The organism is Limnothrix redekei LRLZ20PSL1 (genome assembly GCF_043235035.1).
Classification (GTDB): Bacteria; Cyanobacteriota; Cyanobacteriia; order CACIAM-69d; family CACIAM-69d; genus CACIAM-69d.
In genome coordinates, this window is the sequence record NZ_JAZAQF010000042.1 from 57,672 (window position 1) to 115,342 (window position 57,671).

Here is a 57,671-nt window from a genome sequence, read left to right on the forward strand (position 1 = left end):
CCACTCGCAAATGACGCTTCTGAGACCCCCCAAGCACGATTGGGCTGATATAGTACAAATGATTAATGACTAATTCTGTTTGATCCTCGTTTAGTTCCGCCTTACGACTGAGCGCAATTCGAAGGATCAGATCTAGTAAGCAACTAAGCGGTAGTGTTGGCTGCTCAAAAACGCAATAATCACGAATAACAGGGTCTTGGAACTGAACATCAACCTGATAACTTTGTTCAGCACTTTGATTAAGGTCATTCATTGGTCATGAAGGATTTTGAATCTCAATCTTTCAGGAATATTGACCAGGCTCAAGATTTTATAGAAGCTCTGAGATCGGCTGATTTTAACAACCTAGCCACAATTGATCAACAATCGTGTTAATAGCGAAAATTGTGCCAATTCGAGATCAGTTCGCTAGTCAAAATCAAGCTAAAACGAATTCACTCTCCCAAAAGCCAAGGTTTGAAAGTACAGAAAATGCCTGAAAACGACAAAATATCTTGAATTTTCGAAAAAAAGAGCGAATAAATCAGGCCTTAATTGACGTTAGCTTTTGATAAATAAACAAAAGCAATTTTGGTTCTTTGGGTAAAATTTCTGAATTTGGTTCAGTGTTATACAGTTTCTCAGCAGCAAACTTTTCTGTACCAAGGCCTATTGTCCTTGATCGGTCATTGGTAGTGAATACCCAATTAGTTCACCTGAGAACCAAAAGGCATTTTCCACAAGACGTTAAGACATTCTATAACCGAAATTTTCGATTAGGAACCTATCGGACGAAATTTCGGTAAAAGCTTGGTGGCACTTCAAACGTTAACCTGTGGTTACCCCCTTTGTCGAGTATATCATCGCCCCTTAATGCCGATGATAGGGTCACCAAGGAAATCCTGGCAACAAAACATCCAATAATAAAATTATGTTTATGGATCGGTTTATAGAAATGATATGTCTTGGCTGATTATGCGGAAGCAAAGGGCAAAACCCAAGCATTGCTCGCTTTACAGGATTTTGGCATCTCCAAAATTTAGTCTTGTTTACGGTTCTTAACTTGAATTTTTGAAGAACAACTTCAATGCAATAGCAAGTATTGAAAGTTACACAGAATTAATCTCAAATATTTTCATTGAGCGCTGAGGGTTCCTTGATTTGTTAATTTCAATACAATCTCTTTCAAAATCTGGATGGCGCAAAGATGACAAGGAAGTTCAAGGGAGGTTCACCGGATTTCTTGGGGCCTAGTTTTGCGATCACAATAGCTTTTAAAGGAGAAAAGATCAGGAGGCTATTTGTGATCCTGTTTGAGTTGAGACTTTTCGAGAATCTGAATAGCTATCTTCCAAGCCCCAGCCTGAATTGACGCAGCCTGAATTGACGCAGCCTGGCGGGCACGGCCTGATCGGCATGGCCTGAGATGCGGGGCCCATGGCTGGCGAATTCTGACCGCCTAGTGATCTGCGGTTAAACATCGCCCAACCATCGAACCAAAGGCCGCTGGCTGCTGTCCCAATCGCTCAAGCCTTACTGAACGTCAACTCCCGAAAACTCAACAGGGCAGGATAGGGCGAGGCAGTCGATCGCCCGGCGGCCACTGGGGCCGATCGGGACGGGGATTCTTGGGGAATCTGCAATTCGGAAGCCACGGCAGCCATGGGGGAAAAGTCCCGCAGGATCGCATGACTATTGCTGCCATCCAGGCCAAAGGAGCTGACGGCGGCTCGGCGGATGGGGTGCTGGGATGGCCAGGGCTGGGCCTGACGCGCCAAAAAGAACGGCGATTGCTCCAGGTTCAGGCGCGGGTGGGGGTGATCACAGTGCAAGGTGGGTGGAATTTGGCCATGATGCAAAATCAGGGCGGTTTTGATCAGGCTGGCAATGCCCGCTGCGCTGAACAAATGGCCAATATTGCTTTTCACGCAGCCGATCGCGCAAAACTGGGTGGCGGCGGTGTGTTGGCGAATGGCCTGGGAAAGGGCCTTCAGTTCCACGGGGTCGCTCAGGGGGGTGGCCAAGCCGTGCGCTTCGAGGTAGCCCAAGGTGGCTGGATCCAGCCCCGATCGGGCCCAAGCCTGTTCAATCACCTGTTGCTGGCCGGTGACGGTGGGTAGGGGTAGCCCAAAGGGAGGGCTATCTTGGGCGATCGCGGAACTTTCAATGACGGCATAGATTCGATCGCCCTCCGCGATCGCCTGGCTCAAGGGCCGGAGCAACAGGGCTCCACATCCTTCTCCGAGTACCGCGCCCTTGGCCGCTGCATCAAAGGCCCGGTGCTGGCCATCGGTGGACAGGAGCTTGGCCGCCGCCCAACTGGCCGAGAGCTGGCCTGCCTCCAGCAAGTGCAAACCGGCCACAATGGCGGCACGGCATTCTCCACTGCGCAGGCTTTGACAGGCGAGATGCAGAGCGCCGAGGGAGGCGGAATCCGTAGCGTTCAATACCAAGGAAGGGCCTCGCCAACCAAACAATTGGGCGGCCAATCCGGGGGCAAATGTGACCCCTGTGCTCACAAATAAGCCAACAGACTTGCCCCGCCAATCTCCCACGCCATAGCCAGCATCCTGGAGCGTCTCCGCAAAAATACTGAGCAGTTCCGCGCTGCCCGGATCCAAGGTCTGGGTCATACCATCGGGCCAGAGATCCGAAAACTGAGAAAGGGAACGGGGGGTGATTCGACCGGCCCAGCGCGGGGGGGTGCTGGGGGTGTTGGGATCGATCGTGCCTTGCAAGTCAGAAAACGGTGACATTTCCGGCGATGCGGGCCGATGCCAAAAATCGGGCGGCAATTCCTCAATGCTGCTGCGGCCCGCTAGTAGGTTGGCCCAAAATTCGGCGGGGTTTTGGGCGTTGGGAAAGTGGCAGCCCATACCAACGATCGCGATCGCTTCGTCATCGCCGGAAACGGTCGATCGCCCGGTAGGCAAAGGCGCTGCCGATGGGGGCGTGGGCTGCGAGCTGGTTGGGGACGCAGTTTGGACTTGAGTTTGGGCCTGAGCTTGGGCTTGAGCTAGAGATGGCCCTTGCGGGGGGAACGGCGGCGGCGCGGCGCTGGTGAGCCAATAGGCATCCTTGGCAAAGGGGTAGCCCGGCAGGGGAATCCGTTGACTCCCGGGCGATCGCAACCGTTTCCAGTCAATTTCGGCCCCCTGAGTCCAGGCCTGGGCGAGTAATGCTAGCGTTGCAGCCGTGGGCATCCCAGAGTCGGGCAAGACGGGCGCGGGAATGGGGTCGGCCCCCGCCAGCACCTGGCCTCGCCATCCACCAGCGGGGAGCTGGCCTTGGCGAAACGTTGCAAGCTGCTCCAACAGGGTATCTAGCCGATCGGTCACCAGAGCCAGGCGTTCCGCGAGGGGTTCGCGCCCCCCTTGCAGCGTCCAAGCCACATCATCGAGGCTCGGCCGCTCGGTTCGCAGATGGCGATGCAATTGGCTGGCCTGTTGCGTGAGTTGGTTGACCGTGCGGGCACTCAGGACAATTAACCAAGGGCCGGCACTGCTGTTTTTTGGCTTCAGGGTTGGCCAATCTTCCAAAATTAAATGGGCATTGGATCCACCAGCTCCAAAGCTATTAATGCAGGCAAACCGGGGGCGATCGCCCTTAGGCCAGGGTTGCGCCTGGGATGAAACCCGAAAAGGCAGTTCCGAAAAGGCAATATTGGGATTCGGCGGGTTGCAGTGCAGCGTGCCGGGAATGGTGTCATGGCGCATGGCCAGCAAAACCTTGGCCAGGCCAGCCATGCCCGACGCGGCTTCCAAATGCCCAATGTTGGACTTGACGGAACCCAAGGGAATTCGATCGCCCTGATATCCCTGCCGTTGGGCCACAGTGGCCAGCCCGCCCACTTCGATCGGATCGCCCAGGACTGTGCCCGTGCCATGACATTCCACATACTGCAAGTCTCCAAACCGGATCCCTGCCGCCGCCAGCGATCGCTCGATCGACTCCGTTTGGGCTGGCCCACTGGGAACCGTAAAGCCATTAACCCGGCCCCCGTGGTTAATGCCACTGCCCCGGATTACGCCCCAAATGAAGTCACCATCCGCCCGGGCCCGGGCCAAGGGCTTGAGCAACACAGCCCCCACGCCCTCACCCGGCACATAGCCATCGCCCCCTTCGCCAAAACTGCGACAACGACCATCGCGAGATAGAAAGCCCCATTGACTGAGGTAGAGATAGCGGAATGGGTGCAAGGTGAGGCTCACGCCCCCGGCCACCGCCATGGTGCAGTCACCGGCCAGCAGACTTTGGCAAGCCAGGTGAATCGCCGTCAGAGACGAAGAACAAGCGGTATCGATCGCCAAACTGGGCCCGGTCAAATCCAGAAAATGGGAAACCCGGTTGGCAATGATCCAAAACAAGGCCCCAGCACCACTGGGCTGATCGGCACTCCAACTTAAATCCCGCGCCACGTGGGAATAGTCGTGCCACATGGCCCCAACAAAGAGGCCAACCCGTTCTCCCCGGCGCGATTGACGGCTGCCATAGCCCGCATTTTCCATCGTGTGCCAAACCGACTGGAGAAACAGCCGCGCTTGGGGGTCAATTTGCTTGGCTTCCTTGGGCGCAATGTTAAAAAACAGCGGGTCAAATTCTTCAACCCCCGGGATAAAGCCGCCCCACTTGCCATAGGTGCGATTGGGTTGCTTGGTTTCCGCAAAGTACGGCTGGTAATCCCAACGGTTGGCGGGCACTTCCGTAACGCACGATCGCCCTTGATACAGGTTTTGCCAAAAGGTTTCCAGGTCAGGAGACTGGGGATAGCAACCATCCACACCAATAATCGCGATGTCATAGCCACCGGGGGGCCGCTGCCGATCGGGTAACTCCAAGGGCTGGATTTGGGGAATGGGGGTCTGAGGATTGGCGGCTCCCGTGTCGGGAGCCTTCACTTCAGGAGCCTTCACTTCAGGAGCCTTCACCTCAGGAGCTTTGGGGGCCAAAGCTTGCGGCTCTGGGGAGGGTGCAGGATTGGGCGATCGGGTGACCTGGGTGGGGGCTGGCGCGATCGAGCTAGGGACTGGGGCCGCCGGAGATGGCGTGGCCGGCGCAGTGGTTGAGCCAGCAGGCGCGGTTAGCTGGGCCAAGTGGTTGGCCAGCACTTTGATGTTTGGATAGTCAAACAGGACGGTGGGCCGCAGGCCGGAATATTGCTTTTCGAGGGTTGCCACAATTTCCTCAATCATCAATGACTCCAGACCCAGGCTGAAAAACCCTTCCTGACGGGGCACGGATTGGGGATCGGTGTTCAGGGTGCGGGCAACCAGGGCGGCCAATTCTTGCTCGATGGTGGCGATCGAGGGGGTGGGCAGGGGCGGCGGGGCGGATGGGGCGATCGCCGCCGGGGTCAGGGGGGCGGGCAATTCTGGGGGCACATTCGGGGCGGGGCGCGATCGGGAGAAGCGCTCAAAGATGGTTGCATCCGTGCCTTTACCGGTGACCAGGACGGGCTGAGGGCGATCGCTGGTCAGCAGATCAAGGAAGGCAAACCGACCGGCCGCCGCGCTGAAGGGTTCCATGCCCGATCGCTGGAACCGCTCGGCCAGCATGTCGGTGGCTCCCATGCCGCGCGATCGCCACAGGCCCCACTGAATCGCCCTGGCGTGTCCGGGCCAATGGCGATTGCGGTAGGCACAAAAGGCTTCCAGCAGCCGATTCGCCACCACGTAGTTCGCCTGCCCAGGGTTGCCGGCCGCCACGGTGATTGAGGAGAATCCCAACCAAAAGGCCACGGGTTGATCCTGTAACCGTTGTTCCAAACGCAAGGCCCCGAGGAATTTGGGGGCAATCAGCCGATCAAGGGAGGCGAGGGTTTGGGCATGGAACAGCCGATCGTCTAACTGCCCGGCCGTATGAATCACGCCGTGAATGGTGCGGTGGGTGGTTTTCAGAATCCCTGTGAGGCGATCGAGGTCGGCTTCCTGGCAAAGGTCTGCTTGTAGATAATCCGCCGTGGATCCCAAGGATTCCAGCAGGGCGATCAGTTGGTCGGTTTGGGCCCGGCGGGGCGATCGACCCACCAACAGAAAATGAACGGCCGTTTGCAGCGCGATCGCCTCGGCCACTTCTGCGGCCAAGGCCCCGCTCCCACCCGTGATCAAAATGCAAGATCCCGGCTCCAGGACGGAAACCGGCAAGGGAGGCGCAGATCCGGGGGCCACTTCCCGCAGCGCGGCCCCATAGCGATCGCCCCCGCGATAGGCCACGCGATCGTGCTCCCAAGGGGTTGCCGCTTCCGCTGCGATCATGGCGCAGGCTTCCCCAACGGTTAGTCCCAACTCCAAGTCCAGGGATTTCAGGCGGATTTGGGGCAACTCCAGGGCCACCGTGCGCCCCAAGGCATCAATCCCCGCCGTGGCAAACCCCAAAACCCGATCGCTCGGGGTCACGGCCTGAGCATCAAAGGTCACGGCCAAAAGCTGGAGCGGGGCGGCGGGGTGCACTTTCACCCACTGCTGCAAGAACAGAAAACAACCGCGCACGCCCTGGTTCAAATCGGCTTCGGCTTGGGTGACCCAATCCCGATCGCCCCGGGGCCCATGGCCTGACCCTGTTTCCGAGGGAGCCGTGACCCAATAGACCAGGGCTGGGGAAAGAAGCGAGTCGATCGCGTCGGCCCCTGCGATCGCCCGAAATTGCTCGGGAGCCAACAGATGCGTTAGACCCTGGCGCACTTGGTCTGGGTCAGTCCAATCCCACTGGCAAACCCGATCGCCCAAAACCTCAAAGGTTGAACCGGCTAGGCACAACTGAGCCTCAATCCCCTGCGATCGCAGCCGCTGGCGCAAGGCCAAACCCCAAGCAGCCCCCTGGGCAAAAATGATCGTCGGCGCGGCGGTGGCCTGAGTTGGGGATGCAGTGGCGGCGGGCAAAACAGTCCAGTCGGTTTCAAAGTAGGACACCTCCGGCGCAAGCAAGGGGGCCGCCGCCAGGGTTAACTCCCGAATCACGGCCAGGGGGTGGCCATCCGTCCCGATCGCGATCGCTGAAAACTGGCTTTCGGTAGCCTGGACCCGGCATTGTTGGCGCTCAAACCGGACGGTGACCCAGGATGAAGGCTCGCCAGCCGCCGGATCGTCGGATCGATCGGGCGATGCTGTGGGGGCAATTGCGGCAGCGGATGACGATTCCCACTGGGCTTGCAACTGTGATCCCCACCAACAGCCCGCCACTTGCCCCGGCACGACAAAGTCTCCAAAATCTCGAGCATCGCCGCCCCGTTCCGCAAACCATTGTTGGTGTAAATACACGGCCGCTTGCAAAATCCCATCCAAAAAGGCGGTGCGATTGGAGGCTTGCAATTGAAAGAGGGCTGCTTCGTCGGTGATTTGGGCCTTGTGAATCACCTGCAAGGCCCTGCCATACTGATAGCCGCGCGATCGCAAGGCGGCATAAATGGCCGTTCCCGGAATCTCGCCCACCCCATCACGGCCCACCGGACGGGCATCGGGCAATCGCCCAGCAGCTTGATCGGGGGGCGACCCTGAGGATGACTCCGCAAAGGTGGCACTCAAAATCAGTCGATCGCGCTGCCAAACCTGAACCCGATTTGGCAACTCCACCTGGGCCCCCAGGGTCACGGCCTCCGCATCCCCCACCCCCAAGGCCACGGCCTGGTGCAAGGTAATCTCTGTCAGCAATCCGGGCGATCGCCCCAACGATCGAGTCACCGCATCCCAGGCCAAGCCAATGAAGCTGGCGGCGGGCACAATCCAGCGCCCATTTAAAAAGTGCGATCGGAGCACCAAATCGGTTTCGGGAAACACCTGCTCCCAGCGCTCCGACAGGGCCCCGGAGGAGGGCAGCACCTCACGGGCTACCGGGGCAGCGGGCAACGGAGCCAACCGATCGCCCTCGGATGCTTTGGGAAAAAGCCAATACAACTGGCGATCGAAGGGATAGCGCGGCAAAGACAATTTGGGATAGGTGGCCGGGAAATGCACTGACCAATCCACCGGGCTGCCCGCCAGCCAGGCCGCCAAGGCCGACTGTACCGAATTTCCCACATCCTCGGAAGCCAGCACCTTGGGCAGCTCTGCCGCCGAGCGCGGGCGATCGGGCAGCGATCCCGACAGCAGAACCGGCCAATCCATGCCCGGATCCAGCACGCCCATGGTGAAGGCCCGCACCAGTTCCGCCAAGGCCGCCGAACCCGTGGGATAGCGATCGGTCAAGTCCCACTTTTGGCACAAGCGAGCCAGGCTGCTGCGAATGGCCACAAACATCAAAATTTGATGCTCTGGGCGAGGTGCATTCGATTGCAATGGGGATTGCAACACTGAATCAAGGGCAATGCCTGCCTGCTCCAACGGTTGCCGCCAGGTTTCCACAAAGCGCGTAAAGGTCATTTGCCGTCGCCACAGGGTGCGGGCCACCTGCAAAACCGATTCCCAATCTGCCTCCAGCAACGCCACTGATGCCCAAAGGGTCTTGAGCGCTTCGGCATCCTGCACCAGCCGGCCCAAGGTCGATCGCGCCTCCGAAGGCGTTTCCACCGTTGCCGCCACGGGCTGAGACGGCAGCTCAAATTGCGCCAACGCCCGCTGCACATCGGCCCAACTACTGGCCAAACAACCAAATCGCCAAGGAAAACTTTCGCGCCCCAGGGCCAGGTTCGCCGCGATCGTCCCCAAGTCGGCTGCGGCCACCCGTTGCGCCCCTTCCTGGCCCCACTGGGCAACCAAGGCAGCTAAGCTACGTGCTGATTTGGCAGACAACAGGAAGGGAATCACGGCAGTTACCCGATCGCCCGTCTCCGAGGCCCCTTGACCCGCGATCGCGTTCCCTGTCGCCAACGCCAACGGCGATCCAGCTCCCTCGGCCACAGCGGGCAACCGGGGCGGCTCTTCCAACACCAAATGGGCATTGCTGCCCCCAAAACCAAAGGAACTCACCCCCGCCCGCAACGGCAAATCCGCCGCCGCCGGTTCCCAGGAACCAAGGGCCACCGCTGGCACAAAGGGAGAAGTGGTGAAGTCAATGAGCGGGTTGGGAGTCGTTAAGTTCAAGCTGGCGGGAATTTGACGATGCTGCAACATCATCAAGACCTTGATCACCCCTGCAATTCCCGCCGCCGCTTCCAAATGGCCGATGTTGGTTTTCACGGAACCCACCTGGCAATAGCCGATCGCCTTGGCCGTGGTGCGGAAGGCTTGGGAAAGGGCCTCCATCTCGATCGGGTCGCCCAGGGAAGTCCCCGTGCCATGGGCCTCCACATAGGTCACCGTGGCCGGATCCACTTGGGCATCGGCATAGGCCGCCTTCAACAGTTGGGCCTGTCGTCCCACATTGGGTGCTGTGATGGACTCGCCCACCGCCGAATGGTTCACCGCGCTGCCCCGAATCACCCCAAAAATCCGCCGATTCTGGGCGATCGCCCGTTCCAGGGGCTGAAGCAACAGCACCCCACAGCCCTCGCCGGGCACATAGCCATCGGCCTGAGCATCAAACGTGCGGCATTGACCCGTTGGACTCAGCATCCTTGCTCGGGAAAATGACAGATGCTTCCAAGGACGATGGTTAAGGGTTACGCCACCCGCAAAGGCTAATTCACATTCGCCCGATAGCAACGCCTGTCGAGCCAAATGGATGGCCACCAAAGACGAAGAACAGGCCGTATCCAGGGTCAAGCTCGGGCCGCTGAGACCCAACACATGGGACAACCGATTCGACAGAATGCAACTGTAGCTACCTAACCCCGAAAATCCATCAACTTCCACCTGGGGATCCGTGGTGACTTGCCAATAGTCCATGGTCATCGCGCCCAAATAGACCCCCGTTGACTGCTGACGAAGCGAGGCTAAGGACAGGCCGGCTTCTTCCACACAATGCCAAGCCACTTCCAATAGCAACCGCTGCTGAGGATCCATGTATTTGGCTTCTCGGGGAGAAATGGCAAAAAATCCCGCATCAAACGATCGCCAATCCTTTAGAAAACCGCCCCATTTATTCCCCGTTTGTTCGCGGTAGGCTTGGTGATCCCAGCGATCGGGAGGAATTTCCCCGATCGCGTTCACGCCCGCCGCCAAGTTGCCCCAAAATTCATCAATATCCGCCGCCCCAGGAAAGCGACCAGCCAAACCAATTACAGCGATATCTTGAGTCATGGTGGGGTATCTCAAACCAGCTTTAATTTTTCGTGAGGCAGTCATTACTGAAGCGATGGAAGCAACTGGAGCGATTAGGATGAGGCTTCCAACTCATCCCGCCAAGTCGAATGAGTCAACTATTGAATTGAGAGCATTTTGGCTAAACCATGATTTTTGAAAAGGATCAAAGTTGATTTCCGTTTGTCGCGGAAAGACCACCGAAAGCACAGTTTGATCAGCAATCCAAAGACGCGCTTGATATTGAGAAAAGTGTCGAAAACTGGCTCGATAGTGATTTGAAAAAATGCATTGCAAATTCGCGATCGACAACAGCTCCATCGGCACAGTCATGCCGCAGCGCAACACTTTTGATAGGGCTTCTTTTAATGTCCAAAGAGCCAATAAACGCTGAGGGTATTGAGGATATTCATGAAAAGTTTTGTCACACCAACTTTTTTCGGAATCTGGAACCGCATCAATCAAGGTTTGATAAAGCGTGGGATTAAAGGTTTCCACATCAATGCCCACGGGGTAGCCCGCCTCAAAAGCAACCGCCACTGCCTGACCTGAATCGTGGGCGATACTCACCTCAAATGGCTCCTGCCCTCCATACCGCACCACTGGTTGCCCAAAGCTGCCCGGTTCAATGGAGATCGATCGATAGTCACAATCCCCAATTAACTGAACCAAAGCCCCTTTGGCCGCCATTCGCCCCATCAAGTACGACATTCGCCGCCTCAAAACGGGCAACTTTTCAAAATAGTCCAACTCCGCAGGCGAGAGCAGTTGCGATCGATAGGGTGCAACGTCAACGTAGTTGGCAATATTCACACATTCAAATCGGCAAGTAATCGATCGCATGGTGTCAGCCCCTGTTTTAATTTGGCTTTGATTCAGCGTTTCGTTTGCCCAGAATTTTCATGAAATTATTTCGATTGATCGAGTTCGACTGATCGAATGATCTAAGAAAATACTTGAAAAGTAACTCGGAGTACTTGAAAAGGTGCTAGTAGCCGTAGGAGCAAGGGGCTTAAGCCCCTTGCCTTTGTTGATCGATGCAGACAAAAAGGCAAAATTTCTCGCTTTTCAGACATCCTTTAACCTGATTTTTAGATTCCATTTGCTCATCGATTTGATCTGAAATTAGAAACCTAATTTAGTAATCCAATTTGGAAGCTTAACTTAAACAATTAACTTGAAAATTTGATTGAACCAGAGAGCTTGATTGAGATGCTGAATTGGATGTTGAATTTAGAGTTCTGAATTTCAAAGCCTAATTAAAGCGCAATTTAGCACTTAATCTGAACGCCATTTTTTCGCTAAATCCACGGCTCGCTCAAGCGATTGGACGTTCTGTCCAAAGCGATCCATCACTGCAACACCTTTCGATGGAGAAGATGAGTTCAAAATTACTCGCACAAACCCAGCCAAAGTTCCGTTTGATCCCACATCTAGATAAAGATTGGTTCCCATTAGTTCTAAGCCTTGCAATGCCTTTTCAAAGTTAATGGGATTGCGAAATGCTTCCCAAAAAGTACGCACCGCCTGAGTTGGTTGCTGGTCATCGGCGCGATCGCCACACCCATAACGCCAAAAACGACCGGTTTGGAACTGAGGTAAGCGATCGAACTCTCGAGCAATAATCTCTTGGGCTGAATCAATCCAAGGGGAATGAAACGCTTGGGTCACCGGTAAGCGCTGAAACAACACCGATTGATTTTGTAAGATTTGCTCTAACCGATCAAGACTGCTCGATCGGCCACTCACCACAAAACTTTGACTGCAATTAATACTGGCCAAAGCAGTATCTTGGAACCACTCGGAATGTTGATGCCAGAGATTTAACCCATCTAAGATAGCTAGCATTCCCCCAACCGGTGTGTAGGATTCAAAGGCAAAGGATGCGCGAATCAAAGCAACCAGTAATTGAAATCGATCCACCGCGCCACTGTAGGCGGCTGCTGTCAACTCTCCAAGGCTATATCCCAAAACCAAGTCAGGAATGACACCCATCGACTCGATCGTAGCTGCCACCGCATAGTTAAACGTAAATAGCAGCGGATTACTGTATCGCGTATACAAAAGTAGTCTCGAATCTTTTGATAGTGCCGTTTGCGAATCAGCAAACAGCTCAGTAGCCAAATGAATGTCTAAAAGCGGCAACGCCACCTCAGAAAATTCATTCATGCAGTTCCGGAAAACAGGATGACAGCGGTATAACTCCTGCCCCATTTCCAGATATTGCGATCCTTGACCAGGAAACATGAAGACAACTTTCGCAGCCATGGCTCCAACTCCTAGTCTTCAACTGAGCTTGCAACTTGCGCTTTTAAATTTCTCTTAAACCTTTTCGGGAACCAAATCTGGAGAGATTTGATACAGCAATCGGGTTAGTGTATTGCCCACTCCCAATTCTTGAAACGTACATTTTCCCCGATCGCACAAATGGGCGATCGTCTCTGTCCATCGCACCGGACTCGCAATTTGCTGCGTTAAGTTCTCAACCACATTCTCCAGCGTATACGGCTGCGCTGAAGTGTTAGCAATCACTGAAAAGCGCGGAGCACGAAAATTCATTGTTCGAATAAATTTCCCAAACTCCCGCGCCGCTTCTTGCATGTAGCGCGAGTGAAAAGCCCCGCTAACATTCAACACCACATATCTCGTATCTGGAATTTCCTCAAACACAGCCGCCAAATCATCAATATCGCGCTTGGGCCCTGAAATGACCACTTGCCGAGGCGAATTATAGTTCGCAATGTCAACCGTATCAAATGCAAAATCATCTAAGATTTTGCGAATTTTTTCCGCATTACTACCAATCACTGCCGCCATTCCACCACCCTGCTGACGGCCCATCAATTGTCCTCGATATCGAATTAAATTCAACCCCGTTTCAAAGTCAAACACTCCCGCTGCAAACAACGCATTATATTCGCCCAAAGAATGCCCACAAGCCGCATTAGGCCAAAGCCCACCCGAATCAATATGGGACTGCCAAGCCAAGGCATTCACAACAAATAAAGCAATTTGGGTAAATTCTGTCCGGCTCAAATCACCATTGGGATCATGCAAGCACAGCTCTTTCACGGAAAAGCCAAGAATATCGTCTGCCTGCTGCAAAAGCTGCGGATAATAAGGAAATAGTTCACTCCCCATTCCACAAAATTGGGATCCTTGGCCCGGAAAGAGAACAACATTTAAGTTCATCATGCCGCTCCTTCAGTGCGCTAATCAGGGCGTTTAGGTAACAAGGAAGAAATTCAGCGAAGCAAGTTCAGCAGTTTGAGAAACAAGTCTGTAGCGACAGATTCCTAAAATTAGGAATCTAAAAAAGCTCAACAATTCTTATTTTGTCAGATTCATAGAATTGAGACCCAAGCTAATTATCAACAGCGCTGATTCCAAAATTCAAACTCTTGGAATTGAAGGTTTAAATCAGACAGTGCAGCTTGCAAATTCCTCCGCCATCAAGTCAAATACTTTGTTCATATTACTGCGACTAATGGAAGATTCGCAGAAGCCTACAGCAAACGTGACAGTGTTTCTAAAGGTAGAAGCCGTCATCATAAAAGCTGGAGCATAAGCAATGGGCCCCAAACCGTAGGCATAAACCACTTGATGTCCTGGAATACTGATGTCAGCATTGCCACCGTCTGAAAATAAAGGTGTGCAAATTCCTGATTCAGCAAACTGAGAAAATGCCTGATTAAATAACCAACTAATCCACGAAAACGGAGCAAGAAATAAAACTTCCATCGAAACTGCTGGCAAAATGCCAGGCATTGTTCTTTTTTGACTCATGAGATCTGATTTGATTCCAGATAATGTGTCTTCAAAAGAGTCTTTTCGATTGAAATCAATGTTGGAAACTAACGGAACTGAAAGATTGCAAATTTTAGGCATATCTCCATGCCGGAGATAATGGCGAAGGTCGAGGGTGTTGATAATCGGAAGCGACGAATCGGGTTCCGCGTCCGTGAATCGATGCAGGGCGCGCAAAAAGCCTGTCAACATAACTTGATTCAAGGTAGCCCCGCGCCCTTTGGCATACTCAGTCAGCCTTTCAATTTGTTCCTGATCCAATTGGTAGGTGGTATAAGTCGGAGCCTCGTAATTATAGTTATCAAATGGGATTTTCCATTGCCCTGGCTTTAAGAAGTTTTTCTTACCCTTTTGCAGCAATTGCCATCTTTTTTTTGGAGGTAGCTTGCTAAAAACTTGCCATCCATCGCGCCGAATGGTCGCAGGACTCGGGGCACATTCTTGACCAGTTTGCAGTGCCCCGTAAGTTTCAGCGAGGGACTGAAGAAAAAATCGGAGTCCACTGAGATCAGAAACAATGTGGGACATCTTGAGGCAAAACGTATCTTGAAGCGCGTTTTCGTCTTGATGTCGAAAAATTCTCAATTGAACTAAACTATCTGTTGTTGGGTCGATCGAGCAAGATATAAACTCTTCAACTGCCTGTTGCACATCAACCACTTGAAGTAGTTTAAATCGGTCTTTGTGTTTTTCTTCAGATAACGACCAGTAGGGCGATACGCTATTGTTTACCCACTGGCATTGTAGAATCACTTCTGAGTCTAAAACTAAGTCGAAGCTCTTGAAAAAAAGCTCCTCATTAAGACAACTATCTAGCGCAAAAACGCATTGAATAATGCCATTGCAAGTTGCCAGACTGATGTATTGAATTTTATCTTGCGCTGAAGCAGGAAATTCTGAAAACGAAAACATGCTTTTATCCTTTATCGCTTCAAGGGCAAATTGTAGCTACTGTTGGCCCTAGGAATTTTTAGTGTTTGTTGATAAACAATTTTTCGAAAATCTCTTTGAAAAATTCTCGACAAAAAATATCATTAGTTCCTGAAGCAAGCTTTCAATCAGAAGCTTTCAATCAAAATCTCTCAGAGAAACTTTATCTCAATGCAAAAAAGTTGATGATATTTAGTGTGATATCTAAGTTTTCACCGATTTGAACTTTTTGCAGATTGAGATCGTGATTAAACAAGGATGCCAAACAAGCCAGCATCCTTGTTTAGTCCAACTGAAAAACTCGCCATTTAAGCAAGCGCATCTCCGCCTTTAACAATGGCGAGTGAGATGTTCTTAGCCAGGTCTTTAAGCCACTTCTCCCCTGATTGCTCATTGAGAACTTTGAACTCACTGGCAGCTTGAATTTGCGAATCGACAATCTTTTCCAAAATTCCCTTAGCAGAAACTGGAGCAGCCTCGATCGCGCCTGGTTGAGCAGCAGGGTCAACGACCTTCTTCTTATAAATCACAACCGGCATGGCTTCACCAATTGAGTTAACCTCAAATGTGATGATTCGCTTGATTTCTGATCCAACCTGAATGGGAGTTCGCATGGCTTCTGGTATTCCTCAAAATCAAACTCGATCCTCATTCAGATTAATTTATATCCTCATTAAATGTCAAGCCAAATCAGAATATCAAGTAGATTTTTAAAAATCATTTCTTAAAAACGCAGAAATCAATTTCAGTTGCCAAAAAATCGTCCTTTTTTAAACAATAATTTTCTGGCAATGAAGTTTGAGTAGGGCACTTTGAGCATAGCCCCATGGCGCAAGAATTTAACTGAGTAGATATGAAAATTTTCAAATTGCACTTACACTTAAAAATAATTATTATTGAAATAATTAACAAAATAATTTAAGTAATGTTTATGAGGTAATAATTTGTGGTGACTAATTGCTGAAACTGCAAGACTTTCGCTAGCTCATTAGTACTGAATTACACTGAATATTGAATTACCAATATTGAATTACAGTATGACTGTAACTTGAACTTGGTTTAATTTAGTCACTTTTGGTTAATCAATTTTGTCCATTATTTCAATTTTTTCAGCTTTTTCATTGCCTAACGGGCAGCAGAAATGGCAGCAGAGCTAAAGACTGATTCAATTACATTGACCGCTGCTTTCACACCTCCAGAATTCTCAATTTCTGTCTTCATGACTCCAGCACAATTTTTGAACTCGGGGTTCTCCAAAACCTGAACAATTAATTGACGTAGCCGTACTGCATCCACTTGCTTTTGAGCGATGGTTGTCCCTGCACCCGCCCAAGTGACACGAGCAGAAACAGCAGGCTGATCGCTAGCCAGCGGAATCGTAATCAAGGGGCAGCCAAAAGAAAGCGCTTCCAAAACCGTATTCGCGCCCCCATGCGTGATTGCCAAGGATGCTCGCCGGAGCAAAGCAAGCTGAGGCGCATAGGGTACGGCGATCGTGCCAGCAGGAAAAGACTGATCAGCTTGTTCCAAAGTCCATTGCCCCAGACTCAGAACCAACTGCACAGGCAACGTGGAGCAGGCAGCCACAATGGCGCTCAAAATCTCCTTTTTAGCTGTGTGCAACGTGCCCATGGATGCATAGACCAGAGGCCGTCCATCTAACAGGCTCCAATCAAAGGCCACATCATTAGGCCGCTCATCCAGGTAGGGCCCCGTATAAAAAATGGGACGCTGATTCAAGCCTCTGGAAAAATCCAGCTTCGATGGAAAATTACTGATGACACCCAAGGGCGAAATACAATTTTCCCAATTTTGAAGTAACGGCAAGCTGTGGGCTTTTCTGAGCTTATTAGTGGTGGTGATGATGGGGTTCAAGACAGCAGAAAAAGCCCAATTGCCCAGACGATTTCTGAGGCGCAATAGGGCTTTTCCTTGTGCAGGATACCAAGAAACAAAGGGCGGCGGAGCCTCACCAGAAGCATCGCCCTCCAGATTGAGAGCATTGCAAATGGATAGGAAGGGAATCCCTGTTAAGTCCGAAATGGTCTTTCCCTCCGTTTGGCTTTGATCGACCAACAGACCATCTAAGCCAAGCTCACGAACAGCCGTTGCCCCGTCACGACAGAGGGCTTGGCACATGACCTCTGCCCAGGCAACGCCCTTACGAATTGTGGAAATTGTCACATTGCGAATGAGGTCGAGATATTGGTCTAAGGCTCCAGGTGGAAACTCCTCTTTTCCAATTTGAACAAAACCAATCCCTCCCTTTCGAGCGTAGGGTTCAACATCTCCGATTCCTAATAAGTAAACGGAGTGCCCACGCCTTTCTAGCTCCCGCCCAATGGTCATCATCCCGTAGAGATGTCCTGGGACAGGGGGGCAGACAATTCCAAATTTCATGGGAGCAATCATCCCTTTGTGGCAGGACAGAGAGAAGCTAACTGACCAATTAAGAGAAATTCCGCATAAAGTGCCTTTGTTGGCCCTGATTATGCTTGTCAGATTGGGAACAGATACCCAAGTTAGTCAACGCGATACCATGACCAATTTAGATGGGGAAATGACATTGCTCCCATGAATTCATCACTCACTTAAGCAGCGGAGATCACTGCCAGTTCATCCTTGAGTTTGAAGAATTCTACGGTGGCATCATAACCACTTTTCACTAGCCGCATCTTATTCTCGTCGCTCATGTTGAAATCAGTGGGCGAGAGATTCAAGGTGTCAACGGTGATCGTCCGCTCTTGGTTCCTGGAGCTGATTCGAATGGAGGATGCAGCCTCAAATAGGCTTTCAAAATACTCCTTCAGGTCAAAGCTTTTCTCTAGACCGGAGGGGCTGAAGCCGGTTCTTAAGCTCACTCCCAAGGTTTCTTCGTTGTAGCCGTCTTCGCTGATGAAGGGCGGATAATCAAATGTCCACAGGGGGTAGGGCAAGATCAAGCCGCCATCGACATAGTAGTGGTTATCGGGAATGCCACCAGGAAATTGCCAAGCTTGGAAAAAGAAGGGAATAGACATGGAAGCGCGCACTGCGCCCGCAACTTGTGCGTCAGGGGTGGAGCGGTAGGAAAACTCCCGCAATCCTCGAGCGGTCAAGTCTGTGCCGAAGATATACAGATCGGCAAATCCAGCATCTACGAGATCTTCAAAGGTGGCGGTTGTTGTTAGTTTGCGCGCGATGATGTCTTGAATCCACTTATAGAAAACATCCCCGGCATAGTAACCATAATTCTGGACGAGATTAATCGGGCTGGTGGGATCGGTGAACTCCGATAGGTTCAGGTTCACCATGATTTCTTCGATCTCTGCTGCCGAAAACCTCAGGGCAATCAAGGTTCCCATGATGGCTCCTGCGGAGGCCCCGGCAACTCGCTCAAATTTGGAGAGAAGACCGCGCTCACTCAGGGCTTGCACAACCCCTACGTAGGCTGTTCCTAACACGCCTCCTGCTTGAAGTGCCAGGTTTTTGTAGTTACCGCTGCTCATGAATCAAACTCCTTGTAACTAGAACTCGTAACTAGAATTGATTGACCTGTGAAACTCGTTCTGAAACGCTCTGAGGCGAGGCGGTGAGGGGCATGGAAGCTTAGGCTCAGGGTTGTTGAATTTTCTAACCCTTGGCTTGGACAACTAGCCTTGGCTCTCGGGGATGCTACAGAGAAAATGGCAGTAGGCTCTTGGCTTCAGGAGTGCGCCGAATAATGACAAAAACGGGGGTTGTTGCTTTGGTGATTTGTCCTTGCTCCCGCATGGCGACGAGGGTTTGGGTGACTCCGTTGTAAATCACGCCATTTCCTTTGGTCAGCAACTCTTCAAAGCACCGATCGGGCGTTGCTTCATCGGATTCCAGTTCAACAATGATGGGGAAGGAACCAGGACTGGGGATGATGTCGGTTGCGGCAGCGGCTTCGGCGGCAGCGGCTTCCGCTTCTTGAACTTCAGCCGGCAGTGGGATGTGGGGAAGAATTTCTGGGAGTTCCAGTGCGGCGCTCTTCCAGATGGGGGAGCCGTACAAGGTGCCGTGGTTAGCAGCGGTGCTCTTGTCGTGGATGACATCTCCGCTGCCTTCGTTTAATGGCCAATAGCCCAATAAATTTTCCTCGGATCCGAGCAGCCGATAGGACTTATAGGCTTGAATTTGCTCTTGAGTGCGAGCAGTGCCCCAGAACCGAACTTCGGTCAAATCGCCTTGGAAATATTCGCCGTGGCCCTCTGCTTTGCGGCCAATTTCGAGGGGGCTTTGGGTGGCGGAGGCGGGGGTGTCGCCTAGGGTGGTCTGGATTAGCTCTCCATCGAGATAGAAGAGCACATCGTTGTCAGCGTTGAAGACGATGGCGACGTGATACCAAGTGCCCGCTTCGATCGCGATGGGGGCTGCATAGTCAAAAATCCAATATTCCGTAAAAAGTAGTGCTTCGTTGATGAGGCCAAAGCCAAAGCCTGGAAATTTAGAGAATAAGCGTAGGTAACCGCCAATTTGCCCAGCGTTCAGCCAAGCTTCGAAGGTGAAGTTATTAACAGGGGAGAGAGACTCTTGATGGGGAATTCGGATGTAATTCGACTGACCATCAAAATGAAGTACTGAAGTCATGGCGATTAGAACCTTGGATGATTGGTGTCATTTCCAAACCAAACTATTGAATAAAGACAGACATGTTCATTAATACTGGAGTGTTAAATACTGAAGTATTAACCGAAGTATTAATGCTGGTCTGAATTTAATTCACAAAACAACCATCTCTCGCGAATTCTAGAATATTTCCTGATAGCCGAATAAGCATATTCGACTTTCTTAATATTCTACATGAATCAGATTAACCTCCAAGAAAAAATGTCATCAAAACTAGAGAATTTTGAGTAGGTAGACCCAGAAAATTAGGATCCCAACCCAAACTTCAATGGCAAGATTTGGGATGCTTTCAGCCCAAGCCGAGTATTGATTAGGTGGTAGCCAGTTCACGGCTATTTCGAGGTGTTGGTGCAGGAAAATCCAAGCCAGAATGATGATCGCCAGCCAGAGTAATTTTTTGGCTTTGTCAGCGAGCTTTGACGAGGTTTTCTGATCAACAACTGTTTTCTTGCGAACTGCTTTACTACGAAGCTCGATCGTTGTCAGATCGGAAAGTTCGGCAACTTTTTCTGTGAGTTGCATCACAATGCCAGTGATGCCGAGTTGTTTGATCTGCAACTGACTGCGCTTAACGGCACCTCGAAAATATCCGCCAACGAGACTCATATAATCTGCGTTGGGAATTAGATAGTTCAAGGAAGCGTCCATCAGTCCCCAGGTGCGGAAGACTCGCAGCAATTGCCAACTGGAGGAAATGCGGTTCTTGCGCATGACTGTTCCAATTTGAACACCGATCGAGCCGATCGACTTCTCATTGTATGAGAGGCTGCGGATGTTCATTTTGGCATCCCACTGACGATAGCACTGGGTGAGCTGCGTTTTGACGTTTTCAATGTCTCCTGCGGGTAGGGAATCGCACAACATCAAGCTGTAATCTAGTGCTCGATCGTAGTCCCGTTCTCCAAGGGCGCGCATACTGCGTCGGTAGTAGCGCAAGAAGTGGGAATCGAGACTGCCGATCGCCCCCAAATCAATGAGGCAAATGTGACTATCCCGCAGCAGCATGATGTTGCCAGGATGCAAGTCCCCATGGAACAAGTTATCTTCCAACATTTGACGGAAGAAACTTTCAAAAAGACGCTTGCCCACCAACTCCGGGTCAATATTATTGAGTCGAAGAATCTTTTCTAGGTATTCGGGATCAGTGCTGGCGGCGCGGATATAATCTGACATCAAGATGCCGGGAATATATTCCGTGGTCAGGACTTTTTTGGTGCTGTAGTCAGCAATCAAAGCAGGAACATAGATGTTATGTTCACTCAACGTTGCTGCCATCTGCTCTAGATTGGATGCTTCGTAGCGATAATCAATTTCCTCCTGAATCATTTGATCCAGCTCTAGACTGATACTGTCCCAATCCACATAGCTTTGTAGCTTCAGCTTTTTGATGAGGGAGAGCAGGAAGCGGATGAGCTGTAGATCTTGGCTAAACTTTTCTTCAACATCTGGGCGCTGAACTTTGACAGCAACTACGCCAGGGAAAGACAGGATTCGGGCCCTGTGAACCTGCGAGATTGACGCAGCCGCGAAGGGACGCTCTTCAAACTCAATGAATATCCTCTCCAGAGGAAGACCTAATTCCTCTTGGATAATTTGCCGAACATAGTCCAGGGAAAATCCATAGGATCGATCCTGAAGCTTGGATAGTTCTTGGCAAATTTCGGCAGGGAAGAGATCCAAGCGAAGCGACAGGAGCTGACCCACCTTAATCAGCAATCCCCCCAGCTTTTCGATGGAAGACCGAATATCCCGAGCCAGCTCTGATTTAAGGTTGGCTGCACCCGTTAGATTTTTGAGAGAGTACTTGAGGGTTAGCCGAGAAACCTCGTACAGCACCAAAAAGATTCGGTTCTTCAGGAAATTTAAGTCATTAACCGGGAGCAGTCGTTGCTCTGGCGGCAATTCCAGTGGGATAGGAATCAGATCGGGCTGAATCATTAATTTGCGCTGATGCTTACACGGGACGATCGGACACTTGCGAAATCTGTCCCCAAAACTTCAGCCAAGGCTTCAGCTCAGCAGCCTTTGGGGATGATTACACATCAGTTCTTCACTAGTCGTCGGAGGATGCAACAACAACAAATACGGGGATGATGCTTTCGGGCAAGATTCCTTGGGCTTTCAGTTGTTCTAGGGCAACAGACACGTTGTCACAAATGAGACCTTTGCCGGAGTTCATCAATTCTTCGATGTCAGAGTTTGCCTGTGGCTCCATTTCAATAACAATCGGAAATTTCGAGGCCTTTGTGCTATTTCCCATGACTGTCACTGTTTACGTTGCTAACGGTTGGCGACGCTCTGTATTTGCACGCCTGCACTCCCCAGGTAGTGTACTCCAATTTTTTTGGAAAAGTCACCATGAATTATTTTTTTACAAGTTTTTGAAATTCTTTAATCTCATCTTAAACCGTATTCAAATATACCATTTTTTCGATCTTTGCACATTTGATCGATTTTGATGATTGATGAATGTTTTTATACCTGCAAAAGCTCGATTTCTCTGCTTTTAGGTATCGTTCAGCACATAAAAACAGCATAAATGCAAAGAAATCAAATATTTCAGCGGCCTATAATCGACGCAAGCTTTTCTAATTAGTCTCATTAAACCTAAGAGATAATTAACTAAAATTGATTAATTGGGACAAGGCTTTCCAGATGAGGGTTACGGAATAGGCTCCAGAATTGAGGAATAGCCGAAAATGCCAAGATTATTCTTTTGGTTGATTTCCTCTCTCCAATGAACGCGAAAGATTGGCGTTTTCTGAATTAATTGGTGGCGTGGTGACAGATCACAGGCGATCGGGGGGTGACGAAGCGGAGGCAAAGAGCGGCGGAGAGTAAGCCAGGTATGAATCGGCGGGTTAAAACTCCGATTTTGGGGAGTACGGGTTTCTACTGATGCGAAAGGATTTGAAGGAGGTGGAGGCGATCAAAAAGGTGAGGTGGCGAATCTGACGACAGACTCACCACCTCACGGGATTGGAAAGTTTGGAACAGGGCTGAATCGAGTGTTTTGCTGTGCGGTGCTGTGCTCAACGCCTTACGGCATCAGAGGTTTGATCACACCACCAGCCTGAACACGATTTGCACCAACCAATTCGAGTGCTCAACGCCTTACGGCATCAGAGGTTTGATCACGTAATAGCGAATCAGAATCGGCGCGAAGTTGTAGGCGTGCTCAACGCCTTACGGCATCAGAGGTTTGATCACGCCGTTGGTTCCAGCCTTGCCAGCCGCGCCGGCCTTGCGTGCTCAACGCCTTACGGCATCAGAGGTTTGATCACACTCGCTGCATTTAAACTGATTAGAGGGAATCCCCAAAGTGCTCAACGCCTTACGGCATCAGAGGTTTGATCACGGCAGCTCGATCTCATCAACAATTCCATCCAGTAGCTCGCGTGCTCAACGCCTTACGGCATCAGAGGTTTGATCACACTGATCCGCTTCAGCAGACTGCCCAGACCATCGGTGCTCAACGCCTTACGGCATCAGAGGTTTGATCACTCCTGGCAACTTAGGACTATACAAGGAGTTTACCGGGTTGTGCCCAACGCCTTACGGCATCAGAGGTTTGATCACGTGCTTAGACCATACGTAGCTAATGAAATCTTTTTGTGCTCAACGCCTTACGGCATCAGAGGTTTGATCACCGATCAATTTTGGTCGAAACAAGATCCGACCGACTGTGCTCAACGCCTTACGGCATCAGAGGTTTGATCACATTTGAGGCCGAGTGTCCAAATTTGGACACATTGGATGTGCTCAACGCCTTACGGCATCAGAGGTTTGATCACAATCAGGGGGCGTTCCCTTGGATGAATCCAAATATGTGCTCAACGCCTTACGGCATCAGAGGTTTGATCACAATCAGGGGGCGTTCCCTTGGATGAATCCAAATATGTGCTCAACGCCTTACGGCATCAGAGGTTTGATCACTCAGAGGCTCAGTAGGATCCAGCGAAGAAATTTGAGGGTGCTCAACGCCTTACGGCATCAGAGGTTTGATCACACCGCCGTTCCGTCAATATCCGTGCCGGTGAAGAAATCCCAGTGCTCAACGCCTTACGGCATCAGAGGTTTGATCACATCATCAGACCCAAAATCAGCGGCCCCGATAATTGTGCTCAACGCCTTACGGCATCAGAGGTTTGATCACAAACCCCAAGAGCTTAACGACCTGGCGTTACGACTATGTGCTCAACGCCTTACGGCATCAGAGGTTTGATCACCGTTGGCTTGGGCCAGGCGAGAGAGGGCGGCATCACTGTGCTCAACGCCTTACGGCATCAGAGGTTTGATCACAATATCCAGGGGTGTGGACTCCCGAAACCCCCGTGCAGTGCTCAACGCCTTACGGCATCAGAGGTTTGATCACCCAACCCGCCTGCGTTCCTGGGTCAAATTTGCCTCGAGTGCTCAACGCCTTACGGCATCAGAGGTTTGATCACTTGCCGGGAGGGGTGACGGCGCTGCAAGTCTATACGCTGGTGCTCAACGCCTTACGGCATCAGAGGTTTGATCACCCACCCTTGATTGCGCGATCGCGATCCCAGTTCAGTGCTCAACGCCTTACGGCATCAGAGGTTTGATCACTACTTGATAGTTGGGTCGTTGGGCTTGACCACTTCGTGCTCAACGCCTTACGGCATCAGAGGTTTGATCACGCCGTAGCGCTTTAGTCTGGCCCGATCCCAATTGCGTGCTCAACGCCTTACGGCATCAGAGGTTTGATCACCAAAGTATTTTAGGCAAACAGTCGAGCGATAGGGGTGTGCTCAACGCCTTACGGCATCAGAGGTTTGATCACTTACTTTTGATTTCAGGCCCAAGACGCTTCAGAATGTGTGCTCAACGCCTTACGGCATCAGAGGTTTGATCACCCGTCCTCATCCCAACCGGGCAAGCGGTCAATCTGCTGTGCTCAACGCCTTACGGCATCAGAGGTTTGATCACTCAAAAGCCTATCTACCCGTGCCCACTCTCTAACGTGCTCAACGCCTTACGGCATCAGAGGTTTGATCACGGGATATCGTCGATCGCGTCATCGCCCGACCTGTGTGCTCAACGCCTTACGGCATCAGAGGTTTGATCACTTGGCGCTTTACCGTCTAGTGCGGTCTGGAGTCCGATCAGTGCTCAACGCCTTACGGCATCAGAGGTTTGATCACAGTAACAGATGAAATCGGCTCTCGCGCTCCTCGTCTGTGCTCAACGCCTTACGGCATCAGAGGTTTGATCACCCCCGGTGGCGGGGCGGGAAATTCCAGCTCGATCAGCGTGCTCAACGCCTTACGGCATCAGAGGTTTGATCACCAATCGGGAATCAAGATTGGCTTGTCGAGCGATCGCGGTGCTCAACGCCTTACGGCATCAGAGGTTTGATCACCTGGGCGCTGACCACGCCCTTGATCGCCCCCAATAACCGTGCTCAACGCCTTACGGCATCAGAGGTTTGATCACGGCCAAATCTGTTGGGGATTTGAGGGGGTGGCGGTTGTGCTCAACGCCTTACGGCATCAGAGGTTTGATCACCCCGCCGCTTGAAACCCTTACGGGACAAGCGCTGAAATGGAACCTTACAAGCATCTTAGCCGATCGCCCCGCATCTGCCAAAACATCGCCTCCGATCGCCCTTTTGCCGATCGCCCAACCCTTGCCCCATCTCCCTTTCAGCCATTTACAAGCATCTCCAAAGATCCCAAAAATCGCCAAACCCAAACCCCATCAACATTCTGCGCCCTTCCAGCCCCTCGCCCCGCCGCCACCGCCCCAGGTGCTTGTTTTTGGGCAACATTCCCGCCCGATCGCCCCCGCCCGATCGCGATCCATGCCGAAAGCCCGATCGTCCCATTGGCCCAAGCAATCCAGAGCGCCAAGGCGAATTAGACGCTATGGAATTCGTTACAATGCGGTTGGCTTCCTTTCCCCGTTTGCCCTACCGTTCCGCTCCTATGACCGACGTTCCCGTTTCGCGCATCCGTAACTTCTCGATCGTGGCGCACATCGACCACGGTAAATCGACCCTTGCTGATCGCCTGCTGCAAGATACGGGCACAGTGGCCGCGCGCGACATGAAAGAACAGTTCCTCGACAACATGGAACTGGAACGGGAACGGGGAATCACCATTAAATTGCAAGCGGCACGGATGAACTACCGGGCCAAAGACGGCAACGACTACGTGATCAACTTGATCGATACGCCCGGTCACGTGGACTTTTCCTACGAAGTGTCTCGCAGCTTGGCCGCTTGCGAAGGGGCCCTGCTGGTGGTGGATGCGTCCCAAGGGGTGGAAGCCCAAACCTTGGCTAACGTTTATTTGGCCTTGGAAAATAATTTGGAAATTGTGCCGGTCTTGAACAAGATCGACCTGCCCGGCGCAGAACCCGATCGGGTGGCTGGCGAAATTGAAGACACGATCGGCCTGGATTGCAGCGAGGCTATTCACGCTTCGGCCAAGGAAGGGATCGGGATTCGCGAGATTTTGGAAGCGATCGTCCAAAAAGTGCCCCCGCCAGCGGACACCGTAGACAAACCCCTGCGGGCCCTGATTTTTGATAGCTATTACGACAGCTATCGGGGGGTGATTGTTTATTTCCGCGTCATGGATGGCCGGGTGAAAAAAGGCGACAAAGTGCGCCTGATGGCCTCCGGCAAGGAATACGAAATTGATGAATTGGGCGTGTTGGCCCCGAATCAATGCCCGATCGATGAGCTGCACGCGGGAGAAGTGGGCTACTTGGCCGCTTCAATTAAGGCCGTGGGCGATGCACGGGTGGGCGACACCATCACCCTGGTCAGCAAACCGGCGACGGAACCTTGGCCCGGTTACACGGAAGCCAAGCCGATGGTGTTTTGTGGGCTGTTTCCGACGGATTCCGATCAGTTTGGGGAACTGCGGGAAGCGCTCGATCGCCTGCGTTTGAACGATGCGGCCCTCAGCTATGAGCCAGAAACCTCCAGCGCCATGGGGTTTGGCTTCCGCTGCGGCTTCCTGGGGCTGCTGCATATGGAAATTGTGCAAGAGCGGCTGGAGCGGGAATATAACCTGGATTTGATCGCCACCGCGCCTTCGGTGGTTTACCGCGTCACCAAGATTGATGGTGAGGTGGTGATGATTGACAATCCCAGCGAGCTGCCGGAGCCGCAATATCGCGAAAAAATCGAAGAACCCTACGTGAAGGTGGAAATGATCACGCCCGAAAGCTTTGTCGGGACGTTGATGGAGCTATCGCAAACGCGGCGCGGGGTGTTTGTGGATATGCGCTACCTGACCCAGGGCCGGACAACGTTGATCTATGAAATTCCGCTGGCGGAGGTGGTAACGGACTTTTTCGATCAAATGAAGTCGCGATCGCGCGGTTATGCCAGCATGGAATATTCTCTGATTGGCTACCGGGAAAATCCGCTGGTGCGGCTGGATGTGCTGATTAATGGCGATCGGGTGGATTCCCTTTCCGCGATCGTTCACCGGGATAAGGCCTACTACGTGGGCCGGGCCCTGGTGGAAAAGCTGAAGGAGTTGATCCCACGCCATCAGTTCAAGGTGCCAATCCAGGCCACGATCGGCTCACGAGTCGTGGCCAGTGAAGCGATCCCCGCCCTGCGCAAGGATGTGTTGGCCAAGTGCTATGGCGGTGATATTTCCCGGAAGAAGAAATTGCTGAAGAAGCAAGCGGAAGGGAAAAAGCGGATGAAGGCGATCGGCACGGTGGATGTGCCCCAGTCTGCGTTCATGGCCGTGTTAAAAATCGATCGGGAATAGGGCGATCGACCTGGGGCCCATGGGAGCCAACCCCTTGCAAGATGGTTCAAAGCTTGAGAATTTAGGGTGCATTCCGGCGGAACTTTTGGATCAGTGGGGGTTCAGGGCTGTTTTCAGGGACTTTTGAAGGGCGATCGGGACTCACCATCCCCATGCGCCCGGTGAACCTCCCACAGTCGCATCCGGAGTTCGTTCCGCAAAGGGCGTAAGGAACATTGAGTCCTTATCGGGTAACGGAACAAAGCCGATCGAGGCCAAGTGGGAAGGAAGCCAGTTAGCGGCGCTCCGAACTACAATAGGTCATCAAAATTCGCCAAGGGGCTGATCGGTGGTCTGCGTCCCACTCCATCCGGCATCAGTCCCTCGGTAACCTGTTCTGAAAACTCGCAGTCGCCAATGCCCTAAACCCTTACCATTCGTTGGCTGAAGCGATCGACCAGTTGTTCGTTGCCCTTTGGCATTTCAACTTCCCATCATCCCGCGCTAGGGCGCTATGGCCGGCTCTTTGCTCCCACAATGGATGCTTCTTCACTCCCAACGGCAACTTGGCCCGCAGTTTCTCCAGCACCACAGCCTGGGTTGCAACCCGATCGGGGCTGGGGGGCAAGCCACATGATGACCAAGCCCACTGTCCTGGTCATTGACGACGAAGCCGATATTCTCGACTTGCTCTACCGAACGCTGCATCGAGAGTTCCAGGTTTTGCGGGCCAACAATGGCCCAGAAGCCTTGGACATTTTGGCCAAAGACCCCAATGTGGCCGTCATCATCTCGGATCAGCGAATGCCGCTGATGAGTGGGACGGAATTTTTGAGTTTGACGGCCGAGCAATATCCGGACGTGATGCGGATTATTGTCACCGGCTACACGGATGTGGATGACCTGGTGGAGGCCATCAACTCCGGCAAGGTGTTTAAGTACGTCACGAAGCCTTGGGATGACGAGGATCTGAAGGCCTCGGTGCGCAAGGCGGTGGAAACCCACAATGTGTTGCGATCGCGCACTTGGGAGTTGCGCCAGGCCCTGCGGCGGGAGTCATTGCTCAACGAGGTTTCCACCACGGTGCGCAGTGTCATGGACTCGCGCACGATGCTGCAAACGATCGTGGAGGCGGTGGGCCAGGCGTTGCAGTCAAACTGCTGTTTGTTGCGGCCCGTGGAAGATGGCCACCTGACCAATGAGCAGTTTGTCCATTGGTCGAGCGATCCCACGGTGGTGACTCAGCAGTCGATCGAAACGATTTTTGAGAGTTTGCGGGAAACGGTTTGGCTGGTGGAATCGGCCACGTCGGTGGACGATGCGGCCACGGATCAGCGGCTGCAAGCCTCGGAACCGGTTTGGCAAGGGCGGCGATCGGCCTTTGAGCGGTTGGGCATTCGATCGAGCGCGATCGTGCCGATGGTCTATCGCGGGGAAGCCATGGCCGTGATGGCGCTCCATCGTTGCGAAACGGTGCAGCCCTGGAGCGAGGAAGATCTACAGTTGGCCGTGGCGGTGGCGGATCAGGCGGCTTTGGCCCTAGCCCAGGCGCGGGCCTACGATCGGGTGCGGGCCCTGGCCGATCGAGAAGCCCTGGTGAACGCGATCGCCACGGCCATTCGATCGAGCCTGGAACCCAAAACCATCTTTGCCACCATCACCCAGCAGTTACGCCAGGCCCTGAAGTCCGACGGTTGCGCCCTCTCCCTTTGGACCAAAGACGATGAGTATGTGCAATGCGTGGGGTTTGATGAGGCCCCACCCCTGGGCGGCGACCATCACGATTGGTCCTGGAGTCCTCAACAGGTGGATCCGGTGGCGGCGGCCCGGCAGCATGAACCTCTGCCCCGGTCGATCGCCCCGATCGCCAGCAACCCCGTTCTGCAACAACTGATCGACACCCAACAGCCGATCGCCCTCGATGACCTACACGAAAGCAGCCTCTCCGCCAGCTTGCCCCTGAAGCAGCAGGCCCGGGCCCTGTTGGTGGTTCCCTTGCTTTCGGAGGGAAAAATCATCGGCAGCATTTCTCTGCGCCAGGCCAATCCCCGCCCCTGGAAGCGCACGGAAATTAAGCTGGTGCAAGCGGTGGCCGTCCAAGCGGCGATCGCGGTGCAACAGTCGCGCCTATACCAAACCACTCGTCAACAGGCGGAACAACTGCTGGCGCTCGATCGGCAAAAGACCGAATTTTTCCAAAACATTTCCCACGAGTTCCGCACGCCCCTGACCCTGATGATTGGGCCCCTGGAAGCGGCGGTGAATCAAAAGCAAGGCTTGCCCTACGAACAGGCCGACGTGGCCCTGCGGAACTCGCGGCGACTGTTGCGGTTAGTGAATCAACTGCTGGACTTACAGCGGGTGGATGCGGGCCGAATGCAGCCCACCTTCCGCCCCTGCGATTTGGCGGAGTTTGCCCGCTATATTTTGGAATCCTTCCGCCCCTACTGCGATCGCAAGGAGATCGCCCTGGTGGCCAACCTCACCCCCTGCCCCGATACCTATTTGGACAGCGAGCGCTTCGATAAGGTGCTCTATAACCTGCTTTCCAATGCCATGAAGTTCACGCCACGCGGCGGAACAATCACGGTCACGGTGGAAGCCACGGGGCAGCATTATCTGTTGCAAGTGAGCGATACGGGGATCGGGATTCGGGCCGACCAAATTCCCCACCTCTTTGAACGGTTCCGCCAGGCCGAAGGTTCCGTGAGTCGGGGTTACGAGGGCACGGGTCTGGGCCTGGCCCTGGTGAAGGAGTTGGTGGAACTCCATGGCGGGCGAGTGACGGTGGAGTCGGACTATGGCCAGGGGGCAACTTTCTCCGTTTGGTTAGACCGGGGTTCCACCCACCTGCCGCCCGATCGAACGATCGAGCAACCGGTGGCGATCGAAGGCAGCCGCGCCGCGATCGAGCTGGCAGACCTGGCCGCCGAATTGCTGGAGCATGATGCCGCCACCCGCGCCAACGATCCATTGCCGGATCCGGAACCACAGGACTTGGGCGATCGACCGTTGGTGCTGGTGGTGGACGACAACCCCGACCTGCGGAGCTATGTCAGCAGCATTTTGCGTCGGAATCAATACGGGGTGATTGTGGCTCGCAACGGGGCCGAAGGCATCGCCGCCGCCGAGCAATACCAGCCCCATCTGATCCTGACCGATCTGATGATGCCGGGGGTTTCCGGGTTAGACCTGATTCGGCAGGTACGCCAAGACAAAGCCCTCCAGGGCACGCCAATTATCTTGCTGACGGCCAAGGCCGATGCCGACACCCGGGTTGAAGGGGTAGAAATTGGCGCAGATGCTTATCTGGCCAAGCCCTTTGACGATCGGGAATTGCTGGCGGAAGTTCATAACCTGATTGCCCTCAAGGCCAATGAACGCAAGGTTTCGGAACTCAACGCCTACCTGACCGAATCGGTGTTGCGGCGCTTTTTGCCGGGATCATTGGTCAACAAGGCGGCCGCAGGCGAGTTGATGTTGGACTTGCAACCGGAGCCTCGGCTGATTACGGTGTTGTTCAGCGATATTGTGGGCTTCACGCAGCTCTCGAACACGGTGCGATCACGCAAGGTGGCCGAGCTACTGAATGAATACCTGTCGGAAATGACCCACATTGCCTTTGCCAACGGCGGCACGATCGATAAGTTCATGGGCGATGCGATTTTGGTGCTGTTCGGTGCGCCCGAGGAAGCCACCCCCAACGAGCAGGTGCAGCGGGCCGTGCGCACCGCGCGTCAAATGTCCGAACGACTGCACCAACTGAATCAGGTCTGGGGCGAGCAGGCCATTCCCCCCGTCCGGTTCCGCTGCGGCATTCATCAGGGTACGGCTGTGGTGGGCATGTTTGGCAGTGCGGAGCGATCGGACTACACAGCCATTGGCCCCTGCGTGAACATTGCCTCTCGAATTCAGCAGGCGGCCCGGCCGGGCACGGTTTTGGTGTCGGCGGCCGTAGCGGACTATTTGGATGAAAACGACATCGAAAAAGTGGGGCCCTTGGAACTGAAGGGCGTTGATGAAACGGTGTTGACCTTCTCGGTCAATCTCAACCTAGAAGACTAGGACTGGCCCATTCTCAATCTTCAGTCGGGCCGACCCACGGCCGTGAAAGCAGCCCATTGGAACGGGTTGGGGTAGCGATCGCGGGTTTGAATCATGGCTTGGCGCAGGGCCGCCACGGGCGAACTACCCTGCTGAAGCGCTGCGTAAAAATGGCCCATCAGGATCGCGGTGGGTTCATCGGGAATTTTCCAAAGGGTCACCACCACCCGATCGGCCCCCGCCGCCAAAAAAGAACGAGACAACCCCAACACCCCATCGCCGGTAATCCGGCCGCGCCCCGTATCACAGGCGCTGAGCACCACCAGTTCCGCCGCCAACCGCAATTCCATAATTTCACCGGCACTGAGAAGACCGTCATCACCGGCAGCCGGTGCAAGGGCAATGGCCCCCGGCATTCCCGAATTACCCAAGTCATCTAATAAACCATGGGTGGCCAGATGAATCCGGCGCGCTTGGGTAATCCGATTCAGAATTTCGCCTTTGGTGGCCTGGGCCCCCAAGAGCGGCTTGACCTGAAGCAGTTGGGCCACTTGGCGCGCTTCCGATTCGGCCCCGGGTAAGTTGCTCAGGGGACTGGGGGCGGCTCCCCAAACGGGAGGCACGGCCGGCATCACCGGATTGCCGACCACCAGGGCCGCGCGATCGACCCCCACCACCACATCGGAGGCTAAGGGGCGATCGGGCGGGGTTTCGGCAAATTGCAACCGCAACACATCGATCGCGGGGGTGAGAAACAAACTGTGGCGATCGATCAGCATCTGACCATCCTCCGCTTGCAGGGCGGCAAAGGGCACTAGGAACAGCAGCCCTTGGGGCACGATCGCCACCGGTTCCTGGGGATCTGTAGGCAACAAGTCCGCGATCGGGGCGATCAATTGCCGATGCAGCCCGTTCAGTTGACGGCGCAACTCTGCCGCCAGCAGTTGTCCTTGGGGCAAGGTTCGTCGCAGCTCTTGAATTTGGGTAGCCAGGGTGGCTTCGGCCGAGGCTCCCGCCATAGGTACCCTGCGCAGGGTCACGTCTCCTTGGGGATTCACCACCCAAATGTGGAGCGATCGCTGGCCGATCGTATATTCCACCAAGGTCAAGCGGCGATCGCGCGCTAACTGCTGAATTTGGCTGAGGGTGGGGGGTGGGCTGGCCGCTGGGCTGGGCTGATTTGCCAAATGGCCCGATCGGGCGGCCAGCAGTTCCACAAAGGCTCGGGCCCGGGCCCGTTCCGCCACCTCCAAGGCTTGCCCCACCTGACCTTGGGCAATCAAAGCCTCTTGCAACAGGCGATAGGTTTGGGCTTGGGTGTCCGCCAGAGCGATTTTGTTGTCATCACTCAGGCCCGGCCGCACCGATTCCCACCGCTCGATCGCCTGAAACAGATGGTCGATCGCCCGAGGAGTTGCCCCCTGCTGCCAATAAAATTCCCCCAAACGGGTTAACAAACGCCCCTCTTCGGCCCGGGCCCCCGTGGCTCGATGGATCCCCAAGGCGGCCTCGAAACCGGCCCGAGCTTGGTCGAGATCGCCCGCATCATTGGCCAACAGAGCCAACTGTTCCCAGGCTTGGGCCTCGCCGGGGCGATCACCGTGGGCTTGGGCCAACTGTCGCACCTGCTCCAGGGCGCTGCGGGCCTCCGAACGGCGACCCACCACCCGCAAGGCCTCGCCCAACATCAACTGAGCCTTGGTCATCCCCACTGCCTTGCCGGGATAATCCTCCGGTAGCAGGTTATAGAATTGCACCCCCTGCTGGGCGCTGACCACCGCTTGGGCCGCCTTGCCCTGGCGCAACTGCACTTGGGATAGCCAAGCCGCTAAATAGCCCTGTTGCTTGGGCAGTTCATACAAGCCCCCATCCAGGGGAATCGCGGCGGTGGACTGTTCAGCCGCATTGGCGATCGCCCGATCGAGCCAAGCCTCCGCCTGGTGATATTGGCCCAAACGTTCATAGGTTTCGGTCAAATTCGCCATCACCAGCCCGATCGTGGGGCGATCGCCCGTTTCCGCAATCACTGTATGGGCCGCCTGCTGCACTTCTAAGGCTCGGGCAAATTCCCCCAATTGCAGATAAACATTGCCCAACTGCACCTGGGTTTTGGCCAGCCGTGAGCGATCGCCCAAGGCCTGGTACTGGTCGCGCGCCTGTTGCAACTGGGCGATCGCCTCGGGCCAATTGCCCTGGTCGATCGCCGCCTGGGCCCGCGCCGTCAACGGGGCCCCCGGATCCTCAAACAGACAAACCGTAATCGGCCGAAACGGGCAGGCATGTTGCCGCAGGGGGTTGCCCAACAAAATCAGCGATCGCAACCGGGCCAACCCCGGCTGCTGGGGCAGCGCCGTGATCTGATTGCGGGTCAGATCCAGCATTTCCAACTGGTTCAGGTCTTTCAGGGGCGACAGATCCTGCACCTGATTGAACCCCAAAATTAATTGGCGCAAGGACGACATCCCCGCCAAGGGTCGCAAGTCCCGAATTTGGTTCCCCGGCAGCGACAGGGCCCGCCAATGGTTGAAGGCGGCGATCGGTTGCAAATCCTGAATGTTTTGGTTGGACAAATCCAACATTGACAGGTCTGCCAAGTTGCGCCAAGCCTGCTCACAATTCTGGGTTTTGGCCACCCGCAACAAGGCTCCCACCGTGTGCCGCGCCGCTGGATCCAGTCGATCGCGCTGCCGACACCAATCGGCAAAATTCACCAGTCCTTGGGACGATCGGGAGTCTTGGGCGATCGCCGGCTCGATCGCCATCCCCAGCCCGCAGCCCACCAGCACCACCAGCAGTCTCAGCCGCCCTCGATCGCCCATGGTGTTTTTCCCAAACCAGCGCTTCCAATCTAGATCGCTTCGTTGGGAACGCCATCCGGCAGGGTTTTGTTGATCGGTCAGCCTTTCAATAGGCAGAAAATTCTTAGAACCAGCAGCCCACCAGCATTCCGGCCAGGAGCACAAACCCGATCGTCACGTTTTCCGCAAACATTTTGCTGTAGGCCGCGCGGGACAGTTGCCGATCGCTCAGACGCAGGTATTGCTGCACCCAGAGGCTGATCGCCCCGAACAAGGTGAACCAAAACCCAATGTTTAGCTCCAGGGCCAAGGCCGTGTAGGCCAACAATAGGGCCGTGCCCGCATAGAATCCCCCGATCGCCTGGGGAGCCAAATCGCCAAAGAAGAGGGCGCTGGAATGGATGCCCAGCCGGCGATCATCCTCCCGATCGGCCAAGGCATAAACCGTATCAAAGCCCAGCGTCCAGAGCACCACCGCGCCCCACAGCAACCAGGCCGGCAAGTCCAAACTGGGCGGGTCGATCGCCGCGCTCCAAGGAATTAGCACCGCAAACCCCCAGGCGATCGCCAGCACCAATTGCGGAACCGGAAACACCCGCTTGGCTGCGGGATAGAGCGCAATCACCGGCACAGCCGCCACGGAAAGCAGCACACTCAAGCCATTCAAAAAGGGCAACAGCCCGGCCGCACAGAGGGCCGCCACCAGCATCACCCCCACGCCCACTTTCACCGAGAGCGATCGGGCGGCCAGGGGCCGTTGTTTAGTGCGTTCCACCTTGGGGTCAATGTTGCGATCCCACAGGTCATTCACCACGCAACCGGCGGCACTGGTGGTGATTGTGCCCACCACCACCACCAACACCAGCAAGGGATGGGGCCGGCCATCACTGGCCAACACCAAGGCCCACAGGGCCGGAATCAGCAGAATCAGCCGCCCCGCCGGTTTGTCCCAGCGCAGCAACCGCACGATCGCCCGCCCTGTTTGCTGAAGGTTGCCCATGGGTGAATGTGGGAATGGGTGCGTTTAGGCAATTTCGATCGAGTAGTTTTCGATGGTGGGGTTGGCCAACAGGCGATCGCACATTTCATCCACTTGGCTGCGGGCCGCTTCTGGATCCGTCGCCGCCACGGTCAGCTCAATGTATTTGCCAATGCGGACAGAATCCACCCCTTCATAACCCAACTGCTTCAGGCCGGACTGCACCGCCACACCGGCCGGATCGAGCACAGAGGGACGCAGGGTAACGTGGATTTTGGCGCGATATTGCTGGGTACTCACGGGGCTAGAAACCTCTGGGATGGCGACGATCGAGTTGGGGGAACCAAGGGTGATGCTAACTTTTGGGTTGGGATTGAGCAACCACGGCAATCCAACGATCAAGACACTATCTTAAAGCGAGGGGGGCCGGTTCCAGCAGCTAGGCTGCGGGAGTTCCCTCGGGAGCCAGATTCCGCCAGGAACCGGCTGAAAAACCTGATTGAATAGGAAAAGAACCACCCCGATCGAGCCAGCATTCTTCGGGGTCTGAGATCGCCATGAAACGACCCCTGACCCGAAACCAAGAGCGTGTTTTGCAGGTGCTGCAAACCATTGAAGGCGAAATTTCCGCCCAAGCGCTCTACATCAAACTGCGCGATGTGGGGCAAGGCATGGGGCTAGCCACGGTTTATCGGGCTCTGGAAACCCTGAAGCTGAATGGGGCGGTGCAGGTACGGATGCTGGGCAGTGGTGAATCGCTCTACAGCTTTATCAAAAAAGATCGCCACCACTTAAACTGTATCCAATGTGGGCGATCGCAACCGATTCATGAATGTCCCGTGCAGGATTTGACCCAGCGATTGAGTATGGAGCACCGGTTTCGGGTGTTTTATCACACGTTGGAGTTTTACGGCTTGTGCGATCGCTGTAGTGCGCGGGAGGAGGGAACGGGCGATCGGGGTCATGGCGATCCGGCCCATGGCGATCGCACCAATCACCAAGAGAATCACCCAGAAGGTCACCCAGAAAGTCACCCAGAACCAAACTTGCCCCAGGTGGATTGTGCCTGCCATCCCACTTCCTTGGCAGACCCATCTAGCCCGATGCACCTCAGTGCTTTGGGCGATCGCTTCGATCTGGGGGCCGGTCAAGGGGGGGTCTGAACGGATGTCTGAAAAGGACTTTTTGGCACAGGTCAAGCACTCATCGTCGTTGGGGCAAGGGGCTGAAGACCCTTGTTTTCGTGGATCGATCGGGCAAGTTGCAGGTCAGTAGACCTCTTTCACAAAAACCCCTTTCCTCCAGATCGGCCGAGCAACGATCATTTTGTAGGTTGGGTTGAGGCACGAAACCCAACAACAGCAAGGTTCGTAGTGATCAAGTTGGGTTTCGCAAAGCTCAACCCAACCTACCGGAGAACCAAGCATTTGAGCGTTTTGTCAGTCAATCAGTAATCTCAGTCAATCAGTAATCTTGGAAAGGGATTTAGGATCAGAGTCGTGATTGATGCAAGAGGTCTAGTTTTGGTCGTGGAGACAGCTTCTCGGGTCTAGATGCTCGGAATTAATTTGATGCATTTTGGTCTAGGAAGGCCGTCAGCTCTCCGGCATTGGGCAGGGCGGATTGGGCCCCCGATCGGGTGGTTGTGAGCGCGCCCGCCGCCGCCGCCCGTCGCACGGCCACCGAGAGGGGTTGCCCCGCCACCAACGCCGCCGCCAGCGCTCCATTAAACCCATCACCCGCCGCCACAGAGTCGATTGCCCTGACCGGGAAGGCCGGTTGCCAAAAACAATCAGTCGGCCCAGCCACCCAAGCCCCTTGCTCGCCCAGGGTCACAATGACCCCCTTGGCTCCCAACTCCTGGAGCCTGGTGGCCGCGCGGGCCGCATCCTCGGGGGTTTGCACCGGGAAGCCCACCAGTTGGGCCGCTTCCGTGGCGTTGGGAGTGATCCAATCGATCGCGGCCCAAAGTTCCGGGGGGAGGTGCTCGGGAGCCGGGGCCGGATCCAAAAGAACGATCGCCCCGGCCGCTTGACCCGCTTGGGCCGCAGCCACCACGGCTGCCAAGGGCACTTCCAGTTGCAATAACAGGGCGATCGGGCGCGGCGCACTGCCCAAGGAGCGCTGGAGGCGATCGACCTCAGCACCGCCCACCGCCTGGTTAGCCCCGGGCAGCACGATAATTTGGTTTTGGCCCAGGCCATCCACCGCAATCCAGGCCTGGCCCGTGGGAGCCAAGGAGTCGATTGCCACCCGGCTGACATCAACCCCACTGGTTTGCAGATCTTGCAACAGGATTTCCCCGATCGCGTCTTCACCCACGCGGCCAATCAGAGCCGTGGCCACCCCCAACTTGGCCGCCGCAACGGCCTGATTCGCCCCTTTGCCGCCGCTGGCCTCCCCGATCGCCCCAGCCAAGACCGTTTCTCCCGGTTGTGGCAACTTGGCCACCGCCACCGTGCGATCGGCGTTGATGCTCCCCAAAACCCAAACCTGTGCCATAACCTGCCCCCCGATCGATAACAGGAAACTCCCGTGGGCGAATTCCCCTGATTTGGGGCCAGTTTACGGCTGGACTCGGGTTCCATACACATCCAACTCAACCGGCCCCGCCACGACTCCAATGCCCATTGCTGTCCAAGCCGCTTGCATGGCTTCACCCACGGCCGCCGCCTTGTCTCGGTGGGCCAAGGCCAGCAGGGTTGGCCCCGCTCCGCTAATCACCAACTCATAGGCTCCCGCCTCGATCGCCGCCTGCCGTACCGCCTCAAAGCCGGGAATCAGGGTCATGCGATAGGGTTGGTGAATCCGATCCTGCATGGCGGTGGTCAGCCAATCGCCGCGCCCTTCGTTGATGCCCCGCAACAACAATCCCAAGTGAGCCGCATTGAAAATGGCATCGGCCCGGGAATAGCTGGGGGGCAACACGCTGCGAGCCGCTTCGGTGGATAGCTCAAAGTTGGGAACTGCGATCACCGGTTGAATCGAGGAATGCCAAGGCACTTCGCATTGGGTCCAAATCCCTTCGCGATCGGCCGCTAAGCGACAGCCCCCCAACAGGGCCGGCACGATGTTATCAGGATGGCCTTCCGTTTCGATCGCCAGGGCCAACACCTGGGCCGGCGACAGCGCACCCCCTAACAAATAGTTTGCTCCGGCAATGCCCGCCGCGATCGCCGTGGCCGAGCTGCCCAATCCTCGGGCCAAGGGCACACCCAAGCCAATCTCAATCCGCACCGGATAGGGCGTTTCCTGCGCCAGTTCAAACACCTTGGCATAGGAGCGGTAAACCAGGTTGGTTTCATCCCGCGAGACGCGATCCGCCTCCGTGCCGTTGGGAATAATTTCTAAGCCCGACTCAATTCGGGTGAAGCGAAATTCGTTGTACAACGCCAACGAAGCCCCCAAGCAGTCGAAGCCGGGGCCCAAGTTGGCGGTGGTGGCAGGAACGGTGACGGTAACGGCGTTCAAGGAGGTCATGGCTAAAGAATGGCAATCGGCGGGCGGCGATCGCGGCTGCGGTCGATCGCGCCCAGAGCCACTACACTTTACCGCCGGTTTAGCCACAGGGCCCGCAGCCCCGCCGCTGTGGCCCCTTGGTAGTCATCCTCCAAGCTGTCGCCAATGTGCCAAGCGGCCGCCGGTTCACAGCCATGCTGGGCCAGGGCCGCAACAAACACGGCGCGATCGGGCTTGGCGGCTCCCACCTCCGTCGAGAGGGTGAAACTCTTGAAATAGCGCGTCAAGTCCAACACATCCAACACGCGATAAAGCCGCGTATCAAAATTTGAGAGAATTCCCAGCTCAATGCCCAGCCGCTGCCACTTGGCTAAGGTGTCATGCACTTCTGGATACACATACCAAGGGGCCGCCGTGGCAAAGCGATCGTAAAGCGCTGCGAAATAGTCCGCGAAATCCGGAATTTCGGAAAATAATTCCGCTTGCGTAAACGTTTGTTCTGCCAGACTTTCCCACCATTGATATTCCAGGTAGGGTAATTGATCGCGATCAACCCCTGGAAAAACACAAGGATCTGCCGCCTTAAAGCAATCGTAAAAGGCTTGATTCAAGGCTTGATCATCGAGTTGCAACCCAAAGAGTTGATTCGCCATTTGGGCATATTGCTGACCCACACTTTCCGCCACGCCAAATAGCGTTCCCACGGCATCGAGAAAAATCACTTGAGGATAGTTTTTTTGATTCATGAGCTGCACAATATTTTGGATGAATTCTCATTCTAAATTGTTCGATTGAGTATTATTTAATTGAGTGTTGTTTGATTAAATATTGTTTGATTGAGTATTGTTCGATTGGACGCTGTTCGATCGCGCCGCTGGCACAAAAACATTCAGTTGAGCGGGCAGCACTCGAAATTCAGCGGGCGTGGTGGTTGATAGTTCCCCATCAGTGTTGATGGACTTGGGGCGACTGGTAATGATTTTTAGGGATGTGGCCTCGATCGTCCGCACATTCACACAATCATTGAGACGACCGGCGTGCATTGCAGGCAAAAGCGGCAACATTTGCCACCAATGGGCAATTTCCAGGCTGTATAAATCTAACCGTTGATCATCAATGGAAGCATCCCAAGCCACGCTTAAGCCGCCACCATAATAGCGACCATTGCCCACCGCAATTTGCACCGTTTTGACCGTCAGCAGTTCACCATTCACTTCAATTTTTGCGGTAAAAGGACGCGATTTCCAAAGGGCTTGGATTGCAGTGATCGCGTAGGCAAACACACCCCATCGCTTTTTGATTTCACCGCTCAATTGGCGAGTGATGCTGACACTTAACCCCAGGCTGGCCACATTGAAAAAATAGCGATCGTTCACTTGCCCCACATCGATCGCCTTGGTTACCCCTTGGGCCACCACTGCGCAGGCCTGTTTCAAGTCTGCCGGAATTGCCAACGTGCGCGCCAGGTCGTTGGCGGTTCCCAGGGGCAAAATGCCGAGGGGCAACCGGGTTTCGATCAAGGCTGGCAGGGCCGCATTCAGGGTTCCGTCACCGCCGCCAATAATCACACAATCGATCCGGCTGGCATATTGCCGAATCAGATCGCGAAAATCGCTCGATCGCTTGGTGCTGCGGAAAATTAGCTCGAACCCCATTTCATCCAAAATGGCGATCGCCCGGCCGAGCAGTTGCCGCCCTCGGCGCGATTTGGAATTCACTAGCAGCAAGGCCCGCTGAGGAGCAACGGAGTCCATAATGCACCCGCGATCTAAAAAGGAAAACGGTTTCTAACGGTTTCTATTGTGCCATTGCCGCCCCCACTGTTTGGACAGGGCGATCGCGATGGGGCATTCTTTGTGAAGCAAGGGCCGCTAAACTCCTAGGCTAAAACTGGAGAATCGATCGATTCACATCCCTTGCGCGATCGCGCCCAGCAACTCCATGGAACCTAACCCGATTACGGCCAACAATGTGCCCGCCCAGCGTGGCCAAACCATCTATCCATCACCCTATGACGCGGTGGTTAAGGGTCGATTAAAGCGAAAATTGGGCGATTACTTTCAATTGTCAAACTTTGGGGTGAATTTAACCGAACTTGCGCCCGGTTCCGCGTCGGCTCTTGCCCATTGTCACTCCAAACAAGATGAATTTATTTTTGTTTTGGCGGGAACGCTCACTCTCATTGTGGGCGATCGGGAATTTGAGTTGCATGCCGGTGATTGCTACGGCTTCAAGGCGGGAACTGGCATTGCCCATCAACTGATCAATCGATCGCCTGAAGATGCGGTTTATTTGGAAGTGGGCGATCGCACGGCGGGCGATGAAGTGACTTATCCGAACGATGATTTAAAAGCTTGTCAACAAGTAGATGGCTCTTGGGCTATCTATCATCGAGATGGTCAACCCTATTGAGATCCCCTAAAATTTCAGGCGATCGACTCAATGAGGAAAAACTCAATGCTGACTCAATCCCAGGCCCAGGAATTTGCGCAAGAGTGGGTGGCGGCTTGGAATAGCCACGACCTCGATCGCATTTTGAGCCACTACGAGGAAGATGTGGTGTTGATTTCCCCGATCGCGGCTCGGCTCTTGGGTGACCCGACGGGAAGGGTACAAGGAAAAGCTGCCCTTCGTCGCTATTTCCAAAAGGGGTTGGAAGTCTATCCCAATCTCAAGTTTGAGCTGTTGGATGTGATGTGGGGTATTGAAAGTTTGGTGCTTTACTACATCAATCAACAGGGCACGCAGTCGGGTGAGTTGATGAAACTCAACAGCACGGGCAAGGTCTCCCAGGTGATCGCTCACTATAATAGTTAGGGAGTCCTGTTAGATCGGTCAGCCGCAGGCATGATCGATCTAACAAGATCCATCAAATCATTGATTTTCATTACAGATCATGACTTCAGATAATAGCTCAAAAGGTGCTAACGCTCATATTGAAGAATATTTGGATTATTATTGCAACCTTTCTAATCCTAAGTTTGCCGTGTTATTGAAGGGTTCATGGGGTTCAGGAAAAACATGGCTAATCAAAAAATTTATGAAGGATTTTCAAGCCAGAAAAGATTCTGGCCTCTCGAAGAGTCCTTGGAAAGCAGTAAAAATGTGGTTAGCCGGAAACGTTCTGCGGCATTTTAAGCTTAAAAAAACTTCTAATTTATCATCAAGAAATACTTATTTTTTATATGTCAGTCTATATGGAATGCAGACATTAGAGGAAATTGAGCGCGAGTTTTTAAGGCAGTTGCATCCTGTACTGGGATCGCATGAAGTAGAGTTCTTAGCTAAATCTATTAGCACAGTTATACCATTGCATCTGAATTCATTTTTAGATAACCTCAGGGTAAAGTCAGGGTTGACACTGAAAAATCTTCCTGGATATCTCAAAAATGTGGGTCAAAGAATCTTAGTCTTTGATGATCTAGAGCGTTGTCATGTGAACATAAATTATGTTCTGGGTTACGTCAATAGTTTCGTTGAGCATAAGTCTGCCAGGGTTATCATAATAGCAAATGAAGAAGAATTGCATCAAAGCTATGGCGATGAAAGTCAGAATCAAGAACGCAAGCATCAATATAAATGTATAAAAGAAAAAATCATTGGACAAACTCTTGAAGTCAAATTTAGTTTTCAAGAAACCATTGAATCCTTAATGAGAGATTTATGTAAATATGAACTAATAAAAAATGAAGAAATAGAATTTTTCATCAAAAGCCAAAGTGAAACTATCGAAATAATATATCAACATGCAGAGTACAAAAATATTCGTACTTTGAGAAAAATCATATTGGACTTTAATCGTATTTGGGTATCTTTGCCAGCCAATGTCATTCAAAAAGAAGAAGCCATTCAAGAAATTTTTAAATTATTAATAATATTTTCAATTGAAATTTCTCTGGGAAATATAGATTTTATAGACCTTGCTAAAATTTGCGATCAATATGAAAAATTTCACATGCAGAAAAGAATGTCATCAGGTTCACATGAACCAAAGACAAAAATTCATAAACTAATTAAAAAATATAATTTTCTTCATCAAACTCTCTCTTATGGAAATAATCTATTTCCAATTGATAGTTGGTGGGTAGAATTCCTTGGCAAGAGCACTCTTAATCAAGAATATCTTAATGACTCGATAAAAAGGAGTCGGTACTTTAGAGATGAGACAACTCCTGCTTGGTTAAAACTTTACTCCTATCAGGAACTTCAAGATTATGAATTTTCTCAAATTCTACAAGAAGTAGAAGATCAGTTTTTGGAACAAAAAATTCATGATCTCGGCGAAGCTATCTATATCTTTGGAGTAATTCTAGAGCTGTCTAATCATAATTTAACAGATATATCATTACAAGATCTTCAAAATTCCATGATCAGTTTTATAGATAAATCTAGAGAGAATGGATGCTTCTTAGATTTTGCAAGATGTTTTACGAGTGGAGATTTTGAACGACTCGGCTTGAGTATTCGAGGAAAGAGCCATGATGGGTTTAGAGAAATTGATGAATACATCACTCAGTGCAAAAAAAAAGATGAAGAGATTTTCTTCAAAAAGAGTGCTGAAGAACTTTTAGAAATGATGATTTCGCAAAACAACGAATTTCACTCGCAGCTCATTGCATTTATTAAAACAATAGAAAATCCTTCATCAACAGCTTATCGCAGTGTTCCTATTTTAAAATATATAGATACACAAGAATTTACAATTGCTTTTGTATCCCTACCTCCATTGGAACAATCAAAAGTTCTTAATACAATTATTAAAAGACACGACAATGACCGACATTCAGAACTTTTGCGTGAAGAGTATGAATGGATAGAGAAAGTTATAACATCTCTCAAGAACGAACAAGAGAAGAGACAAAAAGACAGGCTTTTGAGTGGCTTATTACTTTCTGAAGTGATCGAGAATTTTGAAAAAAATATTGAAATATTAATTTCTTTTCAGCAAGGAAAGCCGAGCCTATAGGCAATGAATTTCTTGGAAGGTAGCAGCTTGCCCGTAGGGTTGACCCGCTTCATCGACTAGGTTCCAAATCAGCCCATCGAGGATCCGAAATCGACGACCCGTTTTGGAAATTCGCACCCCTTGATAGTTGCTGATATAGCCCCGATCGGCTGCTTCTGCTAACATTTTGGCTCGCTCTTCGCGGGCGATCGGCTCGGCACTCAACCGAGATGGTAATTGCACAAACTCATCCCAACTGAATTCCCACAACTCGATCGCCCGTTGGTTGGCATAGTTAAAAATCGGGTCGGCTTCCGTGCCGTGGGACACCACCACAAAAGGCGCGTGAAAAATCTGACGTGATCGCTCGATCGGGTCGAGATCCGCCGGTAAATCCCCCAGCGATCGCCCCACCACCTGCTGGAAACTGACCCAGAGGCGATCGACATGGCGCACCACCGCCGGATCCTGCCAAATTTCGATCACCCGATCGCTCACGAGGCATCTCCCAAACTGGATTGGCAGTGGGGGCAGGTGTCGAGATCGCGATCGACCGGCCGACCACAGGCACGGCACATCTGATACGTCCCCGGTTGCAAACCATGTTGCAGTGCCACCCGCTCATCAAACACAAAGCATTCGCCCTGCCAGGCACTTTCCGCCGGGTCAACGGTGGCTAAGTAATTGAGAATGCCGCCCTCTAGTTGATAAACCTGCTCGAATCCTTGGGCCAACAGGTAAGCGGAAGCCTTCTCGCAGCGGATGCCGCCCGTGCAGAACATGGCCACCTTGCGATCGCGCTGGGGATCCAGCAACCGTTCCACCGCGTCGGGAAATTCCGTGAAGGTCTGGGTTTCCGGGTCGATCGCCCTCTGAAACGAACCGATCGCCACTTCAAATTGGTTGCGCGTGTCGATCAGCTTCACCTCCGGATCGGCGATCAGCGCGTTCCATTCGGTCGGGGCCACGCGGGTTCCCGTCCGCTCCGTGGGGGCCACCGGTTGGTTGAAGGTGACAATTTCCCGCTTCAGTTTGATTTTTAGCCGCTGGAAGGGCATAGCCGGGGCGATCGACTCGCGCGCGCTCAAATCCGTGAGGGCCGGGTGCGATCGCAGGGCCACCAACATCTGGTCGATCGCCTCGCGAGTACCCGCGATCGTGCCGTTAATTCCCTCTTGGGCCAGCAGCAACGTGCCACGAATTCCCAAGGCTCCGGCGCGATCGAGCCACTGCGATCGCCAATCGGCCCAATCATCCACCGCCACAAACTGATAGAGCGCGGCCACCACCACCGTCATCTTCTCTCTCCGTTAGGAATCCAGGATCTTAGGAATCCAAAATCAAGGTCACTGGGCCATCGTTGTCGATTTGGACTTGCATCATTGCGCCAAACCGGCCGGTTTCCACGCGCAATCCACTGGCCCGCAGCAATTCCACAAAGCGATCGTACAGGGCCTCGGCCCGATCGGGCGCGGCGGAGCGATCAAAACTGGGTCGCCGCCCCTTGCGCCCATCGCCATAGAGCGTGAACTGACTGATCACCAGCAGTTCGCCGCCAATCTCAGTGACCGACAAATCAAACCGAGGATTCGCCGCCGCTGGATCGGGAAACAGCCGTAAATCCAGACATTTACGCGCCATCCACTGCAACTCCGCCTCCGTATCGGTCGCGGCGATCGCCACCAACAGGTTCAACCCCCGGCCAATTTGCCCGACGGTTTCCCCCCCGATCGCCACACGAGAAGCCGTCACCCGCTGAATTACAACCCGCATTGTGCCCACATCTCAAAACTGATAAGCCTGGCATCGAAAACTTATGAAAATCAAAAATTTATGAAAATCAAAGTTCCAGAGCTGCAATGACTCGTCCCAACAGTGAAACCATAAACCCTCGAAACGTCAATTCAGGCTCTGGCTGATCATAGATTTTTGATTCTGTTCCCATTTAAGGAGCAGTTAAAAAGCAAGCAGAATCATACAATCGAGAGCGGATTAGCTTGATGAGTAGTTGCTGATATCGAGTGACATAAGAAGCACCTTGAAATTCCTCAAAGACTGAAAAATGAGGCTCCTTGATTGAAACTTGTCGATGAGCAGCTTCAGCATCTTCAAGCAAAAGAAAATAGCCTAACCAGGGACGTGGTGAAGGATAGAATGCTCCTTTTTCGTAGGCATTCCATAGATCAGTTGCACTACCCAACGCTTCTTCAGTTCGGTTGTTAAAATTATTCCCAAAAGACCCAACCTGGGATTTAAATTCAATTGCAGCAACTAACCGATGATTGATAATCACTAATAAGTCCCAACTTTTTTCCGCACGAAACCACCCTGGCAGCTCTGTATCTTGTTTCCAGTAAATGCAACTCTCCTCAACGCCAGCCGTGATTAAGAGGCTAGCAACTAATTCACGAAAATCATCAAGATGCTTTCCTGAACGAACTGCTTGAGCAGACTCAGAGCGTATTTGCCAAAACCGTTGAACAGCAGCAGCCAGCCTAGTATCCAGATCTTGGAGTACATTTTGCATTTCAGTTATTTTTAAACACTAAGATTTTAGTGATTAGCGATCAGAATGCAGCATCACCGTAGTTTTGCTGAACAGGCTCGTTAGTTCCTGGGCTAAACGGTCATAGGATTGTTTTAGGTATGTGGGGTCAATTTCATAGCCAATGCTATTGCGTCCACACTGAGCAGCCGCGAGGGATGTTGTTCCTGTGCCAGAAAAAGGTCAAGCACCACATCACCCACAAACGAGAACATTTTAATTAATCTTGTGGCTAATTCTAGGGGATAAGGAGCAGGATGATGACGTGTTGATGCACCTGGAATATCACTCCAGATTTGTTGAAACCAAGTGCGGTGATCTGTTTCTGGAATAATACTCAATAATTTAGTTGTTAAGTTCACTTTTCGATATCCCCCTGGCTTACGCTGCATCAAAATAAATTCAATATCGTTTTTGATAATTCCGTTGGGTTCATAGGGTTTACCCATAAAAATCGTGCCATTTCCCTTTGATTCTAGGGAAGCGTTGGCGATTTTGTGCCAAATAATGGAAGAAAGATTGTCGAAGCCAATTGTTCTGCAACTTTCTTGAATGGAAGCATGAAGAGGGAATACGGAATGGCGGCCGTTATTTTTCCGTCGAGATAAGCAAACATCACCCACAACGCAAATTAATCGACCACCGGGAGCGAGTAGTTGAAAGCACTGCTCCCAAACTAAATTGAGTTCATGAATAAATTGATCATAATCGTCAATTTCTCCCATCTGTCCTTGAATTGAGTTGTAAGACTTTAGGTTCCAATAGGGCGGCGAAGTCAGAATGAGATGGACACTTTCGGGTGGAAGATTCAGGCTTGTTCGGGCATCAGCCAGATGAAGATGATGTTCACTAGGCCAATCAGCAACCTGCTCTTGGATGAGCTGCATGAGCCGAGTGTCTTTCGCAATTCTGGGAATTGCAGTCTGAATATTACTCAAATCGCCAAGGGCTGATAGCAAGGTGCTAGTTAGTTTTGGCTGCTCTTCCAAGGCATTGAAAGGGCTGGTGACCGGAGCGGAGATCATGTTAGTACCTAACTCAAATCCAGCAAGTCGAAAAAGGACTCGTCTAGGTCGTAGCCCAGCATTTGCGCCATGCCCTGAAGCCGCGATCGCGTGCCAATTCCTTGGGTTTTCAGCCAGTTGGCTAATACAAAAATCTTGCCCATCACGAATAGTTCCAAGGCTTCGGGATTGAACTGAATTCCGTCGGTGGGATGGAATTGGTGGGGAACCAGCATGGCCGCATAGCGACCGAGTTCGCCTGCTTTCCAGTCCAAAACAAAGGGTAACCAAGGATAAACCGCGTCTGCCCGCAGAAACCAAAGCCGCACTTCGGGAATTTCCGACAGCTCGCGGGGGTCGGTGGGGTCGCGGGGCAGGTCAATGGTGAGTTGCACTTGTTGTTCGGCGGCGGCAATGCCACTGGCCAAGAGCGGCTCGATCGCCCGTTGGATGGGGCTGAGGTCTAGGTTTTGGAGATGATCCGCTGCGATCGAAATGGTGATTGTCATGCCATCTTGCTCTCGGTGCAAATTCTGAGGGCTACATCACAGCAAGTGGTGCGGGTTTGAGGCCCGGCCATGGTGCAATTTGCCTTTCGTTAGTGTCGCGCGGGGGTGGGCCCTTTTGGCAAACCGGGGCTACAGGACTGCTAATCGTTGGCCCAATGGCAGCTAATGGCCCATGGGATTGGGGGCGAACTCGCGTCAGAGCAGGATCGAGAACCCATGAGCACCCCCTGAATTTGAGCGCTCCTTAAATTTGAGCCTTGAATTTGAGCCTTGAATTTGAGCCTTGAATTTGAGTATTTCTTTGAGCCTCTTTTGGAGCCTCTCTCTGAGCGCCGCTTGGCGCGACAATTGGCAAGCGATTTGGGTTGGGGCGATCGCGCTCCCCACAAGCGGTCAAAGTTTTGATACGCTTTGTTTAGAAAATTGGTAAATCTTGGCCATTTTTGTGCTGTCTTAGTGGTCATCAACGATGCCTATGGGGATGGGGCCCAAAACCCAGTCACCATCAGCGATCGACAGCGTTTCACCGGCAAATTCCCTCGGCAAAACTCTTCGGTGAGTCTTCTGGAAATGAAAGCTTTCGATGAGTTGCCCCGGTGAGCTTTTCGCGGTGGAAATTCCCGATGTCCAAGGTTTATCGCCGCTTCATTGCTCCATTTGTTTGGCTCCAATTGGGAGACACCATCCATGCCCTTTAAGTCTTTTGCCCCGGCTTCGAGTCAGCCGCGCGCCATGTCGCAGCGCTGGGTGCGTCGCGGGTTGGCAGCCTTGGCCGCGCTGAGTTGCAGTCTGGCAGTTGTGCCGGCGGTGGTGGCGCAGGAGTTGCCTGGATTCACGCTCTTTGGTGGCCCCCGTCGCGAAAGTCAACTGAGTTTCCGGCTCGATCGGGGTCGTGAAAGCTCCTGGGATCGCTACCGGTTGCGGATTCCGGCTCAGAACCTGGCGATCGCCCAAATCGCGATCGACTATCCCGACTATTACAAGGGACGTTTCGACACCGATCGCATTGATGTGCGGTACAAGAACGGTGGCGAGAAGGTTGAGCTAGATCGGGTGGTTTGGAATCCGGAAAACTACACGATCGAGATTTATCCTAAGGAACCGATTCCCTCGGGTAAGCAGCTTGAGGTGGTGCTCAGCAATGTGCGCAACCCGGACATGGGCGGGATGTATTACTTCAACTGCCGGATTTTGACCCCCGGTGACACGCCCTTGCTGCGCTATATCGGTACCTGGCTGATTCAAATTACCTAACGTTCAGCTCCGGTATGGTTCTGGGGAGCCGAGCGCCCCGCCCTTGCCAGCCATTTTGAATCCGAAGCGGGCGCGAGTCTGTTTCGGATTTCGCTTTCTGGCTCCCCTGATGTCTTGATGTCGATATGGGCTGGCATTCAGTTCGCAAGGGGCTTGTGCTCAAAACCCCTAGAAACCCGGAAGCCAAGAAACCTAGAACACCTGAAGCATCCGGATCACCTGGATTGCCTGGAAGCTCTGGAAAATCTGGAACATTTGGAACCAAACAACCGCAATGGAATTTAGCGTTATGGGACTTGGGGCCAATCATCAACAGAACCCACTGAAACGCCTGAAACAACGCCTGAAACAACGCCTGGGTTTAATATCTTTCGGCGGGCAAACGCAACCATCGCCACGGTCTCAACTGCAATCGTCGTCATGGCAACCGTCGTCATGGCAACGGGCGATCGGGACGATCGGGCTGGCGGTGTTGCTCTGGGCGATCGCCCTGGTCGGCCCAATTGCCCCCGCCGTTGCCCTGGTGGATGACAGCGCCACGGCCCAGCGCCCGGCGGAGGTGGCGGCTCCCCGCAGCAACAGTTTTGTGACGGCGGCCGTGAACCGGGTGGGCGCGGCCGTGGTACGCATCGACACGGAGCGCACCGTGACCCGGCGGGTTGACCCGTTTTTTAACGATCCGCTGTTTGAGCGCTTCTTTGGGGATGAGTTTTTTCGGCAAATGCCCCGAGAACAGCGCCAACGGATTGCGGGTCAAGGCTCCGGCTTCATTATTGAAGGTGACGGTCTGTTGTTGACCAATGCCCATGTGGTGAATCGGGCCGATCGCGTGACCGTGACCCTGAAGGATGGGCGGGAGTTTGATGGGCGCGTGCTGGGGGCCGATGAGGTCACCGATTTGGCGGTGGTGAAAATCAGCCCCGGCAATGAGCGGTTGCCAGTGGCTCCCCTGGGCGATTCGGATTTGGTGCAGGTGGGCGATTGGGCGATCGCGGTGGGGAACCCGTTGGGGCTGGACAACACGGTCACCCTGGGCATTGTCAGCACCCTGAAGCGATCGAGCGTGCAGGTGGGCATTCCTGACAAGCGCCTAGACTTCATCCAAACCGACGCGGCCATCAACCCCGGAAACTCCGGCGGCCCACTGCTGAACGATCGGGGCGAGGTGATTGGCATCAACACCGCCATCCGTGCCGACGCGATGGGGATTGGGTTCGCCATTCCCATCAACAAGGTGAAGAGCATTTTGCCCTTGCTGTCGAAGGGTCAGGCCGTGCCGCATCCGTTCCTGGGCATTCAGATGCGCACCTTGACTCCTGACTTGGCCCGCAAAAACAACAGCGACCCCAACGCCGCCATCATGCTGCCGGAAGTGTCGGGGGTGTTGGTGGTGAATGTGATTCCCGATTCGCCTGCGGCCCAGGGTGGCCTACGGCGGGGTGATGTGATTGTGCAAATTGATGGCACGGTGGTCACTAGCGCAGAACAGTTGCAGGGGCTGGTGGAACGCAGCCGCGTGGGTCAAGCCCTGGCCATGACTGTGCGACGGGGCGATCGGGGTGGCAATCAACAGCTCTCGGTGCGCACTGGGCAAATGCAGGATTTTGCGGACGATCGCTAGGATTCAACCCCGATCGTCGCCATCCACCTTCTGCGCCAATGGTGCGTCAATAAATGCGTCAATGTTGTGCCAATGGTACGCCAACGGTGCGCTAATTGATTGCTCGTTCCAATTCAAAAAACCAGCGCCAGGGGTCGATCGATCCCTGGCTTTTTGTCAAAGCCGATTTTTGATGAGCTGGCAGGCAATTGAACATCGCGTCAGTCTTCAGCAATTAGCACTAAAAAGTTGAGAGTGCTAACAGATTGCAGCCCGTAAAACGACATTTTTGTATCAATTGAGTCTTTTGTAACTTGAGACTTTTACAAGATTGTTGCATTCGCCAAGAAATTTCCAAAATTATTGCCAAGCTCAAAAGATTTGCGCTAATACATAAAGTCAAGAATCAATTCATAACCCCATTCACAGCTCAGAACGAATCCTTTTTCATTCAATTTCATTACTTTCACCGCCTGCAATCACGTTCTTAGTCTTTGAGACATGCTCTCGGAGAAGATTGTGCATTTATCTTGCAGAAGTACCCTTTGAAGTTTAATGCCCTTTGAAATTTGTGAGAGGTTGCCATGGATTACACATTTGAAATTGTGGGTGTATCTCCAGTGCTGCACTTTTTTCATGAGCAACAACAGCTAATTGAGCGATCGCCCGCTCCCCCTGTGGAATATATCGGTAGTTTTCAATGCACGCTGGATGCCACCTTGGAATCGATCGAACCGGTGCTTTGGCGGCATGACTGGTCTTGGAATGATATTTCCGCCACGGTGGTGGATTTTTGGATGCAAAATGCTGAGGCGATCGCCTTTTGGAAACATCGCCTCGCGGACGCGGGCCAGGGCAGTTTAATGGTGTCGCGGTTGGGCAATGCGGATGGATTGCGCCAGGAATTTGAGTCGCTGCTGAGTTAAGCCAACTGGAGCTAACTGGAGCCAAAGCCGGTCAGCTTGCGCCAAGGTTCCAAGGCAGCCTCGGGGCCTTGGCTAACCCCAGGCCTAAAGTCGAAAACCCGGTGGCAGTTGGGCCCCGCTCAACTTAGCCCCGTTCAGTTCCGCTAGGGTCAAATCTGCGCCGGTTAAGTCCGCATTGGTCAGGTCAGCGTTCCTGAGGTTGGCATAAAACAACACGGCGCGATCGAGCTTGGCCCCATGCAAAAACGCTTGGAATAGATTGGCATTGGTCAAATCAGCCCCGGAAAGGGTTGCACCAATCAGATTTGTCGCCTGAAACTTGGCCTCAAACAACCGGGCCCCCGACAGGTCAACCCCCTCCAAATTCGCCCCTGTGAAGTCAGCCCCCGACCAATCCGTATTCGCCAACTTCGCCTTCGATAAATTCACCCCCACCAACCGCGCTCCAATAAAGCTGTTGCCCGACAGGTCGGCTTCGCTGAGGTCGCAACCGCTGCACTCATTGGTACGTCGCAATCGCAGCAGATCATTTTCCGAGAAGGCTCGCACCGACAGGGCCAGGCTACTCAACCAAGCGCCCACAAGAGCAATGCCGATCGCGCAGTGAACCTTCAGCATGGGGGTGCAAAAAATGGGGCAGGGAAAAAATGGAACCGGAACTGAAGACAGGGGACAAGGCCAACAGCCCCAACAAACCGGGATGCCATCCCTACGATTATTGTAGGAGTTCAGTCCCGGAATCAATCAGGGGGCCCAGGTGCGAATCATTGGACTTACGGGCGGCATTGCCACGGGCAAAACCACAGTGTCAGACTATTTGGCAGAACGCTATGGATTACCGGTGCTGGATGCGGATCAGTTGGCGCGATCGGCCGTGGAACTGGGGTCGCCCCTTTTGCCAGCGATCGCCCAGCGGTTTGGTGCTGATGTGATTGGTGCTGATGGCTCGCTCGATCGGCCGCGTTTAGGCGAAATTGTGTTTCAGCAGCCGGCCGAGCGCCAATGGTTAGAAGCCCAAATTCACCCGATCGTGCGGGCCCATTTGTTGGCTGGAATTGCGGCTCATCAAGGGCGATCAAACAGCATTGTCTTAGCCATTCCCCTCCTATTGGAAGCCCAAATGACCGATTTAGTCACGGAAATTTGGGTGGTTAGTTGTGAGCCAGCCCAGCAATTGCACCGGTTAATGGCCCGAAATCATTTGACGGTTGATCAGGCCCAAGCTCGCATCAACAGCCAATGGCCACTGGCACAAAAAATGGCGCGGGCCGACGTGGTTTTGCACAACAAGGGAACTTTACCGGAGCTATTTCAGCAAGTAGATCACGCTTGGGAAAGTTGTTAAAAAGTTTCAGGTTTCAAGATTTAAAGTTCAAGTTTCAAGTTTCAAGTTCCAAGCTTCAAATTGGATCGTTAGGAAGTTCTAGAAATTTCATGCATAGTCCTGTGATTGCCACCGTTGATTCTCCGCGTCCTTTTGCCGAAGCCCTTGGTACTTGCCTAACAAAGCGCACCATTCGTGTGTTGCAAATCAACCTTGGCAAACGTTGCAACCTGGCTTGCACCCATTGCCATGTGGAAGCAGGACCAAAACGCACCGAAGCACTTAGTCCAGAAGTCTGTGAGCAATTAATTGCCATCGTTCAGCAATTTCCACAGATTCAAACGGTGGATTTAACGGGCGGCGCACCAGAAATGCACGACGGCTTTCGGGCTTTGGTACAAGCGGCGGCCGCTGCCAAAAAGGAAGTCATTGTTCGGTCAAATTTAACCATTTTCTTTGAGGATGGTTTTGAAGATTTGCCAGACCTTTTCCAGAACTATCATGTGCGGGTTGTGGCTTCGCTGCCTTGTTATTTGTCAGAAAATGTCGATCAACAACGGGGACGTGGTGTGTTTGATCGCTCCATTGCCGCCCTCAAACTCCTAAATCAGCGGGGCTATGGGCGAGATCCAAAACTGCAAATCGATTTGGTCTATAACCCACCGGTTCCCACAGGGGCTAATTTTTCACTGCCACCAGCCCAAGCGGGACTGGAAGTGGCCTATCGTCAGCGGCTAAAAGCTGATCACAACATTGATTTCAATCATTTGCTGACCATCACCAATCTCCCGATCGGGCGGACTAAATTAGCCCTGCAAGCTCGCCAACTGGAAGCCGATTATTGTCAGTTTTTGGCTCAAAATTTCAATGCCGACACCGTGGCAGGGTTGATGTGTCGTGATCAGCTATCGGTGGACTATCGAGGCTATCTTTACGATTGCGACTTTAACCAAATGGAGGAGATCCCAGCCCGATCGCCCGATGGTAAAATGCTGACCCTGGCAGATCTGTTGGCAGCCGGTTCCCTGGATTTAATCCAAACGGTTCAGACCGATCGCCACTGCTACGGATGCACGGCCGGCGCTGGTTCCAGTTGTGGCGGCGCGTTGCTTTAGGCAGCTCCCGTTGATTTCGATCGGTTGAGTTCATCCATTCAATTCAGCCAATTTAGTGCATTAGCAGCTAACCAATGATCTTGATGGCGTTGGTTTATTGATACGTTGGTCTATTGAATTGAATTCATTTGACTGATCGAATCAATTCAGTGATTGGCAATTCATCCTTTTTCTCTCTCTTTTCCATGGACATTCAATTTCGCGAGTTTGACCCCTTTAATGTTTGGATTTGGCTGGAGCTGGACACCGTTCCAGGGCGCATGGAGCAGCAATACATTGAAGAGGTGTTTGATTCCTGGTTTTTCTTAGGGAAATTGGGCGGATTCAATGCCGAAAACGCGCAGGTTCAAGAAGTGGGCTTGGACTTGAGCTATATGGAATATGACAGTGAAGTACTGGATCAATCGATGATGGCCCTGATGCACAACATGGGCGAAGTGGAGTTTGAAGGAACCCGCGCCCGTTGTTGGTTTGATTTGGGAACCAGTGATGCGATCGCCCTGGATGTGTTGATTAATGCCTTTGCTCAGCTCAGTCGAGAATTTTTGGAAATTCGCCGCATGAGCATCGGTGGCGAGGATGAAGATTGGCCGATTGATGAAAGCAAACGCCAATCCAGTTCGGATTTCAATTAATTTAGCTAATTCAGCTAATTCAGCAGCAAGCACTTAATCATTGCCAATCATTGTCCACTGTCATTGCCAGTCAATGGGCCACGAACTACTAAAATTGTGCCTTGAAATTGCTGGGCGATCGTGGCCGGCAAGTTGCCATGAATGACCTGTTTGAGTAGGCTTTCTCGGCTGGCTCCTAACACAATCACTTGGCTATCTAGGCTTTCGGCCAAGTGCAAAATGGTTTCAGCCACCTGATCCGCACAGAGAGCCAGCGCCGTGACTGAAGTGGGGCTGGTTTTGGTGAGGCGAGCGGTGGCCTGATCCAAAAGATCGGTCGTCCAGGGTTGCGCCGCCGATTCGCTGAAGTCTGGTTCCTCACTGGTGGCCACCTTGGGCACGACTTGGCAGAGGGTGACGGCGGCCGATCGGGTCAGACCCAACAGCGGCGGCAACAGGTTCAGGGCCCGCTCCACATTGGGCCCACCACTAATCGGCACTAACCAGCGATCGAGACTGAGCATGGCTTGCACCGCCTCTTGCTGACGGATTCGCGGCCGTTTGAATAGGTCTTCTCCCCATTTCACCAACATGATTTCGCAGGGGGCATCGTTTAACAGTCGGGCGATCGAGTCGCCAAAAACCGGCAATCCCGGCCGGGCGATCGCCCCTTGCCAACCCATAATCACCAAGTCGATTCGCCGCCGTTGAATCACTTCCAAAATGGCTTCGGCCGGATCCCGGGCCAAGCAAATTTGGCTATGGATGGGGATGTGCCATTGGCGGCCGGCGCGGGTTGCCCGTTCAAACAGTTTGCGCATGGGGGCCACCAGTGCCGGATCGATCGAGGTTTCCGCCGGGGACTGACCCAAAGGAACCAACATCACATGCAAGCATTCCACCTCCGCCTGTCGATCGCGCGCGATGGCCAGCGCCAACCGCAACAGCCCCAAGGCCGCCGCTGGATTGGCGATCGGCACCAAAATTCGTGATCGCCCCGTGTTGGGCCCCCGGGTTTTATAGATGGCATAGGCGGGCCGGCGCGGCTGCTGGGGATTAATTTCTCCCCCCAGTCGTTTGGACTCAACGCGCAACAGATCGCTACGCGTGACAATGCCCACCAGCCTTTGCCCTTCCAACACGGGCAGTCGTCCCAGTTTGTAGCGACTGAGCAAAAAGCGAATATCCGACAGCCGATCGTCAATTTGCACCGCGATCGGCTGGGGAGTCATGGCCGCCGTCACCCGATCGGTGGCGGCCAAATCCTCGGCATCCAAATCCGTGATGTCCGATTGGGTCAAAATGCCCACCAAATTTCCCCGATCGTCCACCACCGGAAAACCGCGATGGTGAGAATCGGCAAACCGTTGGCGGGCCGTTTCCAGGGTTTGGCTGGCCCGCAGGGTTTCCACCGGATGATTCATCACATCCTTGGCTGTTAAATCCGCTAGCAAATCCACATCGGGAATAGGTTCCGACTCCAACCCCTTGAGGGCCAGCAGTCGATCGTATAAAGAGCCAGAATCCAGGCGATCGGCCACTAAATAGGCCACCGTGGAACCAATGGTGAGCGGTAACACCAAGTTAAAATCCGCCGCCATTTCAAACACAATCGCGATCGCCGTGATTGGTACCCGCGACACCGCCGCAAAAAATGCCCCCATCCCGGCCAGAGCGTAGGTGGCGATCGAGGGGGCCCCCACGAGGGCCCCCACCACGCTGCCCAAGGCAGCTCCTAAAATCAGCGAAGGACCAAACAAGCCCCCCGGCGCACCGGAACCAAAGGCCACCAAAGTCAACAGGAAATGGGCCCCAAAGGCGATCGCCGCACCCTGCCAAGCCGTCCCCCCCAACACCAAATCTTCCCGCAGCCAGCTATAGTTCCAAAACGCCGCTGGCAACATCGCCATACCCAGGCCCGTAATTCCACCAGCCAGGGCCATCCGCTCCGGCAACCCCCATTGCAACCGGCGATAAAGACCCAAGCTGGCAATCACCCCCCGATTGAAATTGGCTCCCAACCAGCCGGCCAACAAACCCAACAACAGATAGGCCGGAATATCCCGTGCCGTAAATTCCGTGGCCACCCGCGATAGGTTCAAGCTCACGGGCAAAATATCACCGCCCAAGGACTGTGCCACCACCGCTCCCACAAAGGCCGCCAACAGAGCCGGCCCCAGGGTCAAACCCGATACATCATGCAGCAGCTCTTCCACCGCAAACAGCACACCCGCGATCGGGGCATTAAACCCAGCCGCCAAACCAGCAGCGGCCCCAGCGGCAATTGTTTGGCGACGATAGGCCGGCGAAGTGGGAATCCAGCGACTGAGTTGGGCCGCGATGGAAGCGCCCACATGCACCGTGGGCCCCTGACGACCCAGGGTTAACCCAGACCCCAAGGTGAGCGTGGTGGCCAATAATTTGACCCAGACGGCCCGCCAATCCAGCAGGATCGGCCCAAAGGCCAGCTTGGCCTTGACTTGCGGAATGCCACTGCCCCCAGCGTCCGGCGAAAAGCGCTGCACCAACCAACCAGCCAGCCAACAACCCACCACCCCCACCGCCGCCAACGCCAGGGCCGGCACGGGGCTACGGGTGGCGATCGCGATCCGCTGGGTTCCCACCCAAGCGGCCCCCCACTTCATCAACACAGCCGCCAACCCAGCAATTAGCCCGATCGTGCAAGACTCCAGCAGGGCCAAGGTCTTGGGACGCATGAATGGCCGTACCCACCGCAGGGGATGCCATTGCTCGCCAAAGGGGTTATAGCGGCGATACCAATCGTTTGCCACAAACGCGCTTCCTGAAAACGATCACGCAGCATGATCGCGCCGAACGATCCGATCAGTCAGGAGGCGAGTGCCAATGGCCTCACTGCCAGCCGACGATCATTTGAGGGCTATTCAAGTCCTACTGAATTGCTATTTCGCCCGATTGAAATTCAATGGGGATGTTTTTGAATCTTACCGATCAATCGGACAGATTTAGAGAATTGTGGACAAAATCTTTCTCCGAAGTCCCTTTTCTTACGGGGTTTCTTCTCCCGATCGGGCTTGGGCGGCCGGCAGGATACGCGGCAAAGATTGCTGAGGAAATGATTCTAAACTGCCAGGCTCCAGAGGAAGCGACCCAGTTCGTAATCCCAAGGCGACCGCGGCAGTTTCTACCCGATCGGGCCCCATTACTTGAATGAAGTGCAAAACATCCGCCACCTGGGCAATGAACTGGTTTACATCAATTCCACTGTAGTGATCGTCATATTTATTCAAGCGGCTCAGCCCTTCACCCAACAAAATAGCAGCCCCACGCCAATTCAAATTACCAAGGTGATGGAGCGCCACCGCCACTTGCAA

39 protein-coding genes, 2 pseudogenes and 1 CRISPR repeat array (1 of these 42 only partly in view) are annotated in these 57,671 nt (G+C 53.3%); of the genes and pseudogenes, 14 read left to right on the plus strand and 27 right to left on the minus strand.

From position 1 onward, the window contains the following. Positions 1-1,505: 1,505 nt before the first annotated feature. The 11 genes from VPK24_RS07105 to VPK24_RS07155 all read right to left on the minus strand — a co-directional run bounded on the left by VPK24_RS07105 (position 1,506) and on the right by VPK24_RS07155 (position 21,720). Positions 1,506-10,091 carry an SDR family NAD(P)-dependent oxidoreductase gene (locus tag VPK24_RS07105; RefSeq protein WP_393011680.1) on the minus strand — a complete coding sequence of 2,862 codons (8,586 nt, stop codon included), beginning with the start codon at positions 10,089-10,091 and terminating at the stop codon, positions 1,506-1,508. Between the two features lie 93 nt (positions 10,092-10,184). Then, positions 10,185-10,934: a 4'-phosphopantetheinyl transferase family protein gene (locus VPK24_RS07110; protein ID WP_393011682.1), complete on the minus strand. Its 750-nt coding sequence runs from the start codon at positions 10,932-10,934 to the stop codon at positions 10,185-10,187. A gap of 435 nt (positions 10,935-11,369) precedes the next feature. Next, complete coding sequence (locus VPK24_RS07115; RefSeq protein WP_393011684.1) at positions 11,370-12,359, minus strand: acyltransferase domain-containing protein; 990 nt, start codon at positions 12,357-12,359, stop codon at positions 11,370-11,372. Between the two features lie 54 nt (positions 12,360-12,413). Further along, a complete protein-coding gene (fabD, locus tag VPK24_RS07120) occupies positions 12,414-13,286 on the minus strand; it encodes an ACP S-malonyltransferase (protein WP_393011686.1) in 873 nt (290 codons plus the stop codon). 225 nt (positions 13,287-13,511) lie between these two features. Then, on the minus strand, positions 13,512-14,810 hold the full coding sequence (locus VPK24_RS07125) for a condensation domain-containing protein (RefSeq protein ID WP_393011688.1): 1,299 nt from the start codon (positions 14,808-14,810) through the stop codon (positions 13,512-13,514). 326 nt (positions 14,811-15,136) lie between these two features. Further along, positions 15,137-15,442 (minus strand): hypothetical protein, encoded by a 306-nt coding sequence (locus VPK24_RS07130; RefSeq protein WP_393011690.1) that lies wholly within the window; start codon positions 15,440-15,442, stop codon positions 15,137-15,139. Between the two features lie 511 nt (positions 15,443-15,953). After that, positions 15,954-17,012 carry a glycosyltransferase gene (locus VPK24_RS07135; RefSeq protein WP_393011692.1) on the minus strand — a complete coding sequence of 353 codons (1,059 nt, stop codon included), beginning with the start codon at positions 17,010-17,012 and terminating at the stop codon, positions 15,954-15,956. 407 nt (positions 17,013-17,419) lie between these two features. Then, complete coding sequence (locus tag VPK24_RS07140) at positions 17,420-18,316, minus strand: patatin-like phospholipase family protein (protein WP_393011694.1); 897 nt, start codon at positions 18,314-18,316, stop codon at positions 17,420-17,422. A 166-nt stretch (positions 18,317-18,482) separates the two neighbouring features. Further along, the gene (locus VPK24_RS07145) at positions 18,483-19,421 is read right to left on the minus strand and encodes a LamG domain-containing protein (RefSeq protein WP_393011696.1); all 939 of its coding nucleotides are present in this window, start codon (positions 19,419-19,421) and stop codon (positions 18,483-18,485) included. Positions 19,422-19,673: 252 nt separating this feature from the next. Continuing rightward, on the minus strand, positions 19,674-21,164 hold the full coding sequence (locus tag VPK24_RS07150; protein WP_393011698.1) for an ABC1 kinase family protein: 1,491 nt from the start codon (positions 21,162-21,164) through the stop codon (positions 19,674-19,676). A gap of 349 nt (positions 21,165-21,513) precedes the next feature. Then, positions 21,514-21,720 (minus strand): DUF6200 domain-containing protein, encoded by a 207-nt coding sequence (locus VPK24_RS07155; RefSeq protein WP_393011779.1) that lies wholly within the window; start codon positions 21,718-21,720, stop codon positions 21,514-21,516. Positions 21,721-22,488: 768 nt separating this feature from the next. Further along, positions 22,489-24,992: a CRISPR direct-repeat array (repeat unit 36 nt; unit sequence GTGCTCAACGCCTTACGGCATCAGAGGTTTGATCAC). 36 nt (positions 24,993-25,028) lie between these two features. Here VPK24_RS07155 and VPK24_RS07160 point away from each other — a divergent pair. The 3 genes from VPK24_RS07160 (at position 25,029) to VPK24_RS07170 (ending at position 31,267) form a co-directional block, all read left to right on the plus strand. Continuing rightward, positions 25,029-25,346, plus strand: a complete 318-nt coding sequence (locus VPK24_RS07160; protein WP_393011700.1) for a hypothetical protein — start codon at positions 25,029-25,031, stop codon at positions 25,344-25,346. Between the two features lie 65 nt (positions 25,347-25,411). Then, complete coding sequence (gene lepA, locus VPK24_RS07165; RefSeq protein WP_393011702.1) at positions 25,412-27,223, plus strand: translation elongation factor 4; 1,812 nt, start codon at positions 25,412-25,414, stop codon at positions 27,221-27,223. 612 nt (positions 27,224-27,835) lie between these two features. Beyond that, positions 27,836-31,267 carry a response regulator gene (locus tag VPK24_RS07170; protein WP_393011780.1) on the plus strand — a complete coding sequence of 1,144 codons (3,432 nt, stop codon included), beginning with the start codon at positions 27,836-27,838 and terminating at the stop codon, positions 31,265-31,267. Positions 31,268-31,287: 20 nt separating this feature from the next. On the opposite strand, the gene VPK24_RS07175 is transcribed toward VPK24_RS07170, so the two are convergent. From VPK24_RS07175 to purS, 3 genes are all read right to left on the minus strand, one after another. Then, entirely contained in the window at positions 31,288-34,065 is a 2,778-nt protein-coding gene (locus VPK24_RS07175; protein WP_393011704.1) for a CHAT domain-containing protein, read from the minus strand. Positions 34,066-34,168: 103 nt separating this feature from the next. After that, complete coding sequence (locus VPK24_RS07180) at positions 34,169-35,044, minus strand: 4-hydroxybenzoate solanesyltransferase (RefSeq protein ID WP_393011706.1); 876 nt, start codon at positions 35,042-35,044, stop codon at positions 34,169-34,171. Positions 35,045-35,068: 24 nt separating this feature from the next. Continuing rightward, positions 35,069-35,323: a phosphoribosylformylglycinamidine synthase subunit PurS gene (purS, locus tag VPK24_RS07185; RefSeq protein WP_099534877.1), complete on the minus strand. Its 255-nt coding sequence runs from the start codon at positions 35,321-35,323 to the stop codon at positions 35,069-35,071. 257 nt (positions 35,324-35,580) lie between these two features. On the opposite strand from purS, the pseudogene VPK24_RS07190 reads away from it, so the two are divergent. Next, positions 35,581-35,952: pseudogene (locus VPK24_RS07190) on the plus strand (Fur family transcriptional regulator); the annotation flags it as partial. Positions 35,953-36,586: 634 nt separating this feature from the next. Here the strand turns inward: VPK24_RS07190 and VPK24_RS07195 are convergent. The 4 genes from VPK24_RS07195 to VPK24_RS07210 all read right to left on the minus strand — a co-directional run bounded on the left by VPK24_RS07195 (position 36,587) and on the right by VPK24_RS07210 (position 40,236). Then, on the minus strand, positions 36,587-37,525 hold the full coding sequence (locus VPK24_RS07195; protein ID WP_393011709.1) for a ribokinase: 939 nt from the start codon (positions 37,523-37,525) through the stop codon (positions 36,587-36,589). 63 nt (positions 37,526-37,588) lie between these two features. Beyond that, positions 37,589-38,503, minus strand: coding sequence for a homoserine kinase (gene thrB, locus VPK24_RS07200; protein WP_393011782.1), 915 nt, complete (start codon positions 38,501-38,503; stop codon positions 37,589-37,591). Positions 38,504-38,571: 68 nt separating this feature from the next. After that, complete coding sequence (locus tag VPK24_RS07205) at positions 38,572-39,228, minus strand: HAD-IA family hydrolase (RefSeq protein WP_393011711.1); 657 nt, start codon at positions 39,226-39,228, stop codon at positions 38,572-38,574. A 75-nt stretch (positions 39,229-39,303) separates the two neighbouring features. Beyond that, on the minus strand, positions 39,304-40,236 hold the full coding sequence (locus VPK24_RS07210; RefSeq protein WP_393011713.1) for a lipid kinase: 933 nt from the start codon (positions 40,234-40,236) through the stop codon (positions 39,304-39,306). Between the two features lie 187 nt (positions 40,237-40,423). Here VPK24_RS07210 and VPK24_RS07215 point away from each other — a divergent pair, with 187 nt between their 5' ends. The 3 genes from VPK24_RS07215 (at position 40,424) to VPK24_RS07225 (ending at position 43,448) form a co-directional block, all read left to right on the plus strand. Next, complete coding sequence (locus tag VPK24_RS07215) at positions 40,424-40,894, plus strand: cupin domain-containing protein (RefSeq protein WP_393011715.1); 471 nt, start codon at positions 40,424-40,426, stop codon at positions 40,892-40,894. Between the two features lie 45 nt (positions 40,895-40,939). Beyond that, positions 40,940-41,299: a nuclear transport factor 2 family protein gene (locus VPK24_RS07220; RefSeq protein WP_393011717.1), complete on the plus strand. Its 360-nt coding sequence runs from the start codon at positions 40,940-40,942 to the stop codon at positions 41,297-41,299. A gap of 79 nt (positions 41,300-41,378) precedes the next feature. Beyond that, positions 41,379-43,448 (plus strand): P-loop NTPase fold protein, encoded by a 2,070-nt coding sequence (locus tag VPK24_RS07225; protein ID WP_393011719.1) that lies wholly within the window; start codon positions 41,379-41,381, stop codon positions 43,446-43,448. Here VPK24_RS07225 and VPK24_RS07230 read toward each other — a convergent pair. From VPK24_RS07230 to VPK24_RS07255, 6 genes and pseudogenes are all read right to left on the minus strand, one after another. Beyond that, a complete protein-coding gene (locus VPK24_RS07230) occupies positions 43,443-43,925 on the minus strand; it encodes an MEKHLA domain-containing protein (protein ID WP_393011721.1) in 483 nt (160 codons plus the stop codon). The genes VPK24_RS07225 and VPK24_RS07230 overlap by 6 nt on opposite strands. Beyond that, positions 43,922-44,725: an oxygen-dependent tRNA uridine(34) hydroxylase TrhO gene (trhO, locus tag VPK24_RS07235; protein WP_393011723.1), complete on the minus strand. Its 804-nt coding sequence runs from the start codon at positions 44,723-44,725 to the stop codon at positions 43,922-43,924. Before trhO ends, VPK24_RS07230 begins: the two co-directional genes overlap by 4 nt. Positions 44,726-44,753: 28 nt before the next feature. Then, a complete protein-coding gene (gene dtd / locus VPK24_RS07240; RefSeq protein WP_393011725.1) occupies positions 44,754-45,200 on the minus strand; it encodes a D-aminoacyl-tRNA deacylase in 447 nt (148 codons plus the stop codon). Between the two features lie 172 nt (positions 45,201-45,372). Next, positions 45,373-45,954, minus strand: a complete 582-nt coding sequence (locus VPK24_RS07245) for a PaeR7I family type II restriction endonuclease (RefSeq protein WP_393011727.1) — start codon at positions 45,952-45,954, stop codon at positions 45,373-45,375. Positions 45,955-45,987: 33 nt separating this feature from the next. Next, positions 45,988-46,997, minus strand: a pseudogene (locus VPK24_RS07250) (DNA-methyltransferase). 8 nt (positions 46,998-47,005) lie between these two features. Continuing rightward, positions 47,006-47,485 (minus strand): CRR6 family NdhI maturation factor, encoded by a 480-nt coding sequence (locus VPK24_RS07255; protein ID WP_393011729.1) that lies wholly within the window; start codon positions 47,483-47,485, stop codon positions 47,006-47,008. Positions 47,486-47,774: 289 nt separating this feature from the next. Between VPK24_RS07255 and VPK24_RS07260 the strand changes: the two genes are divergently transcribed. From VPK24_RS07260 to VPK24_RS07275, 4 genes are all read left to right on the plus strand, one after another. Continuing rightward, positions 47,775-47,915 (plus strand): hypothetical protein, encoded by a 141-nt coding sequence (locus VPK24_RS07260; protein ID WP_393011731.1) that lies wholly within the window; start codon positions 47,775-47,777, stop codon positions 47,913-47,915. Positions 47,916-48,172: 257 nt separating this feature from the next. Next, a complete protein-coding gene (locus VPK24_RS07265; protein ID WP_393011733.1) occupies positions 48,173-48,739 on the plus strand; it encodes a DUF2808 domain-containing protein in 567 nt (188 codons plus the stop codon). Positions 48,740-49,013: 274 nt separating this feature from the next. Next, the gene (locus tag VPK24_RS07270) at positions 49,014-50,360 is read left to right on the plus strand and encodes an HhoA/HhoB/HtrA family serine endopeptidase (protein ID WP_393011735.1); all 1,347 of its coding nucleotides are present in this window, start codon (positions 49,014-49,016) and stop codon (positions 50,358-50,360) included. Positions 50,361-50,923: 563 nt separating this feature from the next. Then, positions 50,924-51,265 (plus strand): hypothetical protein, encoded by a 342-nt coding sequence (locus VPK24_RS07275; protein WP_190534448.1) that lies wholly within the window; start codon positions 50,924-50,926, stop codon positions 51,263-51,265. Between the two features lie 84 nt (positions 51,266-51,349). Here VPK24_RS07275 and VPK24_RS07280 read toward each other — a convergent pair whose 3' ends face one another. Beyond that, the gene (locus VPK24_RS07280) at positions 51,350-51,883 is read right to left on the minus strand and encodes a pentapeptide repeat-containing protein (protein ID WP_393011738.1); all 534 of its coding nucleotides are present in this window, start codon (positions 51,881-51,883) and stop codon (positions 51,350-51,352) included. Between the two features lie 139 nt (positions 51,884-52,022). On the opposite strand from VPK24_RS07280, the gene coaE reads away from it, so the two are divergent. From coaE to VPK24_RS07295, 3 genes are all read left to right on the plus strand, one after another. Then, positions 52,023-52,610 (plus strand): dephospho-CoA kinase, encoded by a 588-nt coding sequence (gene coaE, locus VPK24_RS07285; RefSeq protein WP_393011740.1) that lies wholly within the window; start codon positions 52,023-52,025, stop codon positions 52,608-52,610. An 89-nt stretch (positions 52,611-52,699) separates the two neighbouring features. Further along, the gene (gene arsS, locus VPK24_RS07290; RefSeq protein WP_393011742.1) at positions 52,700-53,704 is read left to right on the plus strand and encodes an arsenosugar biosynthesis radical SAM (seleno)protein ArsS; all 1,005 of its coding nucleotides are present in this window, start codon (positions 52,700-52,702) and stop codon (positions 53,702-53,704) included. A 185-nt stretch (positions 53,705-53,889) separates the two neighbouring features. After that, positions 53,890-54,339 (plus strand): DUF3531 family protein, encoded by a 450-nt coding sequence (locus VPK24_RS07295; protein WP_393011744.1) that lies wholly within the window; start codon positions 53,890-53,892, stop codon positions 54,337-54,339. 47 nt (positions 54,340-54,386) lie between these two features. On the opposite strand, the gene VPK24_RS07300 is transcribed toward VPK24_RS07295, so the two are convergent. Both VPK24_RS07300 and VPK24_RS07305 read right to left on the minus strand, forming a co-directional pair. Further along, positions 54,387-57,110, minus strand: coding sequence for a chloride channel protein (locus tag VPK24_RS07300; RefSeq protein ID WP_393011746.1), 2,724 nt, complete (start codon positions 57,108-57,110; stop codon positions 54,387-54,389). Positions 57,111-57,344: 234 nt separating this feature from the next. After that, positions 57,345-57,671 carry the 3' portion of a DUF309 domain-containing protein gene (locus VPK24_RS07305; protein WP_393011748.1) on the minus strand. It continues 144 nt past the right edge of the window, so 327 of the gene's 471 nt are visible here — the last part of the coding sequence; the start codon falls outside the window, past its right edge; its stop codon occupies positions 57,345-57,347.

Bases quoted from the DNA above. Each gene is read 5' to 3' on its own strand.
- VPK24_RS07125 (WP_393011688.1), bottom strand. From the start codon at position 14,810: ATGTTTTCGTTTTCAGAATTTCCTGCTTCAGCGCAAGATAAAATTCAA.
- VPK24_RS07145 (WP_393011696.1), bottom strand. From the start codon at position 19,421: ATGACTTCAGTACTTCATTTTGATGGTCAGTCGAATTACATCCGAATT.
- VPK24_RS07275 (WP_190534448.1), top strand. From the start codon at position 50,924: ATGGATTACACATTTGAAATTGTGGGTGTATCTCCAGTGCTGCACTTT.
- VPK24_RS07105 (WP_393011680.1), bottom strand. From the start codon at position 10,091: ATGACTCAAGATATCGCTGTAATTGGTTTGGCTGGTCGCTTTCCTGGG.
- VPK24_RS07160 (WP_393011700.1), top strand. From the start codon at position 25,029: ATGGAACCTTACAAGCATCTTAGCCGATCGCCCCGCATCTGCCAAAAC.
- VPK24_RS07270 (WP_393011735.1), top strand. From the start codon at position 49,014: ATGGAATTTAGCGTTATGGGACTTGGGGCCAATCATCAACAGAACCCA.
- VPK24_RS07110 (WP_393011682.1), bottom strand. From the start codon at position 10,934: ATGCGATCGATTACTTGCCGATTTGAATGTGTGAATATTGCCAACTAC.
- VPK24_RS07225 (WP_393011719.1), top strand. From the start codon at position 41,379: ATGACTTCAGATAATAGCTCAAAAGGTGCTAACGCTCATATTGAAGAA.
- VPK24_RS07195 (WP_393011709.1), bottom strand. From the start codon at position 37,525: ATGGCACAGGTTTGGGTTTTGGGGAGCATCAACGCCGATCGCACGGTG.
- fabD (WP_393011686.1), bottom strand. From the start codon at position 13,286: ATGATGAACTTAAATGTTGTTCTCTTTCCGGGCCAAGGATCCCAATTT.
- VPK24_RS07115 (WP_393011684.1), bottom strand. From the start codon at position 12,359: ATGGCTGCGAAAGTTGTCTTCATGTTTCCTGGTCAAGGATCGCAATAT.
- dtd (WP_393011725.1), bottom strand. From the start codon at position 45,200: ATGCGGGTTGTAATTCAGCGGGTGACGGCTTCTCGTGTGGCGATCGGG.
- VPK24_RS07245 (WP_393011727.1), bottom strand. From the start codon at position 45,954: ATGCAAAATGTACTCCAAGATCTGGATACTAGGCTGGCTGCTGCTGTT.
- VPK24_RS07215 (WP_393011715.1), top strand. From the start codon at position 40,424: ATGGAACCTAACCCGATTACGGCCAACAATGTGCCCGCCCAGCGTGGC.
- VPK24_RS07280 (WP_393011738.1), bottom strand. From the start codon at position 51,883: ATGCTGAAGGTTCACTGCGCGATCGGCATTGCTCTTGTGGGCGCTTGG.
- VPK24_RS07175 (WP_393011704.1), bottom strand. From the start codon at position 34,065: ATGGGCGATCGAGGGCGGCTGAGACTGCTGGTGGTGCTGGTGGGCTGC.
- arsS (WP_393011742.1), top strand. From the start codon at position 52,700: ATGCATAGTCCTGTGATTGCCACCGTTGATTCTCCGCGTCCTTTTGCC.
- lepA (WP_393011702.1), top strand. From the start codon at position 25,412: ATGACCGACGTTCCCGTTTCGCGCATCCGTAACTTCTCGATCGTGGCG.
- VPK24_RS07220 (WP_393011717.1), top strand. From the start codon at position 40,940: ATGCTGACTCAATCCCAGGCCCAGGAATTTGCGCAAGAGTGGGTGGCG.
- VPK24_RS07295 (WP_393011744.1), top strand. From the start codon at position 53,890: ATGGACATTCAATTTCGCGAGTTTGACCCCTTTAATGTTTGGATTTGG.
- VPK24_RS07265 (WP_393011733.1), top strand. From the start codon at position 48,173: ATGCCCTTTAAGTCTTTTGCCCCGGCTTCGAGTCAGCCGCGCGCCATG.
- VPK24_RS07210 (WP_393011713.1), bottom strand. From the start codon at position 40,236: ATGGACTCCGTTGCTCCTCAGCGGGCCTTGCTGCTAGTGAATTCCAAA.
- thrB (WP_393011782.1), bottom strand. From the start codon at position 38,503: ATGACCTCCTTGAACGCCGTTACCGTCACCGTTCCTGCCACCACCGCC.
- VPK24_RS07205 (WP_393011711.1), bottom strand. From the start codon at position 39,228: ATGAATCAAAAAAACTATCCTCAAGTGATTTTTCTCGATGCCGTGGGA.
- VPK24_RS07170 (WP_393011780.1), top strand. From the start codon at position 27,836: ATGATGACCAAGCCCACTGTCCTGGTCATTGACGACGAAGCCGATATT.
- VPK24_RS07155 (WP_393011779.1), bottom strand. From the start codon at position 21,720: ATGGGAAATAGCACAAAGGCCTCGAAATTTCCGATTGTTATTGAAATG.
- VPK24_RS07130 (WP_393011690.1), bottom strand. From the start codon at position 15,442: ATGCGAACTCCCATTCAGGTTGGATCAGAAATCAAGCGAATCATCACA.
- VPK24_RS07180 (WP_393011706.1), bottom strand. From the start codon at position 35,044: ATGGGCAACCTTCAGCAAACAGGGCGGGCGATCGTGCGGTTGCTGCGC.
- VPK24_RS07140 (WP_393011694.1), bottom strand. From the start codon at position 18,316: ATGAGCAGCGGTAACTACAAAAACCTGGCACTTCAAGCAGGAGGCGTG.
- VPK24_RS07255 (WP_393011729.1), bottom strand. From the start codon at position 47,485: ATGACAATCACCATTTCGATCGCAGCGGATCATCTCCAAAACCTAGAC.
- trhO (WP_393011723.1), bottom strand. From the start codon at position 44,725: ATGACGGTGGTGGTGGCCGCGCTCTATCAGTTTGTGGCGGTGGATGAT.